57 protein-coding genes, 1 pseudogene and 2 riboswitches (1 of these 60 running past the window's edge) are annotated in these 55,033 nt (G+C 62.5%); of the genes and pseudogenes, 29 read left to right on the forward strand and 29 right to left on the reverse strand.

Annotation, left to right across the window (positions count from 1 at the left end):
• Window positions 1-360: the beginning of a Flp pilus assembly protein CpaB gene (cpaB, locus tag ABVV53_RS09170; protein WP_353984072.1), read on the reverse strand. The gene continues 654 nt to the left of window position 1, outside the view; only the first 360 of its 1,014 coding nucleotides appear in the window; it begins with the start codon at window positions 358-360; its stop codon lies beyond the left edge, outside the window.
• 81 nt (window positions 361-441) lie between these two features.
• Window positions 442-1,152 (reverse strand): A24 family peptidase, encoded by a 711-nt coding sequence (locus ABVV53_RS09175; RefSeq protein WP_353984226.1) that lies wholly within the window; start codon window positions 1,150-1,152, stop codon window positions 442-444.
• A gap of 88 nt (window positions 1,153-1,240) precedes the next feature.
• On the opposite strand from ABVV53_RS09175, the gene ABVV53_RS09180 reads away from it, so the two are divergent.
• On the forward strand, window positions 1,241-2,203 hold the full coding sequence (locus tag ABVV53_RS09180; RefSeq protein ID WP_353984073.1) for an alpha/beta hydrolase: 963 nt from the start codon (window positions 1,241-1,243) through the stop codon (window positions 2,201-2,203).
• Window positions 2,204-2,205: 2 nt separating this feature from the next.
• A complete protein-coding gene (locus ABVV53_RS09185) occupies window positions 2,206-3,291 on the forward strand; it encodes an NAD(P)/FAD-dependent oxidoreductase (protein ID WP_353984074.1) in 1,086 nt (361 codons plus the stop codon).
• Window positions 3,292-3,314: 23 nt separating this feature from the next.
• Here ABVV53_RS09185 and ABVV53_RS09190 read toward each other — a convergent pair whose 3' ends face one another.
• The 4 genes from ABVV53_RS09190 to ispH form a co-directional block, all read right to left on the reverse strand.
• Window positions 3,315-4,331 carry an FUSC family protein gene (locus tag ABVV53_RS09190; protein WP_353984075.1) on the reverse strand — a complete coding sequence of 339 codons (1,017 nt, stop codon included), beginning with the start codon at window positions 4,329-4,331 and terminating at the stop codon, window positions 3,315-3,317.
• Window positions 4,332-4,431: 100 nt separating this feature from the next.
• Entirely contained in the window at window positions 4,432-4,875 is a 444-nt protein-coding gene (gene rnhA / locus ABVV53_RS09195; protein ID WP_353984076.1) for a ribonuclease HI, read from the reverse strand.
• Window positions 4,872-5,873 (reverse strand): homoserine kinase, encoded by a 1,002-nt coding sequence (gene thrB / locus ABVV53_RS09200; RefSeq protein WP_353984077.1) that lies wholly within the window; start codon window positions 5,871-5,873, stop codon window positions 4,872-4,874. Before thrB ends, rnhA begins: the two co-directional genes overlap by 4 nt.
• Window positions 5,874-5,884: 11 nt before the next feature.
• Entirely contained in the window at window positions 5,885-6,844 is a 960-nt protein-coding gene (ispH, locus tag ABVV53_RS09205) for a 4-hydroxy-3-methylbut-2-enyl diphosphate reductase (protein ID WP_353984078.1), read from the reverse strand.
• Window positions 6,845-6,911: 67 nt separating this feature from the next.
• Here ispH and ABVV53_RS09210 point away from each other — a divergent pair, with 67 nt between their 5' ends.
• Window positions 6,912-7,574, forward strand: coding sequence for a hypothetical protein (locus ABVV53_RS09210; RefSeq protein WP_353984079.1), 663 nt, complete (start codon window positions 6,912-6,914; stop codon window positions 7,572-7,574).
• Here the strand turns inward: ABVV53_RS09210 and ABVV53_RS09215 are convergent.
• The 6 genes from ABVV53_RS09215 to ABVV53_RS09240 form a co-directional block, all read right to left on the reverse strand.
• Window positions 7,556-8,326, reverse strand: a complete 771-nt coding sequence (locus ABVV53_RS09215) for a lysophospholipid acyltransferase family protein (protein WP_353984080.1) — start codon at window positions 8,324-8,326, stop codon at window positions 7,556-7,558. The genes ABVV53_RS09210 and ABVV53_RS09215 overlap by 19 nt on opposite strands.
• Window positions 8,327-8,758 (reverse strand): Fur family transcriptional regulator, encoded by a 432-nt coding sequence (locus tag ABVV53_RS09220; protein WP_353984081.1) that lies wholly within the window; start codon window positions 8,756-8,758, stop codon window positions 8,327-8,329. It lies immediately after the preceding gene.
• A 71-nt stretch (window positions 8,759-8,829) separates the two neighbouring features.
• Window positions 8,830-9,276, reverse strand: coding sequence for a Ros/MucR family transcriptional regulator (locus tag ABVV53_RS09225; RefSeq protein WP_353984227.1), 447 nt, complete (start codon window positions 9,274-9,276; stop codon window positions 8,830-8,832).
• Between the two features lie 157 nt (window positions 9,277-9,433).
• Window positions 9,434-9,877, reverse strand: coding sequence for a GNAT family N-acetyltransferase (locus ABVV53_RS09230; RefSeq protein ID WP_353984228.1), 444 nt, complete (start codon window positions 9,875-9,877; stop codon window positions 9,434-9,436).
• Window positions 9,878-9,903: 26 nt separating this feature from the next.
• Window positions 9,904-10,518 carry a tRNA (adenosine(37)-N6)-threonylcarbamoyltransferase complex dimerization subunit type 1 TsaB gene (tsaB, locus tag ABVV53_RS09235; RefSeq protein ID WP_353984082.1) on the reverse strand — a complete coding sequence of 205 codons (615 nt, stop codon included), beginning with the start codon at window positions 10,516-10,518 and terminating at the stop codon, window positions 9,904-9,906.
• 24 nt (window positions 10,519-10,542) lie between these two features.
• Window positions 10,543-11,130, reverse strand: coding sequence for a NifU family protein (locus ABVV53_RS09240; protein WP_353984083.1), 588 nt, complete (start codon window positions 11,128-11,130; stop codon window positions 10,543-10,545).
• Window positions 11,131-11,261: 131 nt separating this feature from the next.
• Here ABVV53_RS09240 and ABVV53_RS09245 point away from each other — a divergent pair, with 131 nt between their 5' ends.
• The 6 genes from ABVV53_RS09245 to ABVV53_RS09270 all read left to right on the forward strand — a co-directional run bounded on the left by ABVV53_RS09245 (window position 11,262) and on the right by ABVV53_RS09270 (window position 19,975).
• Window positions 11,262-14,186: a M16 family metallopeptidase gene (locus tag ABVV53_RS09245; RefSeq protein WP_353984084.1), complete on the forward strand. Its 2,925-nt coding sequence runs from the start codon at window positions 11,262-11,264 to the stop codon at window positions 14,184-14,186.
• Between the two features lie 126 nt (window positions 14,187-14,312).
• Complete coding sequence (locus ABVV53_RS09250) at window positions 14,313-15,296, forward strand: methyltransferase (protein ID WP_353984085.1); 984 nt, start codon at window positions 14,313-14,315, stop codon at window positions 15,294-15,296.
• Window positions 15,297-15,426: 130 nt separating this feature from the next.
• On the forward strand, window positions 15,427-16,800 hold the full coding sequence (locus ABVV53_RS09255; protein WP_353984086.1) for a class II 3-deoxy-7-phosphoheptulonate synthase: 1,374 nt from the start codon (window positions 15,427-15,429) through the stop codon (window positions 16,798-16,800).
• 148 nt (window positions 16,801-16,948) lie between these two features.
• Window positions 16,949-18,187 carry an ergothioneine biosynthesis protein EgtB gene (gene egtB / locus ABVV53_RS09260; RefSeq protein ID WP_353984229.1) on the forward strand — a complete coding sequence of 413 codons (1,239 nt, stop codon included), beginning with the start codon at window positions 16,949-16,951 and terminating at the stop codon, window positions 18,185-18,187.
• Window positions 18,188-18,189: 2 nt separating this feature from the next.
• Window positions 18,190-19,173 (forward strand): L-histidine N(alpha)-methyltransferase, encoded by a 984-nt coding sequence (gene egtD / locus ABVV53_RS09265; RefSeq protein ID WP_353984087.1) that lies wholly within the window; start codon window positions 18,190-18,192, stop codon window positions 19,171-19,173.
• 52 nt (window positions 19,174-19,225) lie between these two features.
• Window positions 19,226-19,975 (forward strand): SDR family NAD(P)-dependent oxidoreductase, encoded by a 750-nt coding sequence (locus tag ABVV53_RS09270; RefSeq protein ID WP_353984088.1) that lies wholly within the window; start codon window positions 19,226-19,228, stop codon window positions 19,973-19,975.
• A 5-nt stretch (window positions 19,976-19,980) separates the two neighbouring features.
• Here ABVV53_RS09270 and ABVV53_RS09275 read toward each other — a convergent pair whose 3' ends face one another.
• Window positions 19,981-20,598, reverse strand: a complete 618-nt coding sequence (locus ABVV53_RS09275) for a trimeric intracellular cation channel family protein (RefSeq protein ID WP_353984089.1) — start codon at window positions 20,596-20,598, stop codon at window positions 19,981-19,983.
• 90 nt (window positions 20,599-20,688) lie between these two features.
• Window positions 20,689-21,483: an SDR family oxidoreductase gene (locus tag ABVV53_RS09280; protein WP_353984090.1), complete on the reverse strand. Its 795-nt coding sequence runs from the start codon at window positions 21,481-21,483 to the stop codon at window positions 20,689-20,691.
• Window positions 21,484-21,695: 212 nt separating this feature from the next.
• Between ABVV53_RS09280 and ABVV53_RS09285 the strand changes: the two genes are divergently transcribed.
• On the forward strand, window positions 21,696-22,478 hold the full coding sequence (locus ABVV53_RS09285) for a DUF1206 domain-containing protein (RefSeq protein ID WP_353984091.1): 783 nt from the start codon (window positions 21,696-21,698) through the stop codon (window positions 22,476-22,478).
• 117 nt (window positions 22,479-22,595) lie between these two features.
• Here the strand turns inward: ABVV53_RS09285 and ABVV53_RS09290 are convergent, their stop codons facing one another.
• From ABVV53_RS09290 to ABVV53_RS09315, 6 genes are all read right to left on the reverse strand, one after another.
• A complete protein-coding gene (locus tag ABVV53_RS09290) occupies window positions 22,596-22,904 on the reverse strand; it encodes a hypothetical protein (protein WP_353984092.1) in 309 nt (102 codons plus the stop codon).
• A 73-nt stretch (window positions 22,905-22,977) separates the two neighbouring features.
• Window positions 22,978-23,607, reverse strand: a complete 630-nt coding sequence (locus tag ABVV53_RS09295) for a YbhB/YbcL family Raf kinase inhibitor-like protein (protein ID WP_353984093.1) — start codon at window positions 23,605-23,607, stop codon at window positions 22,978-22,980.
• A 20-nt stretch (window positions 23,608-23,627) separates the two neighbouring features.
• A complete protein-coding gene (locus tag ABVV53_RS09300) occupies window positions 23,628-23,891 on the reverse strand; it encodes a DUF2171 domain-containing protein (protein ID WP_353984094.1) in 264 nt (87 codons plus the stop codon).
• Between the two features lie 153 nt (window positions 23,892-24,044).
• Window positions 24,045-24,224 carry a hypothetical protein gene (locus ABVV53_RS09305; RefSeq protein ID WP_353984095.1) on the reverse strand — a complete coding sequence of 60 codons (180 nt, stop codon included), beginning with the start codon at window positions 24,222-24,224 and terminating at the stop codon, window positions 24,045-24,047.
• A 140-nt stretch (window positions 24,225-24,364) separates the two neighbouring features.
• Window positions 24,365-25,216 carry an archaetidylserine decarboxylase gene (gene asd / locus ABVV53_RS09310; protein WP_353984096.1) on the reverse strand — a complete coding sequence of 284 codons (852 nt, stop codon included), beginning with the start codon at window positions 25,214-25,216 and terminating at the stop codon, window positions 24,365-24,367.
• Window positions 25,217-25,300: 84 nt separating this feature from the next.
• Window positions 25,301-26,197, reverse strand: a complete 897-nt coding sequence (locus ABVV53_RS09315) for an exonuclease domain-containing protein (protein WP_353984097.1) — start codon at window positions 26,195-26,197, stop codon at window positions 25,301-25,303.
• Between the two features lie 178 nt (window positions 26,198-26,375).
• Here ABVV53_RS09315 and ABVV53_RS09320 point away from each other — a divergent pair, with 178 nt between their 5' ends.
• Window positions 26,376-27,203, forward strand: a complete 828-nt coding sequence (locus tag ABVV53_RS09320; protein ID WP_353984098.1) for a DUF4336 domain-containing protein — start codon at window positions 26,376-26,378, stop codon at window positions 27,201-27,203.
• 23 nt (window positions 27,204-27,226) lie between these two features.
• On the opposite strand, the gene ABVV53_RS09325 is transcribed toward ABVV53_RS09320, so the two are convergent.
• Both ABVV53_RS09325 and hemN read right to left on the reverse strand, forming a co-directional pair.
• Complete coding sequence (locus ABVV53_RS09325; protein WP_353984099.1) at window positions 27,227-27,928, reverse strand: Crp/Fnr family transcriptional regulator; 702 nt, start codon at window positions 27,926-27,928, stop codon at window positions 27,227-27,229.
• Between the two features lie 94 nt (window positions 27,929-28,022).
• Window positions 28,023-29,336: an oxygen-independent coproporphyrinogen III oxidase gene (gene hemN, locus ABVV53_RS09330; protein WP_353984100.1), complete on the reverse strand. Its 1,314-nt coding sequence runs from the start codon at window positions 29,334-29,336 to the stop codon at window positions 28,023-28,025.
• Between the two features lie 171 nt (window positions 29,337-29,507).
• Here hemN and ABVV53_RS09335 point away from each other — a divergent pair, with 171 nt between their 5' ends.
• The 7 genes from ABVV53_RS09335 (at window position 29,508) to ABVV53_RS09365 (ending at window position 36,493) form a co-directional block, all read left to right on the forward strand.
• On the forward strand, window positions 29,508-29,789 hold the full coding sequence (locus ABVV53_RS09335; protein ID WP_353984101.1) for a TehB family protein: 282 nt from the start codon (window positions 29,508-29,510) through the stop codon (window positions 29,787-29,789).
• A gap of 224 nt (window positions 29,790-30,013) precedes the next feature.
• Window positions 30,014-30,904 carry a sugar kinase gene (locus ABVV53_RS09340; protein WP_353984102.1) on the forward strand — a complete coding sequence of 297 codons (891 nt, stop codon included), beginning with the start codon at window positions 30,014-30,016 and terminating at the stop codon, window positions 30,902-30,904.
• 176 nt (window positions 30,905-31,080) lie between these two features.
• Window positions 31,081-32,565 (forward strand): ATPase domain-containing protein, encoded by a 1,485-nt coding sequence (locus tag ABVV53_RS09345; protein WP_353984103.1) that lies wholly within the window; start codon window positions 31,081-31,083, stop codon window positions 32,563-32,565.
• Window positions 32,566-32,576: 11 nt separating this feature from the next.
• The gene (locus tag ABVV53_RS09350) at window positions 32,577-34,226 is read left to right on the forward strand and encodes an ATP-binding protein (protein WP_353984104.1); all 1,650 of its coding nucleotides are present in this window, start codon (window positions 32,577-32,579) and stop codon (window positions 34,224-34,226) included.
• Window positions 34,227-34,375: 149 nt separating this feature from the next.
• Window positions 34,376-34,519, forward strand: a complete 144-nt coding sequence (locus ABVV53_RS09355) for a hypothetical protein (protein WP_353984105.1) — start codon at window positions 34,376-34,378, stop codon at window positions 34,517-34,519.
• A gap of 17 nt (window positions 34,520-34,536) precedes the next feature.
• Window positions 34,537-35,601 carry an SDR family oxidoreductase gene (locus ABVV53_RS09360; RefSeq protein ID WP_353984106.1) on the forward strand — a complete coding sequence of 355 codons (1,065 nt, stop codon included), beginning with the start codon at window positions 34,537-34,539 and terminating at the stop codon, window positions 35,599-35,601.
• Between the two features lie 163 nt (window positions 35,602-35,764).
• Window positions 35,765-36,493: a hypothetical protein gene (locus ABVV53_RS09365; RefSeq protein WP_353984107.1), complete on the forward strand. Its 729-nt coding sequence runs from the start codon at window positions 35,765-35,767 to the stop codon at window positions 36,491-36,493.
• 81 nt (window positions 36,494-36,574) lie between these two features.
• On the opposite strand, the gene ABVV53_RS09370 is transcribed toward ABVV53_RS09365, so the two are convergent.
• From ABVV53_RS09370 to ABVV53_RS09385, 4 genes are all read right to left on the reverse strand, one after another.
• Window positions 36,575-37,378 (reverse strand): SDR family NAD(P)-dependent oxidoreductase, encoded by an 804-nt coding sequence (locus tag ABVV53_RS09370; RefSeq protein ID WP_353984108.1) that lies wholly within the window; start codon window positions 37,376-37,378, stop codon window positions 36,575-36,577.
• A gap of 105 nt (window positions 37,379-37,483) precedes the next feature.
• Window positions 37,484-38,353, reverse strand: coding sequence for an SDR family NAD(P)-dependent oxidoreductase (locus tag ABVV53_RS09375; RefSeq protein ID WP_353984109.1), 870 nt, complete (start codon window positions 38,351-38,353; stop codon window positions 37,484-37,486).
• A gap of 98 nt (window positions 38,354-38,451) precedes the next feature.
• Window positions 38,452-39,351, reverse strand: coding sequence for an SMP-30/gluconolactonase/LRE family protein (locus ABVV53_RS09380; RefSeq protein ID WP_353984110.1), 900 nt, complete (start codon window positions 39,349-39,351; stop codon window positions 38,452-38,454).
• A gap of 149 nt (window positions 39,352-39,500) precedes the next feature.
• Complete coding sequence (locus tag ABVV53_RS09385) at window positions 39,501-40,925, reverse strand: sigma-54-dependent transcriptional regulator (protein ID WP_353984111.1); 1,425 nt, start codon at window positions 40,923-40,925, stop codon at window positions 39,501-39,503.
• 160 nt (window positions 40,926-41,085) lie between these two features.
• On the opposite strand from ABVV53_RS09385, the pseudogene ABVV53_RS09390 reads away from it, so the two are divergent.
• From ABVV53_RS09390 to gcvPB, 10 genes and pseudogenes are all read left to right on the forward strand, one after another.
• Window positions 41,086-41,217 (forward strand): annotated as a pseudogene (locus ABVV53_RS09390) (hypothetical protein); the annotation flags it as partial.
• Window positions 41,218-41,225: 8 nt separating this feature from the next.
• Entirely contained in the window at window positions 41,226-42,359 is a 1,134-nt protein-coding gene (locus tag ABVV53_RS09395; RefSeq protein WP_353984112.1) for an NAD(P) transhydrogenase subunit alpha, read from the forward strand.
• 117 nt (window positions 42,360-42,476) lie between these two features.
• A complete protein-coding gene (locus ABVV53_RS09400; protein WP_353984113.1) occupies window positions 42,477-42,761 on the forward strand; it encodes an NAD(P) transhydrogenase subunit alpha part 2 in 285 nt (94 codons plus the stop codon).
• Window positions 42,762-42,805: 44 nt separating this feature from the next.
• Complete coding sequence (locus ABVV53_RS09405; protein WP_419956772.1) at window positions 42,806-44,221, forward strand: NAD(P)(+) transhydrogenase (Re/Si-specific) subunit beta; 1,416 nt, start codon at window positions 42,806-42,808, stop codon at window positions 44,219-44,221.
• Window positions 44,222-44,372: 151 nt separating this feature from the next.
• Complete coding sequence (locus ABVV53_RS09410; RefSeq protein ID WP_353984114.1) at window positions 44,373-45,062, forward strand: aspartate/glutamate racemase family protein; 690 nt, start codon at window positions 44,373-44,375, stop codon at window positions 45,060-45,062.
• Complete coding sequence (locus tag ABVV53_RS09415; RefSeq protein ID WP_353984115.1) at window positions 45,059-46,219, forward strand: deoxyguanosinetriphosphate triphosphohydrolase; 1,161 nt, start codon at window positions 45,059-45,061, stop codon at window positions 46,217-46,219. The genes ABVV53_RS09410 and ABVV53_RS09415 overlap by 4 nt, the downstream gene beginning before the upstream one ends.
• A gap of 125 nt (window positions 46,220-46,344) precedes the next feature.
• A riboswitch (glycine riboswitch) is annotated at window positions 46,345-46,449 on the forward strand.
• 1 nt (window position 46,450) lies between these two features.
• Window positions 46,451-46,564, forward strand: a riboswitch (glycine riboswitch).
• Window positions 46,565-46,598: 34 nt separating this feature from the next.
• The gene (gcvT, locus tag ABVV53_RS09420; RefSeq protein WP_353984116.1) at window positions 46,599-47,750 is read left to right on the forward strand and encodes a glycine cleavage system aminomethyltransferase GcvT; all 1,152 of its coding nucleotides are present in this window, start codon (window positions 46,599-46,601) and stop codon (window positions 47,748-47,750) included.
• Between the two features lie 11 nt (window positions 47,751-47,761).
• Window positions 47,762-48,133 (forward strand): glycine cleavage system protein GcvH, encoded by a 372-nt coding sequence (gene gcvH / locus ABVV53_RS09425; protein ID WP_353984117.1) that lies wholly within the window; start codon window positions 47,762-47,764, stop codon window positions 48,131-48,133.
• Window positions 48,134-48,190: 57 nt separating this feature from the next.
• A complete protein-coding gene (gcvPA, locus tag ABVV53_RS09430; protein ID WP_353984118.1) occupies window positions 48,191-49,549 on the forward strand; it encodes an aminomethyl-transferring glycine dehydrogenase subunit GcvPA in 1,359 nt (452 codons plus the stop codon).
• The gene (gene gcvPB, locus ABVV53_RS09435; RefSeq protein WP_353984119.1) at window positions 49,546-51,144 is read left to right on the forward strand and encodes an aminomethyl-transferring glycine dehydrogenase subunit GcvPB; all 1,599 of its coding nucleotides are present in this window, start codon (window positions 49,546-49,548) and stop codon (window positions 51,142-51,144) included. Before gcvPA ends, gcvPB begins: the two co-directional genes overlap by 4 nt.
• A gap of 58 nt (window positions 51,145-51,202) precedes the next feature.
• On the opposite strand, the gene ABVV53_RS09440 is transcribed toward gcvPB, so the two are convergent.
• Together ABVV53_RS09440 and ABVV53_RS09445 are read right to left on the reverse strand one after the other, a co-directional pair.
• On the reverse strand, window positions 51,203-51,331 hold the full coding sequence (locus ABVV53_RS09440) for an entericidin A/B family lipoprotein (RefSeq protein WP_353984120.1): 129 nt from the start codon (window positions 51,329-51,331) through the stop codon (window positions 51,203-51,205).
• Window positions 51,332-51,422: 91 nt separating this feature from the next.
• Window positions 51,423-52,307 carry a DMT family transporter gene (locus ABVV53_RS09445; protein ID WP_353984121.1) on the reverse strand — a complete coding sequence of 295 codons (885 nt, stop codon included), beginning with the start codon at window positions 52,305-52,307 and terminating at the stop codon, window positions 51,423-51,425.
• Window positions 52,308-52,438: 131 nt separating this feature from the next.
• Here ABVV53_RS09445 and ABVV53_RS09450 point away from each other — a divergent pair, with 131 nt between their 5' ends.
• Window positions 52,439-52,645, forward strand: coding sequence for a hypothetical protein (locus tag ABVV53_RS09450; RefSeq protein ID WP_353984122.1), 207 nt, complete (start codon window positions 52,439-52,441; stop codon window positions 52,643-52,645).
• Between the two features lie 28 nt (window positions 52,646-52,673).
• Here ABVV53_RS09450 and ABVV53_RS09455 read toward each other — a convergent pair whose 3' ends face one another.
• Window positions 52,674-54,185 carry a TadA family conjugal transfer-associated ATPase gene (locus ABVV53_RS09455; RefSeq protein ID WP_353984123.1) on the reverse strand — a complete coding sequence of 504 codons (1,512 nt, stop codon included), beginning with the start codon at window positions 54,183-54,185 and terminating at the stop codon, window positions 52,674-52,676.
• Window positions 54,186-55,033 lie beyond the last annotated feature (848 nt).

Consider the following 55,033-nt stretch of genomic DNA (forward strand, 5'->3'; position numbering starts at 1 on the left):
CAGGAAGCCGCGGTCGCCGGGAGCGACGAGGGCACCCTGGGTCAACGGCTGCCCTGCAGTGACGGGGAAGCGAACGACCGTACCCAGCAGCTTGGTGATGTCGGCCGTACCATCGATGAAGTAGGCGTCCTTCACCAGCTCTTGAGGCCAGTCCTGGAAAGATACCGAATCGGCAGTGATGATCGTGCCGGTGGGCAGCGCGCGCTGTGCCACAAGCACTTTGGGGCCCGTAGGCACCACGGGCGCGGCCTGCGCGGCAGGAGCGGCAGCGCCCCCCGCGAGCACGGAACGTGCTGCGAATGCCGTAGTCACCGCTATCAGCAATGCTGCCACAAGCAGCAGCAGCTTCTTCTTATCCATGGCTTTCCAGCCCCCTACAGAACCGCGATTTTGTGAGAACAAACTGAGCCAAATTGGTAAAGATCAGGTTCACTCAGAATCTTATCCCTGCAGCAGACCGGAGAGCGGCGCTGAGACGACGTCCTGCGCGAGGACGCAGAGGCTCGCAGCGGAAATCGCGACTCCGTACGGAATGGGAATCGCGCCGCGCTGGCGCCGGAAGATGTGAGACATGCCGGCGAGAAAAAGAGCGAGCATGAGCGCTCCTATTAGCGCGAGCGGCCATCCCTTTGGCAGGACGGCAAGTGCCGCGAATAAGGCGTCGGCATCGATCAGCGGACGTCCGGTCACGGCGGGGTAGGCCAGGGTGCACGCCCCCATCACCCAAAGAGTTGCCGCGAAGGTGGAAAGGCCGTTGCGCAGCCCCTCTGCGGGTTTGCGTTTCATGTTGAAGACCGCCATCGCAACCGATGCGGCTCCGCCGGTCAGGCCCATGATAACGATGACCTGCAGGAAACTATGCGGGACGAACCAGAGGGCGAGCGCACTGAGCAACTTCACGTCTCCGCCGCCCATCTGCCGCATCGCGAACAGCGCACAAGCGATGGCAAAAGTCAGGAGGGCGAGGCCGAGCTGGAACAGCACCGCGACCCAATCGAGGCCCACTGCCAGCCAGTACAGCGGCGCAGCAAGGGCAATGGCCGCGTTGAGCCAGTTATCGATCTCACGGCGCCGCAGGTCTGTAACTGCCGCGACTAGCAGCGCGGTTGCCAAGGCAGCCAGCAGTGCGTACGAAATCAGGCCGGCCAGCATCACGGAAAGGTTCCCCCTGTCGGGGGACCGCTTTAGCGAACATGACTTACCGAACAGTAACCAAGACCTGGGAGCGCGCTTGCGCGCAATGAGCGAAGCCGACGCCTCATCTGCGTTTAACGGCCGTGCCATACCTGTGCTTGCGCGGGAGCAGACCTGGCGCGCCCCCGACGGGCAGCTCATTCGGCGCATCGACTGGCCCCAAACGGAGAAGTCGCGCGGAGCGCTGCTGTTCGCACCCGGCCGGGGAGACTGCTATGAAAAGTATCTTCACGCGTTGAGCGATTGGCATGCCGAAGGCTGGCATGTCACCGCTATCGACTGGAGAGGCCAGGGGATGTCTGGTCGATTCGGCACAGATAACGCGACCGGCCACATCGACGATTTTTCGTGCTGGATCGCGGACTTGGGTGCGTTTTGGGATATGTGGCGCGTTAGCGTGCGCGGGCCTCATGTCTTCGTGGGGCATTCAATGGGCGGTCACAATGCGCTTCGTGCGGTGGCAGAAGGCAGGGTCGCGCCCGATGCGCTGGTGCTTGTCGCGCCCATGCTCGGCCTCAACCCCGGATGGGTGCCCAGTGGGCTGCTGCATCTGCTTGCCCGCGTCATCGCCGGGTTGGGGGACCGGCGACGTCCTGCCTGGAAGGCTCGGGAACTGCCTCTGGCGGTCGCCAGCGCAAGAATGCAGCTGCTGACTCATGACGAAGCCACCTATGCTGACGAGACCTGGTGGTACGAGCAGCGGCCTGACTTGCTGATGGGCCCGCCGAGCTGGGGCTGGGTCGTAGCGGCGATCACTTCAATCCGCACACTGGAGCGGCGCGACATTCTCGAACGCATACAGGTTCCGGTGCTGATCCTGGCTACCGAGGCAGACCGGCTGGTGTCGTGGCGAGCGATCCAACGCGCGGCGGCGCGGCTGCCGCGCTGTGAGCTTGTTACTTTCGGGTCCGAGGCACGGCACGAGATCTTGCGAGAGGTGCCTGCTGTTCGGGAGCGGGCGCTGGGCGCCATCTCCCGCTTTCTTCAACGCGTCCTGCCGAGCGCCTGACGATGGATGACGCGCGCTTCGACATCGCCATCATCGGCGCCGGGATGGCCGGTGCTTCCCTGGGCGCCGAACTCGCCGCGCGCGCGAATGTGGTGGTGCTCGAGGCGGAGGACAGCCCAGGCTATCATACGACCGGCCGGTCCGCGGCTTTCTGGACCGAAAGCTATGGCGGCCCCGGCGTGCAACCGCTCACAAGCGCGTCCGGGCCCTTGCTGCAGGCTCTGGGCGTCCTGACGCCGCGTCAGGCGCTGACGATTGGCACAGGGGAACAGGCCGATAAGGTCGAGGCATTCGCGCAGACGTACGCCTCGTTGGGGATCGACGTGCGGCTCCTGGATCGTGGTGAGCTGGAGCAGCGCGTCGCGGGGTTGCGGCCAGCCTGGACTCACGGTGCGCTTGAGCCAAGCTGCTGCGACATCGACGTTGCGCGGCTTCACCAGCACTATCTGGGGCAGCTGCGCGCTGACAATGCCCAGCTTTGGAGCCGTGCGCGGCTGGTGCGCGCGGAGCGGGTTGGCTCGGGCTGGCGACTGGCACTGCAGGACGGGCGCGAGGTGCGCTGCGATATACTCGTCGATGCTGCGGGCGCCTGGGCCGATCCGGTGGCACAGATGGCAGGCGCCACGCCGCGCGGTGTCGCGCCACTGCGGCGAACGATCGCGCAACTGCGAGTCGCGCCTTCCGTCCCGGCGGATTTGCCCCTGGTCCTCGATGTCGCGGGCCAGTTCTATTTCAAGCCGGAGACGGGGCGTCTCTGGCTGAGCCCACATGATGAGACGCCCAGCGCACCATGCGACGCCGCCCCGGACGAACTGGACGTGGCGATCGCCATTGCACGACTGGAACGAGTGGTGGACTGGCGCGTGGAGCAGGTGGAGCACCGTTGGGCGGGTCTGCGCAGCTTCGCGCCTGACCGACTGCCCGTCTATGGCTTCGATGAAGATGTGCCGGGGTTCTTCTGGTTCGCCGGGCAAGGCGGCTTTGGTATCCAGACCGCTCCTGCGGCGGCAAAGCTGGCGGCTTCGCTGCTGCTTGGGGAAAGCGCGTACGAGGTCGACCCCGAGCCCTATTTAGCCAACCGCTTCTAGCGGCAGGGTGCTCTCGGCGGACGCTAGGCGCTTTGAGCCGAACGCCGCGGGGCAAGCGCATGCCAGACGAGCAATACCGGCTGGAGAAGTGCCATGCCGACAAGGATGCTGACGAGGCGTTGCACGCCCGGCCTGATCTCCACTTGCGCATAGCTGTCTGGCACCAGGACCACGAGAATAGCCAGGGTGAACTGAAGGCCGATGTAAGATGCGCGCCCGCTTGCGTTCTCGATGTGGCGACCGATAACGATACCAAGGCACGTGCCCGCGATGAGAACGGCTGTCGATTGATGCGCCAGCAGCAGGATCAGCAGTGCGACCGCTCCGCCGCTCAGGCAGCCGATCACGCGATGGAGCAGGCGCCGGCTGACCGGGGCCAGACCGCTCGCGCCGATGCTTGCCACCGGCACAATCATTGCAGCCAGGACGGTGACCCCGGCTTGCGCCAGCTCGGGAATGCCGGCGAAGCGATGCAGCAGTGGCAAGAGCGCCAACGCGACAGCCGCTTGCGCGACGTGTCGGGCGGCGGCTGGGTCCCAGTGAATCCGAGGAGCCGTCGCGAGCGGCGCGGCGACCGCGGTGCGGCGCGTCAGAAGCCCCACGACCACGCTCACCAGCACACAGGCGACAGTGCCGGCGGCGACCTCCAGCAGACGGGTTCGGGCAAAATCGAACGTATCCAGCCACGGATGTTCAAGCTTGTCGAGCAGGACCATCTCGAAGGTCAGGCCAAAAAGCAGCCAAGCATAGGCGCGCCTAGCGGTGAGCATGCCGTAAAGACCGATGCCGCCGAACAGGGCCGCGACCAACATCGCCAAGGGGAGGGAGCGTGAGGCGAGCGGGACGAGGGCAAGGGCAAGCCCGGCGCCGAGCGTGGTGCCGGTGATCCGCAGCACGCCGCGCAACATGGTTTCGCGCCAGTCTCCCTTCATCAGCACGAAGGCCGAGAACGCAGCCCAGGCCACCATCGTCGCGCCGATCATGTGCGCGAAAGCGATGGCGAGCATCACCGAAGCGACGCAGGCCAGTTCGTCGACCATGCGCGGGCCGGGCCTTATCAGCGCGCGCGCTTCAGCGAGGAAGGAGCCACGGAGGCCGGGGATATCTAAAAGCATGGCTAAGGTTACCGGCCGCGGCCGGTCAGGTTTTGCTGCCGGCCATCAAGGCGGCGTCGCTGGCCAACTTGTCGGCCCGCTCGTTCTCCACGTGTCCATCGTGACCGCGAACCCACTGCCAGGAGATCGTGTGGCGGTGGCAAGCCTCGATCATGTCGTGCCACAAGTCAGCGTTGCGAACCGGCTGCTTGCTGGCGTTGATCCAGCCCTTCTTCTGCCAGCCTTGTATCCATTTGGTCATGCCGTCGATGACGTAGCGGCTGTCCGTGCAGATCGTGACTTCGCATGGCTCCGTCAGCGCGTTAAGCGCGCGGATCACGGCGGTCATCTCCATGCGATTGTTGGTCGTCTGTGGATCGGAGCCGGACATCTCCTTCTCGTGGCGACCCATGCGCAGGATCGCGCCCCAGCCGCCGGGGCCGGGGTTGCCCTTGCAGGCACCGTCCGTAAAGATTTCGATCTTCTTCAATCTTGGCCCGCTGTCTCAGAAGTACTGAACACCGCCGCATTGCAGGGCTCGCGATAGAAGGCAAGCCTGCGCGCAAAGGCCATGGGATCCTTCGGTGTTACCAAGGCGTCTGCTGGCGTGTTGGCCCGGTCGTAAGCGCGGGTCGCCAGGAATCGCAGGGAGGCGGCACGCGCCAGCAAGGGCAGGGCGTCCCGCTCGTCCTCCGAAAGTGGTCTGACGGCTGCGTACCCCGCCAGGAGCGCGGCGGAAAGCTCGGGCATGAAGCGTGTGCCGTCGGGGCTGAAGCACCAGGCTGCGTGGGTTACCGCCACGTCGTAGGCGGTGGTGTCTACGCATGCGAAGTAGAAATCGATCAAGCCGGTGACGCGATCGCCCAGCATCAGGACGTTATCGGGAAACAGGTCGGCATGAATGACCGACTGGGGCAAGTGCGCCGGCCAACCTGCCGAGACTGCCCTCAGTTCATGCTCCACCAGTTCGGGAAGGCCCGGGTCGATAGCCGCGAGACCGTCCGGGCCGCAGGCGCCGAGCAATTCTGCCCAAGCCTGAAGGCCCATGCCGTTGCGGCGGCTTCCCCCGAAGTCACGCGCCGCGAGATGGACTTGCGCCAGCGCTGCGCCCACTGCCCGTGCCTGCGAGGCTGTCGGCTCGCTGACGGAAACGCCGGGGAGAAACTCGATTAGGGCAAGCGCCTTGCCGTCGTGCAGCCGGTATGATGCGCCGTCGCGGTCGTGAATGGTACGAGGGACGGGGCAATTGCGCGCGGCGAGGTGGTCCAGCAGATCGAGGAAGAAGGGGAGGTCGCCGATCTCTACGCGCGTTTCGTACATCGTCAGAATGAAACGCCGCGTACTGCCCGCTTCCGACTGCGTCTCGATCAGCCAGTTGCTGTTGGAAACGCCCTCAGCAATACCCTTGGCTGAAACCAGAGTGCCGACCTCGTATACCTCGACGATCCGCGCGAGTTCTTCAGCGCCTAGTCGCGTGTAGACTGCCATCGTTCCTGCTCTCAGTCCGCGAGCTGGCGGGGGAGCTTGAAGACCATCCGTTCGCGTGCGGTCACGACTTCCTCGATTGTGACCTCGCGCAGCTCACGAAGGCGCGATAAAACCTCGTCCACCAGCGCCTCGGGAGCGGAAGCGCCCGCAGTGATGCCCAATTTTGATACGCCATCCAGCCAGGCAGGATCGATGTCGGTTGCTCGCTGGATCATGTGCGCAACGGTTCCGCACCGTTCGGCAACTTCCACGAGGCGCAGCGAGTTGGAACTGTTGGGCGCCCCAATCACGATCACCAGATCGCTTTTGGGCGCGATTTCCTTCACCGCAGCCTGCCGGTTCGATGTGGCGTAGCAGATGTCTTCGGCCTTGGGAGCGACGACCTGCGGAAATTGCGCAGTGATTGCTGCGATGACGGCCGCCGTATCGTCCACCGACAGCGTCGTCTGCGTGAGATAAGAGAGTTCCGTATCGGCAGGAAGAGATAGCCGGGCCACGTCCTCGACCGTTTCGATGAGCGTCATCGAGCCCTCCGGCACTTGGCCGAAGGTGCCGATCACCTCAGGATGGCCAGCGTGCCCAATGAAGAGGATGTGCCGGCCCGCTTCCATCTGCCGTTCGGCCTGACGGTGGACTTTGCTGACCAGCGGGCAAGTGGCGTCGAGCCAATCGAGGCCGCGCGCGCTTGCCTCGGCGGGAACTGACTTCGGTACGCCGTGCGCGCTGAAGATAACTGGCATGCCATCTGGCACATCGTCCAGTTCCTCGACGAAAATGGCTCCTTTGCCCTTCAGACTGTCGACAACGAACTTGTTGTGGACGATCTCGTGCCTCACGTAGACGGGAGGGCCATATCGATCGAGCGCCCGCTCCACGATTTCGATCGCGCGATCGACTCCGGCGCAGAAACCGCGCGGCGCGGCAATGAGCAGGTGGAGAGGGGGGCGCGGGCTGGGAAAGGACGCGTTCATGATAGCGCCTCTAGCGCTTTGCTGCGCGTCTCGCTAGGGCAAGCGCATGCCAGCCAAGGATGCTTCGATGATTGCACGCCGCCTGCCTGCCTCCGCCCTTTGCGCCGCCGCGACGCTGGCCCTGCTCGGCGGTTGCGCGAAAAGGGGCGAGATTGTGGTCGACCAGGGTGTCGGCATCACCGCGGTCCGTTCGCAGTGTCCCGCCGTGGGCATCCCCGACTTTACTGGCGACGTGACGTTGTTCCGTACGGCCGGAGACACGACTGCCGAGAATATCGACGTCGTGGCGGCGATGACGAACGTGCGCGCACAGTGCAATGAGCAACAGGGCGACAAGGTGATCGCCACGGTTAGCTTCGATGTCTATGGTCGGCGCAGCGATACCACGGGCGCGCGTCAGGTGACGGTGCCTTACTTTGTCAGCGTCCTTCAAGGTGGCACAACGGTAACGAGCAAGCGCATCGGCTCGGTGACGCTGAACTTCGCTCCGGGCGAGGCCCGGGCGCAGGCTCACGGTAGCGGTTCCGCGTACATAGATCGCGCGGCGGCCACTCTCCCGGCGGAGATCCGTGAGCGTATCACTCGCAAGCGCAAGCCGGGAGACACTGACGCAGCACTGGATCCCTTGGCTGACCCCGAAGTTCGCGCAGCGGTGGCGCGCGCCTCGTTTGAAGTGCTGGTAGGTTTCCAGCTCAACGATCAGCAAATCGCCTACAACGCCACCCGCTGATCGCTTCGCTTCGCAATTGCACCAAGCGCCGCCGCGGCAATTGTCTTGCGGTTCTGCCGCTGGGCCGCAGCGATGGGTGGAAGCAGGTGAACCGTGATGGTGACTGGATTCGCCTGAGCCAGGATGCGCTTCGCATTGGCGAGGCCGGACTCTTCTCCAAACCAGGCGATTTTGGCCGCTTGTGGGCCATAATCAACCCAAACGGGCCGGATGGCGATGTTCTCCTCGCTGAGCTCAATCGCAGCAAGGAGAGAGGATTTGAACGGCATGAGGTGAAGCCCGTCGCCGGTCGTCCCTTCAGGAAAGAGCGTAAGCACGCCGCTTTCGCAAAGGCCGGCCTGAACTTGCGCGATCTGCGTGGGAATGGTGCCACGGTCGTGGCGGGCGATGAAGACCGTGCGATTCAGGTGGCACAGAAATCGCGCAACTGGGTGTCCCGCAAGACCATCGTGGGCGACGAAGGCAGTGCCCGATGCTCTGGCCAGCGCCAGAATGTCCAGCCAACTTACATGGTTCGCCAGCAGGATGCTTGGCGCTGTAATGCACTCGCCGACGACAGTGAGCCTTCCACCTACGACTCGAAGCATTCCAGAGAGGAACATCCGCGGCACAGGATTGCGGCGGCCGGGCCACGCAGCGCCGAGGGGGTAAAGCAGGAGGCAGGTTAGCAGTAGTGCGAAGCCTCCGAGAGAGCGGAAGACGATCCGCAGCCAGCCCACCGGGCCGATGCGGCCGGCGGTGGGCGCAGCCACTCAGCGCTCGCCGCTCTCGCGAGTCAGCTTCACACCGAACAGTTCCATGCGGTGATCGACCAGACGAAAGCCGAGCCGTTCTGCGATCTGGCGCTGCAACGATTCCAGTTCCGGATCGACGAATTCGATCACGTTTCCGGTCTCCACATCGATCATGTGGTCGTGGTGCGCTTCAGGCGCGGCTTCGTATCGGGCGCGACCGTCACCAAAGTCATGCCGGTCAAGAATGCCGGCCTCTTCGAACAATCGGACCGTGCGATAGACCGTGGCAATAGAAATACCCGGATCGATCTGCGTAGCCCGCTCGTGCAGCTTTTCCACGTCCGGGTGATCGGTGCTATCGGAAAGCACGCGAGCTATGACGCGGCGCTGTTCGGTTATGCGCAAGCCGCGCTGGGCGCACAAAGCTTCAATGTCGATAGACTGAGGCACGTCATCTCCAAACGCGATGCGGCGGCGCTGCCCTGGGGTGGCGCCGCCCTGATCACAACTGTCCGAGCGCCTTACGCGGCAGCTGTCTTGGCGCGGCGCCCGCGACGGGCGTTCGGCTTACGGCCGAGTCCGATCTTCTTGGCGAGCTCACGACGCTTTTCGGCATAGTTGGGAGCGACCATCGGGTAGTCCGCGGGAAGATTCCAGCGCTGCCGATACTCGTCCGGAGTCATGTTATAGTGCGTCATGAGGTGGCGCTTCAGCATCTTGAGCTTTTTGCCGTCCTCAAGACATACAATGTAGTCGGGCTTGATCGAAGCGCGGATTGAAACTGCAGGCTCCGGCTTCTCTTCCGGCACCGGTTCACTTCCGCCGAGGCCTGCCAAGGCTCCGTAAACGTTGGTGATGAGTGACGGCAGATCTTCAAGCGGTACGTTGTTGTTGCTGACATGAGCGGCAACGATATCCGATGTGAGCGTGATAAGCGTTTCGTTCATGTCGGTTTCGATGTTTTGCATCATTTAACCTCTAAAGTGCGACCATATTCCTTGGGGAGGAGCAAGCACATGCGCCTGTGGAATGATCCTCTGAACGAATTGTTCCAGTGAGACAAGTTTTATTCTGTAATAAAGTGTCAAAATGGCCGCGCTTGTAACCCCAAATCAGTAAGCGGGATCAAAGTGTCTGCGGAAATTCGTAAGCGAATGTGATCGCATCAATACGCGATCCAAGCGCATTTCGGTAGTAAGCCTTTCGCTCGCCAATGGGTGAAAACCCGAAGGTGCGGTACAGGCGCTCTGCCGGATTTCCGCGGCGCATTTCGAGTAAAAGTCTCTTGGCTCCACGCGATCTAGCGCTAGTAATCGTTGCGTCGAGAATGGATCGGCCAATACCCATGCCTCGATACTCCGGAACAACTGCAAACAGCAGCAGCTCCTCTTCTTCAAAGCCTGTACGTGAGAGCGAGAATCCTGCAGCCGCTTCGTCGTCCGCCGCTGGTTGCCCTTGCGAGTTCACCACCTGCGCATGGCAGTTGCCGAGCATCAGCGCATCCTCGACCTGCCTGCGGTTCCACGCCTCGCCGTAGGCTGGATCAAAAGCCACTTCCATAACGGCCATGATCCGGTCAACGTGATCGCCGCGGCTCACGTGGCGGCCACCTTCGCATCTGGCGGACGGCCATAAAGAGGACTCGGGTCAGGCTGTAACTCGCTCGTCGGGAGTAGTGAAAAGCTTCGCGCGTCCGGCCAAACCTCCACCGCGCGCCCGAAGCCGCGTGCGGCTACCAGCGCAGCAGCTTGGTTGCCTGCCACCAGTTCCTCAGGACACGTCGCTGCGGCTTCTCCGGGTATCAACGAAGCTGGAGGGGAGGCATTCGTGCCATGGGCGCTGAAGCGCGATACGAACCACTCCCCATGCCCTCCCGTCATGGCAACTGCTACAGGTGCGGCGCCCTCCTGCTCACGGGTGATCGCCGCGACCAGCGCCAGCGTAGGATAGCCGACGGTTTCAGCGCTCCAGGCGAAGGCCAGGGCGCGCGCTGTGGCTATGCCGACGCGGACTCCGGTGAAACTGCCCGGTCCCATCGAGACCGCGATCCGCTGCGCGCGACCTCGATCGGGCAAGGCGGCAATCATCGGAACCAGGTTTTCTGCATGCCCGCGCCCGAGCATCCGCCAGTCGCCGCCGATGCAAGCGCCATCGGCGAAGAGCGCAACCGAGCAGGCCTCGGTTGCCGTATCGATCACCAGCGTACGCATTCGCGAGCCGCAGCCTCCGTCCGTTCAGGCGGCGCGCACTTCGGTCACTTCGGGAACGTAGTGCTTCAGCAAGCCCTCAATGCCATGCTTGAGAGTCGCCGAGGAGGAGGGGCAGCCCGAGCAAGCGCCCTGCATCGTGAGAAACACAACGCCTTCGCGGAACCCGCGGTAGACGATGTCCCCTCCATCATTGGCAACGGCGGGACGGATCCGGGTTTCGAGCAAGTCCTTGATCTGGGCCACGATATCGGCATCTGCGGGATCGTCTGCCTGCCCTTCGAACAGGTCTTCTTCCTCTGCGGGAACCGTGATGCCTGTTGCTCCGCCACCGGCGAACAGGGGAGCGTCCGATACGAAGTGGTCGAGGAGTATTGATACAACCTGCGGCTTGAGCGAGGGCCAATCAGCACCAGGCGCGGCAGTAACGGCCACGAAATCTTGCCCGAAAAAGACGCCCGTCACTTCGCCGAGGTCAAACAGCGCCTCCGCAAGCGGCGACGCTTCCGCCGCTTCGGGTGAGGTGAATTCACGCGTGCCGCTGCTCATGACCTGGCGGCCGGGCAGGAACTTGAGCGTGGCGGGATTCGGAGTGGCTTCCGTTTCAATATACATGGCAGATGCGATGTAGGCGAAGTCCCTCATGGGTCAAGGGCGGGAGCGCTCAGTAATCCCAGCTTCGTAGTCCCGACTTTCGCAACGCCTATTCACTGGCCCTTAAGTTCCGCTCTCCCTATATCGGACTGATGCACATCTCCTCGCGCGCCGCTCGCTCGCTCGCCTGTCTCCTGCTTCTTTCGACAGCGTCCTTCCCGCCCGTATTCGCGCAGGAGGCAGCGGCTCCGGTTGCGCCCGCGGCGTCCGTTCCATGGCTCTACCGCGGCAGCGACGTGCCGCCCGACTTGGAGTGGAAGTTCGGCGAGTTGTCGAACGGCCTGCGTTATGCAGTGCGCCAGAACGGAGTTCCGCCTGGCCAGGTTTCCATTCGCATCCGCGTCGATGCCGGCTCTCTTTACGAGACCGACGAGGAGCGCGGCTACGCGCACTTGCTGGAACACCTCGTATTCCGCCAGTCCAAGTACCTCGAAGACGGTACGGCGATTGCCACGTTCCAGAGGCTGGGGGCCTCGTTCGGAACGGATACGAACGCGGAGACGAGTGCGACGCAGACGGTGTTCAAGCTCGATCTTCCGAATGCAACGCGAACATCGCTGGACGAGACGTTCAAGCTGTTGTCAGGCATGGTTACGGCGCCGACCTTGAGTGCGGAGAACCTCAGGGCTGACGTACCCATCGTCATGGCCGAGATGCGCGAACGCGGGGGCGCTGCGCAGCGCGTGCAGGAGCGGATGCAGGAGGTCTTCTACGCCGGACAGCCGCTCGCCGAGCGTCTGCCCATAGGAACCGTCAAGTCGCTCCAGGGCGCCACACAGGATTCGGTGCGCGCCTTCTACAAGCGCTGGTACCGCCCCGAGAATGTGGTGGTGATCGTTGCAGGCGATGCGCAACCGGCGCAACTTGAAGCCTATGTGAAGAAGTGGTTCGGCACGTGGCAGGTGCGCGGGACTTCCACTCCCGCGCCCAGCTTCGGCGACCCAGTTGCTCCTGCCGCCGTTGCTCCTGCCTCCGCAGGCGCTGCTAGCCCGATCGGCAGGACAGAGGTGATGATCGAGCCAGATCTGCCGCCCTCGATCACATACGCGACCTTGCGTCCGTGGCGCGAGGTGAACGACACCATCGTTTACAATCAGGGACTGATGATCGACGCGTTGGCGCAAGCGATCATCAATCGCCGGTTGGAGTCCAAAGCGCGCCGCGGGGGCAGCTTCCTGACGGCGCAAGTGAACCAGCAGGACGTCGCCCGCTCCGCAGACGGCACTTTTGTATCCATCACTCCCCTAGGCGATGATTGGCGGCCGGCGCTGCGCGATGTTCGCGCGGTGATCGCGGATGCGCTCACGCGTCCGCCCACGCAGGAAGAGATCGAACGGGAACTGGCAGAACTCGACGTGGCCTTCCAGGTTCCGGTTGAGCAGCGCCGCCTGCTTCCGGGCTCCAAGTTGGCCGACGATCTCGTCAACGCGCTCGATATTCGGGAGACCGTCGCCTCGCCGGAAGCTGTGCTGCGGATATTCCGAGAGTCCAAGCCGTTGTTCACGCCTGCCGCGGTGTTGGAGCACACGCAGCAGCTGTTCCGTGGCACTGTCACCCGCGCACTCTTTATCACTCAAAAGAAGGGTGCGGCGACGAACGAAGCTCTTCGTCAGGCACTGGTAGAGCCGGTCAAGCCCGATCAGCAAGTCCGCATGGCTGAAGGGCCACCCGTCTCCTTCGACACACTGCCGGCGATCGGTGAACCCGGGCAGGTCACATCCGTTCAAAACACCGGTTTGCTTGGCATCCAGCAGCTATCGTTCGCCAACGGAGTGAAGGCGATGCTTTGGCCGGTTCAGGAGGAGCCGGGACGCCTGACTGTGAAAGTGCGGTTCGGCGGGGGATATCGTGAGATCGATCCGAAAGACGCTCCGTACATCACCTTGGGGCAAATGGCGCTTGTCGGTTCAGGCCTGGCAACCCTCGGGCAGGATGATCTTGACCGTATCGCCACCGGGCGGAAACTGGGTTTCAACTTCGATGTGAAGGACGCAGCGTTCGAGTTCAGCGCTGAGACGCGCCCCGCGGATCTTGCGGACCAGCTCTATCTCTTCGCGGCCAAGCTGGACATGCCGCGTTGGGACGAACAGCCGTTCGAGCGTGCCAAGGCAGCGGCAAAGATCCAGTACGCGACGTTCGCGACCTCGCCCCAAGGCGTGCTGAACCGTGATCTTCAGTTCTATCAGCGCGGCAAAGATCCTCGCTTCCAGACGCCGAAACCAGCGGAGATCGATGGCACGACGCCCCAAGGCTTCCAGAGAGTGTGGGAGGAGGCTCTCACCAGCGGCCCCATCGAGGTACAAATTTACGGTGACTTCGAGCCGGAGAAAGCTGTCGCTGCGCTGCAGCGCACGTTCGGCGCGCTTGAACAGCGTGACCCCGCTCCTGTGCAACGCGGAACCGCGGCGATCGCAGTGCCGGAGCCGAGCGACGAGACGATAGTCTTGAAGCACCATGGCGACCTCGATCAGGCTGCGGCTGTCATCTCCTGGCCCACGGGAGGTGGCTCAACTGCATTGGCTGAATCGCGCCAGCTGGAGATTTTGACGCAGCTCTTCACCAACCGTCTTGTTGACGCCATTCGTGAAAGGCTCGGCGTCTCCTATGCTCCGTATGTGTTCGCAACCTGGCCTGTCGATTTGGCGGCCGGCGGCTCAATCACGGCCATGGCGCAGTTGCAACCGGACAAGGTGCCACTGTTCTTCTCCACGGCTGACGAGATCGCGCAGGATTTGATCACAAACCCGCCGACGCCAGACGAACTGACACGGGTGATCGAGCCATTACGCCAGCAGGTGACGCGGGCGGCGTCGAGTTCGGCCTTCTTCATGCAGCAACTTGAAGGTGCGACCACCGATCCTTCGCGGATAGATTCTCTCCGCACGATCCTGACGGACTACACGCAGACCACACCGGCCGCGATGCAGGCGCTGGCTGCTCGTTATCTGGGGCGCGAGAAGTCCTGGCAGCTGGCCGTGATGCCGGAAACGACAGCGGGCAAGGTGATGCGCAAGTAGTCATGCCAGCGCACTTCGCTTTGCTCGCCTTTGAAGCCACTAAAAATATGTGCGTGATCCCTCGCCTGAGTGGAGCCTGCACCGGTGGTGCTGGTTGCCTCAAGCTGAAGAGCAAGGGATCATAGCATGTTAACCGCAATTCCAGAAGCGACGGATCAAGCTCGCTCCGACGAAGGCCCGTGGTTCTCTAGCACAGCCAGGGCGGCCCTGCTGGAGCTGTTGGCGGAACTGGACGCACGCGGGTACGACTTCGTGACGGCCACGCCCTCCACTCATGCGCGTGTCGTGAAGCGGTCCGATCGTCAGCATGCACGTGCCTTGCGCGATGTGCTGGGATGGAGCCTGCCGTTCTACGCCAGTGTCATGGACGCCGATCTGCTGGCCCTGCTGCGCGCAGCCGATGCAGTGGAGGAGCGGGACGACGGACTTCTGATGTCGCGCATTCGCGTGTCGCGGGTCGAAGGAACGCTGTTCCTTCACTCCGCCTACCCCACGAGTGCGGAGGATTCGGTCTTCCTTGGTCCCGACAGCTACCGTTTCGCGCAGCTGATTACTGCGCGTCTGCAGCAGGGGACGCGTACCGTTTTGGACTACGGCGCCGGCGCGGGCGTGGGCGGTATTGTTGCAGCACGCGCTGCTGGCAACGCGCATCTGACATTGGCTGATGTGAACCCAAAGGCCTTGTTCCTGGCGTCAATCAATGCACAGCACGCTGGTATCGAGCACAGTACCGTCCAAGTCACCGCGCCTCGTGAGATCGAGGGCGCCTTTGACCTGATGGTCACCCATCCGCCTTTCATGATCGATGCTGACCGGCGAGCCTATCGCGACGGTGGTGACTTGTACGGAGGCCGGCTGTCGCTCGAGTGGGTCGTGCAGGGCCTTGATCTTCTAGCGGCTGGCGGCCGGTTGATCCTCCATACCGGTGTGTCGATCGTGGACGGCCGGGACGTGCTGCTGGATGCCTTGCGCGAACAGTTGCCCGTCATTGGCATTCGCAAGGAGTATCGCGAGCTGGACCCCGATATCTTCGGAGAGGAACTGGACAATGAGGTCTATGCGAAGGTCGAGCGGATCGCCGCAGTAGGGCTGGTCTTGACCAAACTTTAGGATCGGTCCCGAGCACACGCTGCATTCTGGACCACACTAAGCGGTTAAACCCGCTTTGCATTCCCCGCGTGCAAAGGGTATGGGCACCCCTTGCATTTTGCCGGCCTGAGCCGGTTTGGGAGTATGGGACGTGGCGAGCAATTGGACACCGGACGGCTGGAAAGCGCACGAAGCGCGGCACCTGCCTTCCTATGGCGACGCGGAGAAGCTGGAGGCAGTTGAAGCCTCGCTTGCGAAGTTCCCGCCGCTGGTGTTTGCAGGCGAAGCTCGCGAGTTGAAGAAGGACTTGGCCGAAGTTGCCGCCGGCCGCGGGTTCCTTCTTCAGGGCGGTGACTGTGCCGAAAGCTTTGCCGAGTTCCATGCGGATAACATCCGGGATACGTTCCGCGTGCTGTTGCAGATGGCAGTGGTCCTCACGTTCGCCAGCAAGCAGCCGGTGGTGAAGCTGGGGCGTATGGCAGGTCAGTTCGCGAAGCCGCGTTCTGCGCCTACCGAGACCATTGGCGGACAGGAACTGCCGAGTTACCTTGGCGACATCATCAACGGCATCGATTTCGAGCCGGCAACTCGCCAGAACGATCCGGAGCGGATGCTGCGCGCCTACACGCAATCGGCCGCGACACTGAACTTGCTGCGTGCCTTCGCCAGCGGCGGCTATGCCAACTTGCGCCAGGTTCACCAGTGGACACTGGAGCACATTGGCCGCAGCCCTTGGGGGCAGCGCTTCTCCGAGATGGCCGATCGCATCGGCGAGGCGCTCGACTTCATGGCGGCTTGCGGCGTCGACCCGAAGACGGTGCCGCAGCTTCAGGGTACCAGCTTCTACACCAGTCACGAGGCGTTGCTGCTGCCCTACGAGCAGGCGCTGACGCGGCGGGACTCGCTCACTGGCGATTGGTACGATTGTTCGGCGCACATGCTCTGGATCGGCGACCGCACGCGTTTCGACGGGTCGGCGCATGTCGAGTTCCTGCGCGGCGTTGGTAATCCGATTGGCATGAAGTGTGGGCCCAGTCTTGAGCCGGACGCACTGCTGCGGATGCTCGACACGCTTAACCCCGCGCGTGAGCCGGGCCGCATGACTCTCATCAGCCGATTCGGTCATGACAAAGTCGAAGACGGGCTGCCCAAGCTGGTCCGAGCGGTGAAGCGCGAAGGGCATCCGGTTGTGTGGTCGTGCGATCCGATGCACGGCAATGTGATCAAGACCGATAGCGGCTTCAAGACCCGTCCGTTCGAGCGCATCCTCGCCGAAGTGCGCGGCTTCTTCGCCGTGCATCGCGCCGAGGGAACGCATGCGGGCGGCATCCACATCGAGATGACAGGGCAAGACGTTACCGAGTGCACCGGGGGAGCTATCGCTATCACCGATGAGGCGCTGGCCGACCGATACCACACGCACTGCGACCCGCGTCTCAATGGTGCGCAGTCGATCGAACTGGCGTTCATGATGGCCGACATGCTCAATCTGGAAGCGGTGGAGCGCCAGAAGCAGGCGGCATGAAGGTGCTCATCCGACGGGCAATGCAGTGCCCGTCGGATGGCATCGGAGCGCTGCTGCGGCGGCGCCTTACGAGAGAAGGTGAGCATAATCTGCCCCAAGGGGCACGAGGATGCGGGAGCCGAACTGATTGTCGTACGTTAAGTCCGGCATGAAGGCTGCGAGCAGTTTGAGCCAGACGGAGCCGGAGGCATCTCTGGAGGATCGTTTCCGTGCCACGCGGCAGCTAAGCGAAGCCCTCGTTGCGCCGTTGAGTGATGCCGACGCCACCATCCAGTCTATGCCCGACACGTCACCGGCGAAGTGGCATCTGGCGCACACGACGTGGTTTCTGGAGACCTTTCTGCTCCGGGATCACCTCGCCGGATATACCCGCTACGATGACCGCTGGCCCTTTCTCTTCAACTCCTATTACGAGTCTGAAGGTGCTCGTCATGCGCGTGCCGCTCGAGGCATGCTCTCGCGCCCATCACTCGATGAAGTGCTCGCTTGGCGTTCGCATGTGAATGAAGCGATCACTCCGCTACTTGGTCGCCCCGATCTGACGTCGCTGATTGAGCTCGGCATCCAGCATGAGCAGCAGCACCAGGAGCTCCTGCTTACCGATATCAAGCACGCCTTGTGGTCCAATCCGCTCGGGTTCGCCTATCTCGACGGCGGCGAAGGCCGGACCGTCAGATTGTCCGCCTCGCCGGAATGGCATGAACATCCCGGCGGAATCGCCCGCATCGGCCATGAAGGACCGGGCTTCGCGTACGATAACGAGGGCCCAGCGCACCGCGTGCTTCTTGAGCCTTTCGCCCTTGCGGGTGGTCTGGTGACCACCCGCGCATGGGACGAGTTCATAGCGGACGGTGGTTACCGCGCAGCCAAGCTCTGGCTTTCGGACGGTTGGGCCTGGGTGCAGCGCGAAAATATCTCGGCGCCGCTGTATTGGCGGGACGGCGAGCATTTCATCTTGTCTGGCTGGCGCGAGCGTGATCCCGATGCGCCGGTTACGCACATCTCTTATTACGAGGCTGATGCTTTCGCCACCTGGGCCGGGCTGCGCCTGCCGACTGAGTTCGAGTGGGAAGCCATTGGCCGCGGGCATAGCGCTGCGGAGGGTAACCAGCTCGACGAAGCTGCCTCTGTCGAACCCGACGGCTCGGACTCCCTGTTCGGCGGCTGTTGGCAGTGGACGCGCTCGGCCTATCTTCCGTACCCCCGGTTTCGTCCCGTGTCCGGCGCGGTGGGCGAGTACAACGGCAAGTTCATGAGCGGCCAGTTCGTGCTCAAGGGCGCCAGCTGCGCCACGCCGCGTGGTCATTCGCGGGCCACTTACCGCAACTTCTTTTACCCTCACCAGCGCTGGCAGTTTACGGGCCTGCGCCTCGCCAAGGATCTCTGACGATGGCCGCTGCAGCGATGTTGATCGAGCCTGCGCCTGACAAGACGCTGGACGCGCAGTTCCGGCGCGATGTGCTGACCGGTCTCTCTCAGCCACGCAAGGCCATTCCCGCGCGCTGGTTCTATGATCATCGCGGTAGCGAGCTGTTCGAGGAAATTACCGCCCTCCCAGAGTACTATCCGACCCGCGCCGAGGTGAGCATCCTTTCGCAACGCTGCGACGAACTGGCGGAGGCGATCGGGCGAGGCAGGGTGGTCGTCGAGTTCGGCGCGGGAAGCGCTACCAAGACGCCGCTCCTGATAGACTGCATTGCGCCTGCGGCTTACGTACCGGTCGATATTTCCGGAGACTTCCTGCGTGAATCCTGCGCTGTGCTGGCCGAGCGATATCCGAACCTGCCGATCCACCCTGTGGAAGCAGACTTCAGCCGCCCGGCAAACATCCCTTCCGAACTGAAGCAGCATTCGCGCCTCGGCTTCTTTCCAGGTTCGACGATTGGCAACATGGATCCATTCGCGGCCGTGGATCTCCTGCGGACGATGCGCGCCACTTTGGGTGAGGACAGCCTGCTTCTTATCGGGATGGACAGGATCAAGGCACGCGACACCCTTGTTTGCGCCTATGACGATACCGCGGGTGTGACTGCCGAGTTCAATCGGAATCTTGCCGTTCGCATCAATCGCGAGCTGGACGGCACGATCGCCATTGAAGCCTTGAGACACCGGGCGATATGGAACGAGCAGCGCGCCCGTATCGAGATGCACCTGGAAGCCACCCGCGACATTGCCTTCGAAGTTGCTGGCCGCCGCTTCACGATGCAGGCGGGCGAGACAATTCATACCGAGAACAGCCACAAGTATGACCCGCGCAGCGCTGCAACGCTGCTGTACGCGGGGGGCTGGGAGCCACAGTGCACATGGTCTGACGGGGACGAGAACTTCATGGTGATTGTCGCGCGGGCAATCGGGAGCGAACTGACGGCTTGACCCGAACTGCTGCTCACGCCACCGCCGAGACAAAGAGGTAGTGGGAGGCGAGATGGCAAGTCCGTTCGATCTGGCAGGGCGAGTGGCCCTCGTAACCGGCGGAGCAAGCGGCATCGGGCTGGGAATCTGCCAAGTCCTGGACGAAGCTGGGGCGAAGGTCATTATCGCGGACAGCAATGAGGACGCAGCGCGGGCCCAAGTCGCGGAAGGCGCTGCCGCCGATTACGTTCTGGTAGACTTGGCCGATGAGCAGTCGATCATCTCCGCAGTTGCCGAAGTACTGGAGCGGCACGGCACCCCTTGGGCGCTCGTCAACAACGCGGGGCTTCAGCACCGCGAGATGCTGCTTGATGGCTCCGCTGCGCACTGGGAGCGACTTCATGCAGTCAACACCCGCGCGCCCTTCCTGATGATCCGCGAGGTGGCGCGTGCCATGGTGGCCACGGGGGAGGGCGGGCGCATCGTGAATTGCGCTTCATCCGGCTTGGCCGGGCAGTTCGTACAGGGCCTCGCCGCCTACCTCGCTTCGAAAGGTGGTCTTGCTGCGCTGACTACGAGTGCAGCTTTCGAGCTGGCCGAGCATGGCATCACCGTAAACACCGTGCTCCCCGGCGGCGTCGGTACACCTGGGGCATTGGCCGCTGAAGGCCCGCCGCCGATCGGTCCGGGCAACCGCCGTCCGCCGCTCGGCATGTGCACTCCTCGTGATGTCGGTTCGGCAGTGCTCTACTTTGCCACTCCGTCGGCTCGATTGGTCACCAACCAGGTGCTGGGTGTGGACGGCGGTTTCACCGTGACCTGATTGAACTACGCTCCACGGTGGGGCGGGAGGGCAAGCTGCCAGCGGATGGCTGCGCCTCTAAGCGCAAATCCGGCACCGAAGCCGATCAGTGCTGGTAGCGGGGTCGCCATGCCCATCGCATTCAAGCTCACGAACACGCCTGCCGCCGCCAGCGACGCCGTTACGTACAGTTCGTGCCGCATCAGCACTGATGGAACGCCGGCGGTGATGTCACGGATCACGCCGCCAAGGCATGCGGTAATCATCCCCGCAGTGATGGCCGGAACAGGGGCGATGCCGAACTGCAGGGCTTTTCCTGCGCCGTAGACCGCATAAGCAGCAAGACCGGCTGCATCGAACCACTCTAGCGCGCGCTCCGGCCACCAGCGCAGCGGCACCAGCCAGGCCGCTACCGCCACGCTGACGCAAAGGAGGATAGGGACGGAATCCTGCACCCAGAAGATCGGCGCGCCGATCAGCACGTCCCGCAAGGTTCCACCGCCGGTCGCGGTAATAAGCGCGAAGAAGCACGCCGCGATGAAGTCGAGCCGTTTGCGTGCAGCCGCGAGCGCACCCGACGCAGCGAACACGCAGATGCCTGCGAGGTTAAGCCAGGGGAGGAGAATTTCGATGGGAAGCGGCATGACTCAGACCGTAATGAGCGGGACGAAGAGATGCCACGAAGAGAGGGTGCGCCACCCGGCGCGACCCTCTCCAGACTTACCCAGCAACGCTTACTTCGGCGGCATCCGAATGGCGCCGTCGATGCGGATGCACTGACCGTTGATGTAGGCGTTGCGAGACACTTCCAAGGCGAGGCTGGCGAATTCCTCCGGATTGCCGAGACGCTTCGGGAAAGGCACTGCCTTGCCCAAGCCGTCGTACACCGCTTCGTTCATTTCCTTGACCCGCAGCATCGGCGGCGTGGCGAAGGTGCCCGGCAGGATGGCGTTCACCCGGATGCCAAGGTCCATGAGATCGCGTGCCATCGGTAGGACCATTGCATTCACCGCGCCTTTGCCGCCACCGTATGCGACTTGGCCGATCTGACCGTCTTGTGAAGCCGCCGAAGAGGTGAAGATGATGCATCCGCGCTCTCCGTCTTCGTTGACGGGCTCTGCGTTGGCCATGCCCAGCGCTGCAATCGAAGCCACGCGATAGCTGGCCGTGAAGATACCCTCAGCGGATTTGGCGATCTGTTCGGTAGGGGTGCGTTTGAAGGCGCCGGTTTTCTTGTCATACGAAACCGTCTTGCCGCCGCCAGCGACCACGGCGCAGTGGATGACGATCCGTTCCTGCCCATGCGCCTCGCGCGCTTTGGCGAAGCCGGCTTCCACGCTGTCTTCGTCCATGATGTTGACGTTGCAGAAAACGCCGCCGATTTCTTTCGCAAACGCCTGGCCGGCTTCCTCACTGATGTCGAACACGGCGACCTTCACGCCGGCATCGGCCAGAGCTTTCGCGCTTGCGCGACCCAGACCCGAAGCGCCTCCTGTCACAATAGCGGCAATGGTGTTGTCGATCTTCATGAGGCGGCCTCCCAATATGTGATTCGCGTCTGATGCGCTTGGCTAGCTCAAAAGCGCATCGCACTCGAACCTCAAAGCCTGCAAACCGAAGTATCGCTCTCGCGGATAAGCGTGGTGTGGACATCGCAGATTGCGGCGCACACGTCCGAGCCGTGTTGTGATTGGAACGGAACCGAACGCGAGCCGTTGGCTACGCAGCAGGAGACGCTTTGATGAATGCCAGCTCACGTTTGACCACGCTAACCCGCGTGGGCTTCGCCACGCGCGGAGCGCTCTACATCGCGATCGCATTTCTGGTGGTCCGCACCGGGCGGGCCGAGGATCCGAGCGGCGCGCTGCGATACCTTGGCGAGGGCGGGGGGCGAGTGCTGCTGGCGGTAATGGCAGCAGGACTTCTGGCTTACGGCATCTGGCGAGCGGCTGACGCGATCTTCGATATCGAGCGCCATGGTTCAGATGGAAAAGGAATAGCGGAGCGCCTCGGCGCGGCAGCGAGCGGCGTTGTGCACCTCCTCCTCACCTGGCAAGCCATCCGCCTATTTCAAGGCGTGGCATCCTCCGGGCAAGCGACAGAAGAGGGCACGCAAACCGCGCTTAGTCTGCCTGGTGGGTCGGCGATTGTCATCGTGGGCGCCCTGCTGTTGTTCGCGGTGGGCGTGTTCCAGCTCGTTCGGGCGGTGAAGGGCACGTTCCTGCGGCACCTGGAGCCGCGGATTGCACGTCAAACTTGGGCGCAGTGGTGTGGACGAGGCGGCTATGCCGCGCGAGGCCTCATTTTCATGATCAGCAGCTATTTCCTGCTGAAAGCTGGAATGCAGGATCAAGCGAGCGAGGCGGGCGGCATGGCTCAAGCCATCTCCTGGTTGAGCAGCCCGGTGGATGTGATCGTTGCCGCGGGGTTGTTCGGGTTCGGCATTTTCAGCCTCATCGAAGCGCGCTACAGAATTCTTCATGATGTGCCGGTCGATGATGCCGTGAAGAAAGCGACGTCCTGACATCGATCCGGCGCCGTCGCTCCCTCGCCCTCGCCGGGCATGAGGGCTTCTTCCATCGAATTCGCCTCGATGCTTGGCAAGAAAGAGACCCTTTTGGTCCCGTGTCTGCCGCTCCGCCTAGCACCGGTTCCTTCGGCCAACGAACCAGGCTACCGTGCAAGTCACCACTACGGGAGCGATCCAGTCCAGCCACTGATCGAGCTTCGGCCATACGCTCACGTCGAATGGCCCCCACCAGGGCATATTGGCGCGCAGCCCTTCTCCGTACGTCTCGATCCAGCGGTACTCGGCCTGTGCGAACTCGCGACCGACGAAGTAGGCGGATGCAACGGCGGCGCCCGCCCACCAGTTTCGACTCAGTAAGCCGACGACCGCCTGCACGACGAGCGCCAAGGCTACGTGTTCCAGAAAGCTTAGGTCAGGCACAGGCTCAGCATCCCCTGAGGTCGACACTGAGGCAATAGCTCACGTGCAGGGGTGCTGAGCCTGTGAAACAGGTTCAGGCTGTTACGCCGCTAAAGCCTGTTGCAGTGTCGCTACTCGATGCTGGTTCGCCGCGAGAGTATGTGCCGACGAGCAGTCCTGCGGCGAGCACTCGCCCGCGCAGCGCCTCGGCAAGGCTCGACCGACCCGGGTTGCTCTCAAGATCTGCGGTCTGGGAAAGCGCGAAGAGCTGAAACACGTAATCGTGGTTGCCGTGGCCGGTCGGCGGATCAGGGGGAAGCCACCCTTCGACGAAGTAGCTGTTGCGCCCGACATCTCGTCCGTCAGGCTCTCCGTCGCCGTCCTGGGAAATTGCGCCTTCAGCAAGCTGGCGCTCCTGCGGCGGCAGGTTCCAAACCACAGCATGAACCAGCGGGTTGGGCGTCGGCGCATCGGGGTCTTCCACGAGCAGCGCAAGACTTGTTGTGCCCGGCGGCACCTCGCCCCAGACGAGCGGCGGTGAAACGCCTACGCCGTCCGCGGTAAACCGCACAGGCAGGCGGGCACCGTCCGTGAATGCGGGGCTAGAGAGATCGATCATCTCGACCCCTGCCGCCACTTGGTCCTGAACGATTGTAAGCTTGGCATGGCCGGCGCGTACGTTCCTAAGCATCGCGCCGAGCCATTGCGGGATGTGCTCAAGCATATCCTAGACTGCCGAGCCGATCACTGCTTGTCCGCGATCGCGCCACCGCTCTTTTCCTCTTCAAGCAGAACAGCGGCATCGCCGTTCGCCGAGAGACGCACCGTGTCTCCTTCCACGCCTGCGATAAGCCCGCGCGAGATGTAGTGATGATGACCTTGGTGCGAGCCGCTGTCGGCCTTGGTCATCTTGATCCGGTCACCTTCGACCTTGTCCACCGTGCCGATGTGGACGCCGTCGGCGCCGATGATGTTCATGTGTTCTGAAATCTGGCTGAGATCGACCATGTGTAATCTCCATTGGTATGGTTATCTTGCAGCAAGAAACGTGCGAGCGGACGATCGGATGCCGCGCGCGCCAACCACTCGGCGCAAGACAGGCTCCGATCAGACGCTGCTCCGCCCTGTCGAGCCGCTGTGATGCTTTATTTCCTGGCTGCATTATCTCTTGGAGGGGGATTGCCGCTCCGAATCCACTCCGGTGGCTGGTACATCGGTGTTGTCGCCGTCTTCCATGCCGAACCGGGTCGTGGCGGCCTCGCCGCCCTTCTGCGGGCGGGTCTCGGACTCTGCTGCGGGATTGGAGTTATCGGCTTCGCGGCGATTGTCGCTGCTGTCCATTTTGCATCTCCTCTGCGTTACGGGGATGCAACGGCTGGCGGCTGACACAGTTCACGCCAGCGGGCGTTGTTCGGACGAAATGGATCGGAAAGGCGCTCTTCGGGAGGATTCACTAAGGAACTGCCTGCAATAGGCGGACCTCAGCCCGGACGATTGCCCATCACTTCGCCAAGGCGCACCGCTCGCTCGGGTGACCATGTCGGGTTGAAGGCGATTGTGTCTTGTGAGAACAGCATCACGATCGTCGAACCGAGAAGGAAGCGGCCCATTTCCTCGCCTTTCCTCAGCACGATGTCCTCATCGGTATAGGACCACTCCGAGACTTTGCTAGTGCGCTTCGGATTCACGATGCCGTGCCACACGGTCGCCATGCTCCCGACGATGGTGGCGCCGACCAGCACCATCACGAAGGGGCCATCCTCCGGCGATTCAAAGACACACACCACGCGCTCATTGCGCGCAAACAAGTTCGGGACTCCTCGCGCAGTGACCGGATTGACCGAGAACAGCGTGCCAGGCACGTAGATCATGCGCGTCAGCTTGCCATCACAAGGCATGTGGAGGCGGTGGTAATCTCTCGGCGACAAGTACAAGTTGGCGAAGCTGCCGTGGCGGAACTGTGCCGCCAGCGCGCTGTCTCCGCCGAGCAGTTCGGTGGTGGTGAAGCGATGCCCCTTGGCCTGCAGGATGTGGTAATCATCAATGGCGCCGAACTGGCTGATCGCTCCGTCGACCGGAGAGACGAAGTCGGCGGTCGCCAGCGGACGTATGCCGGCCTTGAGTGGTCGGCTGAAGAACTCGTTGAAGCTTTTGTAGCTGCCGATGTCGATGTTCTCGGCTTCGCTCATGTCCACGTCGTACTGGCCCACGAACCACCGGATCAGGCGGGTCGTCATCGCGCCACCCTGCGCCCCCGCTATGCGACCGGCAAAGGTGGTCAGGCGCTGCTTGGGAAGCAGGTACTGCGTCAGGACTTTTAGGCGATCGGACATTTAAACCTCGGAAAATACATGGGTAACGCCGGTATCACATTCCCTTGAACCGTGGCGACCCGAGGGAGGTGTGCTACAATGGCGTCAGGATGCGATCTGCAATCCAATGCGTGAGCGCAGTTCGTGCTCCCCGACGATCTCGATCGTCGAGCCTTGGCGGCGAAGTTCTTCCGCGCGCCGATAAGCGGGGCTAGCACTGAAGTAGCGGCCGAACGGCTGTTCATCGCTGATGACGAGCATGGTCGTTGTCGTGCCGACCGAAGCGACCACCCGTGCGCCGGCCGAAGCAAGCCAGTGGGCCAGCACGCCGTTTCTCGATGCGCCCAGGATCGCGACCCGGCAACCTTTGAGGGGGCCGACCGGCGCGGCTTTTGGAGCTGAGGGACTGCTGCGCTGCTTGGCCAGTTCCAACCATCCGGCAAGTTCGATGCCTGTGTGATCTATGGCACGCACCACCACCATTCCGGCGGCGCGTGCGTCGCTCAGCGCGTCGTGGTGCTTGTGCCGAAGACCAAGGTACTTCGACAACACGTTGAGACGGTGGCTTGGAAGGTCTGGCCATGCGCGCTTCGCCACCCTGACGCTGTCGAGCCAAGTCGTCTCGATCGGCGTGCGGTCGTGAGTCTGGCAGGCCGAAGCGAGCGCGCCTTTGTCGAAGGATGAATGCGCCACCGTGATACGGCCTGAAAGGTAAGCGTCTACGGCTGCATGGATGTGCGCGAACGTCGGTTGCCCCGCGACATGATCACAGGTGATGCCGTGGATACCCGTGTTAAAGGGAAAGAACTCGTCGCAGGGGTCCAGGAGGGTTTCGTAGGCGAACACTTCCACACCGTTGCGGAAGCCGACGATGCCGATCTGGCAGATGCTGCTGACGCGCGAGCACGCGGTTTCAACGTCAACAACGACAAAGTCCGGTGCCGCCGAGCTTCCACCATCTATTCGTTCGGGCCCGGCAACCGGAAAGGCACTGATACTCATCGATCATGGCATACCACGCTCGCTTCGCCTGTGCAGCACCCCTGTGATCGGGAACTGTATTGAGAAGCCAAGTCTTAAGGGTGGAAGCGCCCAACCGCCCGTGCCGTTCATGGGAGGGGGCGATACAGCTTTCCGACCCAGCCACGCGTTGGCTATCCTTCGATAGCGGAGCAAAATTATGACAGGACGACATACATCGGTTCGGCTCCTCGCCGGCACAGCGATTGCAGCCGGGGCTGCGGGGTTGTCGTGGTACCTTGCGCGCCGGCCCGTGCCCGATGCTGAAGAGATTACCTACCCGCCCCGAGATGTCCTGAAGTCGCTCGCGCCCGATCTCTGGATCGTTGACAGCGGACCGATCAGCGCGATGGGGCTGAAGCTGCCCGTCCGCATGACGGTCATCCGCCTCCGCGATGGCAGCCTGCTGCTGCATTCACCGACGCAGTACAGGGATGAACTGGCTGAGGAACTGCGAGCGATCGGCACGGTTCGGCATCTCGTCGCACCCACAGTTGCCCATTGGACATACGTGGCGGAGTGGCAGCGCGCTTTCCCGCAAGCGAAGACCTGGGCAGTTCCTGCACTTCGCGACCGGGCACAGGTGCATAAAGCGGGTGTACGGATCGACGGCAACTTGCGCAGCGTGACACCTGTCGAATGGGCAGGAGAGATCCAGCAAGGCCTCGTCACCGGCGGCGGTGGCTTTCAGGAGGCGTGGTTCTTTCACAAGGAAAGCGAGACCCTGATCCTTGCCGATCTTGTCCAGAACTTGGAGCCCGATAAGCTGCCCCCGGTCACGGCCATGCTCATGCGCGCCACGGTTGCGACGCGCGCGACCTCGGGCGTTCATGTCCGCGCGGTGCTCTCCTTGAACAAGGATGAGGTGAAATCAGCCGTTCGCGCGATGATCGCGACCGAGCCGAAGCGCGTCATTTTCGCACACGGAGCCTTCTTCACGGAGCGTGGAGCCGAGCAACTGCGCGAGGCTTTTGCCTGGCTGCTCTGAGCAGTCCGCGCCGCTGACAAGGCTCACACTTCGGATGCGCGAGCCTGCAATCGACCGGAGTCCAGAACGACGATGGTTCGTCGATTGGGCGTTTCGATGATGCCATCCTCGCGCAAGTGGGTGATCTGGCGACTGACGGTTTCGATAGTCAATCCGAGCAGGTCGGCAATGTCTTGCCGGCTCAGCGGCAAATCGAAGCTGATCGGCGCCGTTGACGCTCCGTCGTTGCAGTTCGTGGCATAGCGAGAGCTCATCTCAAGAAGGAACGTGGCCACACGCGCTGTCGCGGCTTTGCGGCCCAGCAGCAGCATCCACTGGCGTGTGCGATCCAGCTCAGTCAAAGTGCGCTGAAGCAGGCTATGCTCAAGTTCGGGGTGGCCACGGGCGAATTCATCGAAAGCCGACCGCCGGAAGGTGCAGACTTGCGCGTCGGTGAGCGCGACCACGGAGTGGTCGGTCTTCGGACCGAACGGACGGCCTATGAAATCGCTTGGGAACATGATGCCAAGGGTCTGCTCCCGTCCATCAGCCCCCGAGACCGAAAGCTTCAATACGCCTTCGATGACATTGCCGACCAGCAGGGATTCGTCGCCTTGCCAAACCATCGTCTGACCGCGCTTCAGTGTCTGGTGGCGGCCAAGGGCGTTCAGCGCATCCAGCTCACTCTCGTTCAGAGAATGGCAGATAGCGCTCTCCCGGACCGCGCATCGTCCACAATCATTCATTTTCTTACAGCCTCATCGCTCATCCATGCGCGCTTTATCACACTGTAAAGCGCGACATCGATACGCAATGTTCGCGATGCGCTGCGATTGGCGATCAAACTGCGGTGCTGAAGCGTCGGGACCAATCCGTGCGATAAGGGTCGAACAACGCGGCGATAGTGCGAGCGTAAGGCAGCGCGCCGTTCGACAGAACAATTTCACTTTCTTGGCGCTCGACAAGCCCATGCCGGGCAAACTGCGCCAAACGGGGGCCTGCTTGGCGCAATAGCATCGGGCTGATGGTCGCTCTGCCAGTGCACAGCAGTTCGCTGATGATACGGCCGCGGGTTTGGTCGTCGACGGAGCGGTGAATGCCGCGAGCGGCAGTCAGCCGACCGTGAGACAACATCATCTGGTACCGCCCGGAGTTCTTCTCGTTTTGAGCGAGCAGGTGCGGGAAGCTGCTGATCGCCGATGCCCCCAGACCGATAAGCACGGGGGCTTCATCATCGGTGAAGCCCTGGAAGTTTCGATGCAGTCGGCCGTTTAGCGCCGCGCAGGCCAGCGGGTCGCCGGGAAGTGCGAAATGGTCGAAGCCGACGGGACTGTATCCCGCCTCGAGCAGGAATGCGTGGCCGATTGCTGCCATGTCGAAGCGGGCTTTCTGGTCCGGCAAGGCGTCGGCATCGATGCGTCGCTGCCGGGGGATCAGGTCCGGCACGTGCGCATAGCCGAATAGAGCGATGCGATTTGCGCCAAGTCGGCTGGCACGATCGAGGGTGTCCTCCAGGATGCCGAGTGTCTGGCCGGGGAGCCCATACATCAGGTCGAAGTTGATCGAGTTAACGCCTGCGCTGCGTAGCAGGTCGGTGCAGCTTTCGATCATCTGCGTCGGCTGGGTTCGTCCGATCGCTTTCTGCAACTCGGGATGGAACGTCTGAACGCCCAGGCTTGCCTGGCGCACACCGACTCCCGCAAGCGCCGACGCCCATGTCGCATCCATCGAGCGCGGGTCGAGCTCGACTGAGATCACAGGATCGGAAAGAGGCAGACTGTGCGAAAGCGAGAGCATCAGCCGCACGAAATCCGTTGCTGCAATGGCATTCGGACTGCCACCGCCGAATGCGATGCGCCGTATCCGTGCGGTAGCTGGCAGCAGGCGGCCCAGGAGCGCAATCTCACGATCAATCGCGTCGACGTAGCTCGCTAGGCGATCAGCCCGATTGTTGCGGCTGGTGTTGCAGCCGCAGTACCAGCAGATAGACTCGCAAAAAGGAATGTGGATGTAGAGCGAAACGTCGCTTTCCGTGGCCGCGATCGCAGCCTCAAGGTCGGTGCTGTCGACGCTGTCGTCGAACTCCGCCGCGGTCGGGAAGCTTGTGTAGCGCGGCACCGGGGTGCTCAGCAGTTCAGGATGGTAAGGCCACATACCTTTTCTTCGCAGGCACCGGCTCGGCATTCATTGCGGCAAGTCAAAGAGCGCGCAAAGCGCTGCCGAGAGCGGGGAGAACTACGCATCAGGAGTTCTGCTCTGACGCACCTGCGCTGGAGCCTGATGCCCCGTCATGCTTTGGTTCTCGTAGTGACAGGAGAACTGCAAATGAGTACCGAACCCTATAAATCGACGCCGGTCTTTGATGCGCACAGTCTGCCGGACGCCATTCGCAACGCGCACAGCACTAAAGCCGGAGTGTGGGGCCTGTTGCGAGTGCTGGAGGGGCGTGTGAGCCTGATTTTCCATGACCCTGAGCGCGTCGTTGAGGTTACCCCAGATAATCCTGCCGCAATCCCTCCCGAGGCGGTCCACCACGTTGAAACGGATGGGCCGATGCGTATGCAGGTCGACTTCTACCGCAGCCAGCCTCCCGGAGTGGCAGCGTGAAGCGATCCGCTCTGGACTACGCGGTGACCTGCGGCTTCTGCGCCTGTTGCCTATCTGTCGCGGGCGAACCGCTTATTGGGGTCGCCCGTCAACATTACCCATGAAAATGCAAAGGATGGGATGACAGGCGTGCCTCTCCCTCTACAGGCGTTATACTTGCAAAGAGTGATGCTGTCTTCGCTGCCGTCAGCGGCTGGAAGACGACAAGATGCGGGACTGGTTGAATGGCGCGTATTATCTGCATTGGCGAGTCGATGCTGGAACTGTCTCAGGCGGGTGCCGGTTGGAACTTAAGCTACGCCGGTGATACGCTGAACACCGCCGTCCACCTCGCGCGGGATGGGCACGACGTGGCTTACATGACCGCCTTGGGCGTTGACCCCTTCAGCCAGAAGCTGCAGACGGGGATGGAGGAAGAGGGGCTCGATACCTCCTTGGTTCTCCCCCATCCGCACCGTCAGGCGGGACTTTACGCCATCAGCCTGGATGAGGAAGGCGAGCGCAGTTTCTCTTACTGGCGCGATACGAGTGCGGCGCGCGAAATGTTCGATCTGCCTCAGATGGTGCAAGCGGTGGAAAAGGCCGCGACAGCCGATCTCATCTGCTTTTCGCTTATTTCGCTCGCAATCCTGCCCACGCTCGGCCGTAACGCCTTGCTGGATCTGGCGCGGCAAGTCCGGAGCAGGGGCGGGCATGTCGCGTTCGATGGCAACTATCGCGCCCGCTTGTGGAGCAGCGCCACGGAAGCGGCATTGGCTCGGGACGCTGCGATCGGTTGCGCCAGCTTCGGCTTTCCTACGAGAGAGGATGAGGCGTCCATCTCGGGTGGTGAGGCAAGCGCTGAGCAAATCGCGGCGCACTGGCAGTCACTCGGCTGCGCTGAGACCGTGGTAAAGCTCGGCGCCGAAGGCTGCCGCCTTCCGGATGGCACAATCGTTCCTCCCCCGGTAGCGCTGAAGCCAGTCGACACCAGCGGCGCAGGCGACGCATTCAACGCGGGCTACCTCTCGGCTCGCCTGCAAGGTGCTGACTCGACAAGTGCCGCCTTGGCCGGACACGCGACCGCCGGCTGGACGATCATGAGGCCAGGCGCCATTCCGCCACGCGACATCTGAGCACGTGCGGCATCGTGGGCAATGCCCGCTGCGGGTTTCCGGCTGTCGCCGCGGCCTTGTCCCTGAGTTCAAATGTCAGCGTGCTGCGAAGACGCGAGCATTCCAGATTTTATCGCAGTCGCCGAGCAACGATGTAAGCGAATGTTCGTTCGATCTTGAAGAAATGAGGCACATGCGTGAGCGTTGAGCAGGAACAAGCCGCAACCGGTATCAAAGGGCTGGACGACGTGCTTGCCGGTGGCTTGGCTAGGAACCGGGTATTCCTTGTCGAGGGAAGCCCGGGGACAGGAAAAACCACGATCGCCCTGCAGTTTCTCCTGCAGGGGGCTGCAGCCGGGGAGTCGGTCCTTTACATAACCCTGTCAGAAACAGAGCACGAATTGAGGGACAGCGCCGCCTCTCATGGCTGGTCGCTCGACGGTCTGCAGATCTACGAGCTTGTACCACCGGAAAGCTTGCTGGACGACGAGCAGCAACAAAGCCTTCTCTACTCCTCGGACCTTGAGCTCGGCGAGACAACGCGCCGCATTTTTGATGCGTTCGAGCGTGTAAAGCCCGCGCGGGTAGTCCTGGACAGTCTGTCGGAAATCCGGCTTCTGGCGCAAAGTTCGCTGCGCTACCGGCGTCAGGTTCTGGCACTCAAGCACTTCTTCGCACGGCAGCAGGCGACGGTCCTCATGCTGGATGACCTCACGGCGGAGCAGCACGACAAAACCGTCCACAGCGTTGCACACGGCGTAATTCGGCTTGAGGAACTGGCGCCCGACTATGGCGCGGAGCGGCGCCGGCTTCGGGTCATCAAGTATCGGGGCCGGCGGTTTCGCGGTGGTTTCCACGACTTCCAAATCGAGACCGGCGGCGTCGCGGTATTCCCGCGCCTGGTGTCCGCTGAACACCGCCGCAGCTATGAGCGTGAGGTTCTGACATCGCCGACCGCCGGACTCAACGCGCTGCTGGGTGGAGGCATTGATCGTGGGTCCAGCGTGCTCATACTTGGGCCCGCAGGTACCGGCAAGTCGCTTTTATCACTGACTTTCGTGGCAAACGCGATCGCGCGCGGGGAACGGGCGGCGATGTTCGCGTTCGACGAAGAGCTGGGCTTGCTCATCAAGCGAGCAAAGGGGCTTGGCCTCGATTTGCAGGCGATGATCGATCAGGATCTTCTGGTGCTCGAGCAAGTCGATGCTGCGGAACTCACGCCGGGTGAATTCTCTGAGCGCGTGCGTCGTTGCGTGGAGGTGCATGGCGCCCGGACGGTCGTTGTGGACAGTCTCAACGGTTATCAGGCGGCGATGCCGGGTGAGAACGCGCTTGTGCTACACATACATGAGTTGCTCCAGTACCTGAACAGGCAGGGCGCGACGACCTTCCTGACAGTCGCACAGCATGGGCTGGTAGGTGACATGCGTTCGCCGGTAGACGTGACCTACCTTGCGGATACGGTCATCCTGTTGCGCTACTTCGAAGCGGCGGGCCAGGTGCGGCGGGCCGTCTCTGTCGTAAAGAAGCGTACCGGCGCACACGAGAACACGATCAGGGAGTATCAGATTGGCTCACGCGGTATAATCTTGGGCGAGCCGCTAACGAACTTTCAAGGCGTGCTGCGCGGTGTTCCCATCCTTGTGGGGGACGCAACTGCACTGCTGGGCATAGACGACTGAGCTCGAGCCAGGTGGAGCCGAGCGAAATCTCCGAGCGGGCGTTGTTGCTGGCGCCACTTGGCCGTGATGCTGCGGTCGCCGCAGCCATGTTGGCAGAGGCCGGCATCGACTCGCTTGCCTGTGGATCGATCACGGATCTGTCTTCCGGCATCAAGAGCGGCGCTGGCTTTGTGCTGGTCACGGAAGAAGCGCTCGCAACGGCAGATCTGCACGTACTTTCCGCCTGGATAGAAGCGCAGCCGGAATGGTCTGATCTGCCGTTCGTCCTGCTCACGCGCCGGGGCGGGGGGCTCGAACGCAACCCCTCGGCCGCACGCTTTCTCAGCATTCTCGGGAACGTCACATTCCTGGAGCGTCCCTTTCACCCTACTACGCTCGTCAGCCTCGCGCACTCGGCGCTGCGGGCCCGTAGACGTCAGTACGAAGCTCGCTCTCGACTTGAGGAACTGAGTGATCTGACACGCTCGCTCGAGGAGCGGGTGAAAGTTGCGTCTCAGGAGCGGGAGAACGCGCTGGCCCAGCTTCATGAAGCGCAGAAGCTGGAGACTTTAGGCCAGCTGACCGGAGGGGTGGCACACGACTTCAACAACTTGCTCACGCCGATCACCGGAACGCTTGATCTCCTGAACCGCCGTCATGGTGGAGATGATCCACGCGCCGCTCGCTTGATCGGTGGAGCGCTGGAATCGGCCGAACGCGCGCGCATCCTCGTGCAGCGCCTCCTCGGCTTTGCGCGGCGGCAAGCTTTGCAGACACGGCCGATCGACATAGCGGCGCTGCTTGAGGGGATGCGCGACCTGATTGCGAGTTCGATCGGCCCGGGCATAAATCTCGAGCTGCGCTGCGAAGACGGTCTTCCTGCCGGCATGGTCGACCCCAACCAGCTTGAACTCGCAGTCCTTAACTTGTGCGTCAACGCACGGGACGCGATGCCAGAGAGCGGCAGGCTCACCATTTCTGTCACGGTTGAAAATCTTGAACCCGGAGAGGTGCCTCGGCTCGCTTCCGGTGTGTATCTTCGCCTTTCGGTGATCGACACAGGCACCGGGATGAGCCCGGAGACGCTGCAGCGGGCAGTCGAGCCCTTTTACTCGACAAAAGATGTCGGCAAAGGCACGGGACTTGGGCTGTCCATGGTGCACGGTCTCGCTTCGCAGCTCGGCGGCGGCTTTGGCCTCAGCAGTACGCCCGGCCAAGGCACACGTGTCGATCTCTGGTTGCCGGCTGCCGTTGATGCCGCGGTGAGTTTCCGCTTACACGAGGCGGCTTCGTCAGACTCGATAGAGCCGCTGTCGATACTGCTGGTGGACGACGAGCCACTCGTTCGGACCGCCACGGCGGAGATGCTGCGCGAATTGGGCCACCATGTGCGCGAAGTCGCAAGTGGCGCAGACGCGCTTGCATCGCTGGCGACATCACCGTTTGACCTTGTCGTCACCGATTACAAGATGCCTCGGATGAACGGAGCGGAGCTCGCAAGAAAAATCGCCTCTCGCCAGCCCGCGATCCCAGTTCTGCTGATCACCGGTTACACGGGTGCGGGCGCGTTGAAACTGGACACGCCAAGGCTCGACAAACCTTTCCGGCGAGCGGATCTGAGTTCAGCGATCCGCCGCGCGCTTCACGCAAACTCCAACACCGAGTCTCCATTCGCCCGGTGAAGGCGCCGCGCGCAACATCACTTTTCGATACGAGCCTGCGGAATGCCGGCGCCCCAACACGTCCTCGGCACCAAAGGGAATCGCTCCCCAGGGAACTACTTCGGCCGTTTTCGGCTTCGAGACCTAGATGCTTTTGAGGAGTAATTTAAATGACGGCGCCCGACAAACCAAACCCGAAAGCCCCGAACGACAAGCAGGCTGATTGGGAGCAAACCGACGCAGAGACTCAGGACATGGAGGAAGCGCAAGAGGAAGCGGCCGAACAGCGCGCGAATGAGGGCGGCTACCAGTAGCCGGGAGGTTGAAGGTAATGGCAGCGCGCCTGAAGCCCGTCTCTCAGCAAGTCGTCGTCATTACGGGCGCATCGAGCGGTAACGGTCTTGCTATCGCTCGCTTGGCCGCTCGACGAGGGGCCGCAGTCGTGCTGAGCGCCCGCAACGCCGCCGCGCTATCCGTCATCAGGGACGAGATCGTGGCGGAGGGCGGCCGCGCTGCATGCGTGGTGGCGGATGTCTCATCGATGGAGGAAGTCGAAGCGATCGCTGCGACAGCCACCGAGGCGTTCGGCGGGTTCGACAGTTGGGTGAACAACGCGGCCGTCGGCATCTATGGTAGTCTGGAACAAGTGCCTTTGGCCGATCACCGGCGGGTCTTTGACGTTAACTACTTCGGCACTCTTCACGGATCGTTGGTCGCAGCGCGACACCTGCGGGAGCGAGGAGGAGGGGCGATCATCAATGTTGGATCGGTCTTGGCCGACAGGGCGATCGTGGAGCAGGGGCCTTACTCTGCCACCAAGCACGCCGTGCAAGCCCTGACCGATACGTTGCGGATGGAACTGGAGCGCGAGCGCGCGAATGTTTCAGTCACTTTAGTGAAGCCCGGCGGATGCGCCACTCCTTATCCGGAACATGCACGCAACTATATGGATGTGCCGCCGCGAATCCCGCCACCATTGTACCATCCTGAGATCATCGCAGATGCTGTCGTCTTTGCTTGCGCGACGCCGCGGCGGACCTTGTATATCGGCTCCGGCACCATTGCTTCGTCGCTTGTGTCTCAGGTGGCGCCGCGTCTCACCGATCTCGTTATGGAGGCAGTCGGCACCCGCGTCCAGCAGCGGGCAGCCGATGTTCAGGACTCGACCAAGCGGGACAACCTCTATGAGCCTCGCTCTGACGGAAAGGTGTGCACCGACCAGCACGTCATGATGCGGCATCACAGCTTGGCTCTTCAGGTTCAAAAACTGCCAAAGCTTGGCTGGATCGGTTTAGGAGTTGCAACCGCTTTGGCGACAGGTGCCCGGGCGATCGCAAGCCGGCCAAAGCATTCCCGGGAACTTATCGGTCCCGGCAGAGGTTCACACCATGAGTAGCGCACGTTCTATAATGTGAGCATGGCTGTAGAACATGAAATGCAAACTGCGACGGACCACAGGATACTGGGTATGAACACCATACAGCGGAGCGAGCATCTTCGCGCGGTGCTTCAGGCCACCTTCGCAGACTCGGTCTCAGCGCCGCTTCCCAAAGACATGCTTGATCTCGTTAACGCCTTGGATGGCAAACCCCAGAAGCGGTCAGGCTTCAACTGGCTGCGAGGTCGCGGGCAATAGAGCTGCGCGGCAGACCAGGGGGAGCGAATATGCCGGTTATGGCTATTACCCCATTGTGCAGCGGCATCGCAATAAGCCTCAAATCGTCTATATTGATGGAATGCTCAGAAAAATTCGTGACGTTTCTAGCCTTGGGTGGATGGAGCAGGATCAGGTTGTGATCGCTGCGCAACTGCCTGACAACACAGAAGGACAACCCGGTCCGTGTGCCCGCAGGTTCGAGGATCTGCAGGGAACGATAGTCGCGGAGATCGACTTGGAGGGTGCGGCGCTGGAAGTGACGGGAAAGTCCGCCGATGGCCAAGAGCGCTGGAGGTTGAGCATCCCAGGCAGTGCTCGCTTTATTTTCTCCCACAAGTCAGAGGGGCGGGCGTGGCTGGTTGAAGCGAACTTCGATGCCGGTGGCTCCGTGAGAAGCAGCGATCGCGCCATGTTCCTTGCTATGTGCGGCGCTCATGTCCAGTCCGTCAGCGCCGATGATGAAGCTCTGCGCATCGAAAGCGATGATGGGCGCGCCATCGAGGTCCCTTACGATCTCAATGACGAAAGCATCGGCTTCACCATTCTGCGGGATGAAAGCGACTCCGCAGCGTGCCGAGTGGTGCTTCAGGCTGATCCAGCTGCTGACGGAGGAATTGCTCGTTTAGGCTGAGCCTAGTGGGCTCTCGATCGAAGAATTTGCGAACGGTGCCGGCGCGAACCGGACAGTGAAGTTGCGCCGGCACCGACGCGTCTACATGGAAGGCGCGTAGCCGCCGTTCAGCGGGTACGTCTGACCCGTGATCCACTCCGACGCTCCGGAACACAGGAACGTGACCAAAGCGGCCACGTCCGCGGACTTGCCGTAGCGTCGGATCGTGTAGCGGGAGAGTTGCGCCTTTGCGTGGTCGCTCTGCATGATCTCCGCAAGCTTCTCTTCCGGCATGTCAGGCATCAGCGACGAGAGAGAAACCGCATTGCAGGTCACGTTGTATCGGCCGAGCTCTTTGGCAATCGAACGCACGAAGCCCTGCGCGCCGGCTTTGGCAGACGCATAGACCGCGAGCTTGGGTTCGCCGGTGCGGCCTGAGTCGGACACGATGGTAACAATGCGCCCGCGCTTCGCCTCGACCATGTTGGGGATGAAGGCGAAGCAGCAGTTGTAGACGCCGTACAGATTGGTGCGCAGGTAGCGCTCCCAGTTGCTCGGGTCTTCTTCCCAGAAGTTCAGTGCTGGCCGCAGCGATCCGCCAGGCCCGGCCATGCCGGCGTTGTTGACCAGGATCGTCGCGGCGCCGAGCTTGTCCTTGATCGCAGCATCCGCGGCCTTGATCGCGTCGAGATCGCCTACGTCGAACGGCACGGCCAGAGCGGGAACGCCCATGGCCTCGATCTCGGCTGCGACCGCTTCGGCGCGTTCCGCCACAAAGTCGTTCACCGCGACGCCGCCGGCATTGTGCCGGGCCAGTTCTATCGCAGTGGCGCGCCCGGCATTTTGTCCCGCGCCTGTGACCAATGCCACTTGTCCGCCCAGATCCAGAATATCTTTATCGTTCATGGTTTGCCCTTTGCCTCCTCTGCAGGATGAGTAGCATTCGCTGTCGAGCAGGTGCCAGCCCAGCCCGAGACCTGCGCAAGATTCATCGCCAGTGCAGCGGTTCGATCACTTCACCTTGTGGGAGAAGTATGCGGGAGGCTCGGCGCCGGTCGTGTCTCTTGCCGAAGGAGGGAACCTGTCGTCGATGTCAGTGATGCCGAAGTCTTTGCCCGTTTCCGCTCCGATCAGGGTCTTGCCGTTGAAGCGCATCATCTGGGGGTCGTTGTAGATCGCCCAGGAGACGTGTCCGGTATAGTCGGGCGTTTCCAGCGTGCCCTCCAGATGAGCGAAGCGCTCTGGCATGGCTTCCATCATGCTGGTGAGGCGCTCGGTGGTGAGCGCGCCCATCCAGATGGAAACGGCAGCGACGTTGGCGCCGGCGTCCGCGAAGTCGATACCCATGTCGAACGCCATCTTGTCCACTGCGGCTTTGTGTGCGCCGTAAGCCGGACCGAAGCAGTAGTGCATTGCGCCCGGCGATGAGGTGAAGACGATCAGCCCTTTGTCCTGCTTCACCATGTGCGGAGCAGCAAACCAGCTTGCGACGAAACCGCTGCGTGTGCCGACATCGATCATGTTGCCGATGTGAAGCGGCTTTTCCCAGAACTGCCCCGGGGCCGAGAGCGCGTCCGAGACGGCGCAAGCATTGTTGACCAAAATGTCGATGCGGCCCTGCTCGTGGATAACCCGGTCGATCATTGCCTCGACCTGCGGATCGTCGGCGTGATCGCAGCGGACTGCTATACCTTCACCACCTGCTGCGGTCACTTCGTGGGCGGTGGCATGAATTGTTCCGGAAATTTCGGCCATGCCTTCGTGTTCTGACCGTCCGGTGACGTAGACGGTGCAGCCATGCGCGCCCAGCGCACGGGCGATGCCTCGCCCGGCACCGCGGCTGGCACCCGTGACGATGGCGACCGGTCGACTTCGTGACATTTCGCTCTCCCTTGGTTTGGTCGATCGGCAAGCCTCAGAGGCCTGCCGTCATTCTGGCCGCTCCAGACCTGCTTCAGCCCGGCGGGCTGCGGGCCGGCTCACCCCAGCTTAAAGCGCACAGGTTCGATCCTCATGCCGGGTGTGGGGGATCTGCCGCGCAGGAGGAAGGAGTTCTGCTCCGCGATCTCACCTCCCTCCTTCAGCGTGTCGCCGCCGTCGGCGGGCACCGAGGTGAAGAAGACGTCGCACATGTCCGCGCCGCCGAAGCGCAGTTGCGTGTTCGAGCCATCCGGTGTTTCATAGCGCGGAAGTTCGGTTCCATCCGGCGCCAAACGCGTGAAGTAGTTCGAGCGGAAGCCGGTGACCCAGAGGTTGCCCTCCGCGTCGAGCGCCATGCCATCGGCATCCTCTTTGGCGAGGAACCGCTGCCTGTTGGAGAGGGTGAAGTCGTCTGCGACGTCGAAAGCCCATGTGCAATGGAACGTGTCGTTGCAGTAGAAACGCCTGCGCTGTTGGTCGAACATGATCCCGTTGCTGAAGCCAATGTCTTCCGCCACTTTCGTCAACTCGTTCGAGGCGCTCAGGCGATAGATCTGAGTGCGCTTCGTTTGCTGGCCCGCTATCACCATTTCGATATCGAGGGTGCCGAAGAAGAGCCCGCCCTTGCCGTCGGGCACCATCTCATTGATGCCGTTCACCGGCTCTCCCTCGATCCGGTCGAGCAGCCAGCCGGACTTGCCGGTTTCGGGGTTGCTCCACATGATCCCCCCTTGCCCGGTGGAGAGGACCGAGCCGTCGGCGTTCATGAGCACGCCGCCAGTCCACATCCGCTCGGGGTTGAGCGAGGCCACCTTGGTTCCATCTGGCTTCACGCCATGGAGGCCACCGCCGATCACGTCGCTGTACCAGATCACCTCGCGCTCGTGATCGATAGCCAGCCCCTCCAGATACGTTCCTGTGGCTAGTTTCTCGAACCCGCCTTCGCTGGCTTTGCCCACGCCACTCTCCCTGTATGCGGCGATCGCCTGCCGGGCCGAGCACTTTCGGCCGAACAGCTTTGCTCTGCGTTCGTCAGGGTGTTGGACCGGCTGGATGTTGTCAACGGTACTGCTGGCAAACGGCTCCGGACTTGTTGTGGTTGCGAGGTTTAAGCCGCGTTGTCGATGCCTAGCTCGCTGAGCTTGCGGTAAAGGGTGGAGCGTCCGATCCCCAAACGGCGCGCCACTTCGGTCATGCGCCCTCGATAAAGCCCTATCGCCAGTCGGATCACGTCTGCCTCGATTTCCTCGAGCGGGCGCAAGTTGCCGTCAGCGGTGTAGAGCATCACGCCCGAACTGCCCTGCGCAGGGGTGGACGAACCTGGGGATTGTGACGGGCCAAGGATGTTGAGAAGCTGTGGAAAATCCTCGGCGGTCAGAGCATCGCCGTCGCAAAAGACTGCCGCGCGGAACAGCACCGCCTGGAGCTGGCGCACATTGCCAGGCCAATCATAAGCGGCGAGCAGCGCCAGTGCGCCATCGGTAATCCCCAGTTCGCGCAGTCCTGGCTGCTCCCCGATGCGCGTGAGGAAGTGCCGTGAGAGCGAGGGTATGTCTCCGGTTCGCTCCCGCAGGGGCGGCAAAGTGACCGTGACGGAGGAGAGGGCGTCGAACAGTTCGGGCAGGAACAGGCCTTCGTCCACCAGTTCCTTCAACGGCAGATTGCTTGCCGCGATCAGCCGCACGTCGATGCGGAAGCTGTGCCGCACACCGATCGGGCGGACGTCACCCCGTTTCAGCGACTCGAGCAGGCGTTCCTGAACGATCAGAGGCAGCCGGTCGATTTCATCCAGAACCAGCGTGGCACCGTCGCAATGCTGCAAAGCACCGATCTGTCGATCAAAGGCGCCAGGAAAGGCGCCTTTCTCATGCCCAAAGAGAATGGACTCGATCGCGTTGGAAGGCGTTCCTCCAACATTCACGATCCGCAGCGGCATCTTGGACCGTGGCGATGCGGCGTGCATCGCTCGCACCAGCATTTCCTTGCCGGATCCGCTTTCGCCCTCGATCAGCACCGGACCGTGGCCGCGGGCTGCCTTCGCGGCGACGGCGAGGGCTTTGCGGAAAGTGGGCGCTGCCCCGATCATGGACTCGAAGTCCGGTGTCGAGGGCATCTTCTCGGTAAGCGGGGCGAGCTCGTCTTGCGGGGCCTCTTGCGTGGTGGCCACTCGCAGAGCGTGCATCAGCCTGTCGGGTGCAACAGGCTTGATGAGGTAATCGGTGGCGCCCGCGCGCATGGCCTCGACAGCCAACAGAGGTGATGTGCTGGCCGTCAGCATCAGAATCGGGATAGCCGGGCGGCGCGACTTGAGCTCGGCAATCAGCGCACAAGCGTCGTCACCCGGCACCCACTGGTCGAGGATGATCGCGTTGAGCTGCATGCCCTGACGCGTTCCGAGGGTGGCGATCGCGGTCTCGGCATCGCGCGCGAGAATTGTACGCCAGCCCTCACGGGCGGCGAGCGCGGAGATAAGACGGCTTTGCGCCGGCTCGTCATCAATCAGCATCAGCAGGCGTGGTTCAAATTCCGACATGTTCGCTTGCGGCTTGCCCTCGCTTCCCCAACCACGTCTTCGTACGCGCTCTCGGTAAAGACGGGATTAAGCGAAAGGCTCTGTGGCCAAAGACTAGAGGACTTGAGCGTGGCGAAGGTCACGGCTAGAGCCGCGAAGCAGTTTTCGGCATAAACAGGGAAGTAGAGCGATGGCATCCGGCAAGGACATGAAATCCGCGAATGACACGTACAGCGGCTTCATTGGCTTGGTGAAGGTCGGCACGATAGTGTCCGTGATCGCGGCAGTCGTCGTGGTCTTGCTGATCGCCTGAGCGCCATCATGCCGCAGGGCCGGCGGATTGCCGTCCTAAGGGAACGCGCACCCGGGGAAACTCGCGTTGCGGCAACGCCGGAGACGGTCAGGAAACTGATCGCGCTCGGAGCCGAAGTGCGGGTGGAAACCGGGGCCGGGGTTTCGGCCTCGATTGCTGACGCTGACTACCAGACCGCCGGTGCTATGATCGGCTCCGCGGCCGAAGTGCTCGGCGGCGCGCAGATCGTCCTTGGCGTTCAGGGGCCGGGCCCCGCACTGCTCCAGGGTGTCGCGCCTGGCGCCTGGGTCGTGGCCATTCTCGACCCCTTCGCTCAGCGAACGCAGATCGACGCTTATGCGGCGGCCGGGCTGGAGTCGCTGGCGATGGAGTTCATGCCCCGCATCACGCGCGCGCAATCCATGGATGTGCTGTCCAGTCAGTCCAATCTGGCCGGCTACAAGGCGGTGATCGCGTCAGCCGACGTGTATGGCCGCGCCTTTCCGATGATGATGACGGCGGCGGGCACGATCAGCGCTGCCAAGGTTTTCGTGATGGGCGTGGGGGTTGCAGGGCTGCAGGCGATCGCGACGGCTCGAAGGCTCGGTGCCCAAGTCTCCGCCACAGACGTGCGCGCCGCGACCAAGGAGCAGATCCAGTCACTTGGCGCAAAGCCGATCTTCGTCGAGAACGTGGCCGGCATCGTGGGTGAGGGCGCCGGTGGTTATGCCACCGAGATGTCCGAGGAGTATCAAAAGGCGCAGGCCGAGCTCGTATCCAGCCATATCGCGAAGCAGGACATCGTCATCACCACGGCGCTGATCCCCGGCCGGGCCGCGCCGCGTCTCGTCACAGACCCGCAGATCGCGACCATGAAGCCCGGTAGCGTGATCTTCGACCTTGCCGCGCCGCAGGGCGGCAACGTGGAGGGAACCGTGGCGGATCAGATTGTCGAACGCCACGGTGTAAAGATCATCGGCTATTCCAATACGCCCGCGCACCTGCCGGCCGACGCCTCGGCGCTTTACGCGCGCAACCTGTTCAACTTCCTGTCCGCGTTCTGGGATCAGGAGGCGGGCGGTCCTGTGCTCGACGTGGAAATCGGTGAAGCAATCCGCCTGACGCAAAGCGGCCGGGTGGTCCATCCAAGGCTGCTGGGGTGAAGGTGGGCCAACCGTTGAGGGGCTGGTGTTCGGTAGTCGGCTCCACGCGATCTTTCTTGGCATCGATCCAATCCGCCAACTTTCCCCTCTGGGAAGCACAACTTCGGAGGCCCTAGGATGGACTTCATCTCGATCCTCTCGATCTTCGTCATGGCCTGCTTCGTGGGCTATTACGTCGTGTGGTCGGTCACACCGGCACTGCACACCCCTCTGATGGCGGTTACCAACGCGATCTCCTCCGTGATCATCGTGGGCGCACTCGTTGCCGCAGCCGCTGCCGGTTCACCGACCGCGAAGTGGCTGGGGCTTGGGGCCGTTGTGCTGGCGAGCGTGAACATATTCGGCGGCTTTGCCGTAACCGAGCGCATGCTGGCGATGTACAAGAAGAAGGACCGCAAGTGAGCTTCGTCGGTCCGATCCAGACCACACCCTCGATGGCTGACGTCATGCCGATCGAACACGTGGTGAATCCGTGGGTGGCATTCGCCTATCTAGCCTCGGGTGTGCTGTTTATCCTGGCGCTGCGAGGACTTTCGTCTCCTGCGACGTCCCGGCGGGGTAATCGCTTCGGCATGGCGGGCATGCTGATCGCGGTCATCACCACGCTCGTCACGCACGAGATTGCGAGCCTGCCCGAGATTCTCGTCGCGATCGCTATCGGCGGCGGGATCGGGTTTGTCATTGCCCGCCGCATCCAGATGACGGCGATGCCGCAACTCGTCGCCGCATTTCACTCCCTTGTGGGCTTGGCCGCGGTGTTGGTCGGGGTCGCCGCCTACTTCAACCCGGGCGCTTTCGGTATCCTCGATTCCTCCGGTCTGGACATCCTGAAGCAAAGCCGCATCGAAATGGGTCTGGGTGTGGCCATCGGCGCCATCACCTTTTCTGGCTCGGTGATCGCGTTTGCCAAGCTCAACGGCAACATGAGCGGCGCGCCGATCCTGCTGCCGGCGCGCCACGTCATCAACCTGGCTGTGCTGGCCCTGATCCTGGTTCTTGTGGCGGTGTTCGGGCTGGACACGCCCGCGTTGTTCTGGGGCATCGTCATCCTCAGCTTTGCGATCGGTTTCCTGCTGATCATTCCGATCGGCGGCGCGGACATGCCGGTCGTGGTCTCGATGCTGAATTCCTACTCGGGCTGGGCGGCAGCGGCGATGGGTTTCACGCTGCACAACACGGCGATGATCATCACCGGTGCGCTGGTCGGCTCTTCCGGTGCGATCCTCTCGTACATCATGTGCAAGGCGATGAACCGGAGCTTCATTTCGGTCATTGCCGGAGGCTTCGGCGCGGAGGCCGGAGCAGGCGGAGCAGCGGCGAAGACGGATCGCCCGTGGAAGCGGGGCTCCGCAGAGGACGCCGCCTTCCTGATGAGGGAAGCCGAAAGCGTCATCATCATTCCCGGCTACGGCATGGCCGTAGCGCAGGCGCAGCACGTTCTGCGGGAGATGGGTGACCAGCTCAAGAAGCACGGCGTCAACGTGAAGTATGCCATTCACCCCGTGGCGGGACGCATGCCCGGCCACATGAACGTCCTGCTCGCCGAAGCCAACGTGCCTTACGATGAGGTGTTCGAGCTGGAGGATATCAATGGCGAGTTCGCGCAGGCCGATGTCGCCTTCATCATCGGCGCGAACGACGTTGTGAACCCCGCTGCCAAGACCGACAGGTCCTCGCCGATCTACGGCATGCCGGTGTTCGACGTGGACAAGGCCAAGACGATCTTCTTCATCAAGCGCTCGATGGGCGGACAGGGCTATGCTGGCGTCGACAACGACGTGTTTTACATGGACCAGACAATGATGCTTCTGGCCGACGCGAAGAAGATGGTAGAGGATATCAACAAGGCGCTTGCGGACTGATTTCCCGCGAATGCGCAATCTGGCAGTAAGGTAAGGGTGCTAGCGGTAATCGCGCGATAGACCTTTTGCTCTGTGGGCTGGACGGGGATCGTCCAGCCAAGCTAGGCGTTGAGCTACGCAAACGACCGATGCACAACCGGAAGGAACCTTAGTGCGTAAGATCGGCCTGATCGGCGGCCTCAGCTGGTACTCCACGAAGACCTACTACGACCATATCCAGCGCGGCGTTCAGTCGCGTGGCGGCAACCGAGCCAGCGCGCCGATGGTGATCGAAAGCTTGGATGCCGGCAACCTGATGTGCCTTTCCGGTGCTGACGACTGGGCGCGCGCTGCCCAGGAGCTTTCCGAATCCGCTCGCCGTCTTGAGGCAGCGGGTGCAACCGCCATCCTGATCGGTGCCAATTCGATGCACAAGGTCTACGACCAGGTAGCTGCGTCCGTCTCGGTGCCGATCCTGCACATAGCGGAATGCGTGGCCGAGCGGATGGTGCAGAAAGGCGTCAAGCGGGCCGCGCTGATCGGCACGCGCAACGTCATGCTTGAGAGCTTTTACCGCCAGAAGCTGATCGCGCGCGATATAGAGCTTCTGCCCCCTAACTTGCAGCGCGTCGAAATCGTAGACCAGATCATCTATGACGAGCTGATGTACGGTAAGGCCACTCGCCAGGCCGAGCGAGAGATGAAGACCATCATCACCACACTCGAGCAGGAAGGAGCCGAGGCTATCGTGCTGGGCTGCACCGAACTGGAGATGATCGTCGACGTTGATGCCAATGTCCTGCCGGTTTTCGATTGCACGGCCATTCATGCGGAGTGCGCCGTCGAATGGATTCTCGGGTGACGCTGGCACCTTACGGCACCGACTGGACTCGCTCGCGCGGTCGCGAGTTTACGGTAGAGAACGCACTCGCGCGTGGCCCCCGCAGTGCTTATCAGCGCGACCGCGACCGGATCATCCACTCGATTGCGTTTCGCCGGCTGCGATACAAAACGCAGGTCTTCGTGGCCCCCGATGGCGACCACTACCGCGTCCGGCTGACCCACAGCCTGGAGGTTGCGCAGATCGCCCGCGTGATCGCACGTACGCTGGGTCTGGATGAGGACCTGACCGAGGCACTGGCGCTCGCCCACGACATCGGGCACGCGCCGTTTGGTCACGCAGGCGAAGAGGCTCTCGACGGAGCGCTCCACGACCACGGTGGCTTCGATCACAACGCTCAGACTCTGCGCACGCTGATGCGGCTCGAATCGCCCTATTGCGAACACGACGGTCTCAATCTGACGTGGGAGACGCTGGAGGGTCTGGCCAAGCACAACGGTCCCGTGGCTCAGCCAGGTTGGGCGCTGGCTGAGCTGGATGCGGCTTTCTCGCTGGATCTTGGCACTTGGCCTTCGCTCGAGGCACAGGTTGCTTCGCTCTCCGATGACATAGCGTACGACAACCACGACATTGATGACGGCTTAAGGGCGGGATTCCTCGACCTGGAGGAAGTCCTGACGCATCCTTTCGTCGCTGATCATTGGCGGCAGGTGGAGAAGCGCTACCCATCTGCTCCGCTAGACAGAAAGGTAGCGGAACTGATCCGCAGCCAGATCGGCTTCATGGTCAACGACCTGATCGCCGAAACGCAGAAGCGCCTTGAGGGTATCGGCAGTGTCGACGAGATCCGGTCTTCAGGCCGGCCCATCGCCGCCTTCTCGGACGAGCTTGCAGAGCAGGAGCGTGCGTTCAAACGTTTCATGTATGAAAAGCTGTACTATCACCCGGAGCAACTGGAAACCGCCCGCCGTGCGAAGGCGGTTGTCGCCGAACTGTTCAGCGCCTACTCGCAGCAGCCGGTGCTGATGGAGGAGAATTGGATCGACGGCCTGCCGCGTCACGAACCCGAGCGGAGCCGTCACATTGCCGACTACATCGCAGGGATGACCGACCGTTTCGCGATCGCGCGCTTTGCGGACATCTACGGCACCATGCCGGAAGGCTTGAGCAACGTCTGACCGAGCGGGGTGGTCGTGCGGGGCTTTCATTCCCCAGAACCGGCGCAAGGATTCCGCGAATACCTCTGGCCTGTCCTGCGGCACAAGTTGACTTGCTCCCGGCGCTCGCCCAAGGATTTGCCATCGCTGACAGCGCGGGAGAGACTGGCGCGATTCGCAGTGCGGATCGGGCCGGCGCCGAAGGAGCAACCGCCCCGGAAACTCTCAGGCAAAAGGACCGCGCGGCGTCGATAGCGTGACTCTGGAAAGTGCTCCGCCTATCACGGCAGGGCCGCCGAAGGTGTAACCTCACAGCGTTCGCGCCATGGGGGAAAGCTCTCAGGTTTCCGTGACAGAGGGGGCACCGGATTGGTGTGCCGAAGCTGTGCGGAGTCGTGTCTTGAGCGAATTTGATATTCCCGAAGATGAGGAAATCGCGGCCAAGCCGCAGCTCCTGCCGCTGGATCCCTGGCACCGTGAACGCGGTGGCCGGATGGTCGAGTTCGCGGGCTACTGGATGCCGGTGCAGTATGAGGGCATCATCGCAGAGCACTTGTGGACGCGGGAGAACGCAGGCCTGTTCGACGTCAGCCACATGGGCCAGATGGAGGTCTCTGGAGAAGGCGCCGCAGAGGCGCTCGAGACCCTGCTGCCTGGCGACATATCGGCGCTGAAGCCCGGTCGGCTGCGTTACTCTCTGCTGCTGGACGAGAACGGCGGCATCCTCGACGATCTCATGGTGACCAATCGCGGGGATGCGTATTACCTCGTCGTCAACGGCGCGACGAAGTGGGACGATATCGCCCATTTGCGCGAGCATTTGCCCGACGCGATCACTCTCAACCACCTCGACGAGCATGGGCTGCTGGCTTTGCAGGGGCCGAAGGCGGCCGCAGCTCTCGATCGCCTGGGCCTGGAGCCTGCCTCTTCAGACATGCCGCGGCTTGAGGAACTGAAGTTCATGCAGGCCGGGCAGTTCGGTTGGCAGGGTCATCTGCTTGGCGTGAGCCGGTCCGGCTACACCGGCGAGGATGGCTTCGAGATATCGCTTCGCGGGGAGGACATCGAGGCCTTTGCCGACGCGCTTTGCGAGCAGCCTGAAGTGAAGCCAGTCGGCCTTGGCGCCCGGGACTCGCTTCGGTTGGAGGCCGGCTTGCCGCTCTATGGCCACGACCTCACTCCCGACATCGATCCGGTGAGCGCGGGCCTTGGCTTCGCCTTATCCAAGCGCCGCCGCGCGGAGGGGGGCTTTCCCGGTGCCCAGCGCATCCTCGATCTGCTCGCCGGCAAGCCGGTCACGACTCGCGTCGGTCTGGCTCTCGAAGGTCGGATGGCCGCTCGCGAGGGCGCCACTGTCTGGCGTGGCGACCAACAGGTTGGCACTGTCACGTCGGGCGGCTTCTCGCCGACACTGCAGCGCCCGATCGCAATGGCTTATGTTGAACTCCCCTGTGGCGCCGAGAGAACCGCACTGGAACTGGAAACGCGCGGCAAGCGTCTGCCCGCGAGCGTTGTGGCGATGCCCTTCGTCCCCCACCGTTATCACCGTTGAGGATACCTCAGATGACCCGTTATTTTTCCGAAGAGCACGAGTGGATCGAAGTTGAGGGCGAGACCGGCACCGTCGGCATCACCGATTATGCGCAAGGCCAGCTTGGCGATATCACCTTTGTCGAACTGCCCGCCGAGGGCGCAGCCGTAAGCAAAGGCGATTCGATCGCGGTGGTAGATTCGGTAAAGGCCGCATCCGACGTGTACACGCCCGTTACCGGCACTGTGAGTGAGATAAACGCTGCGCTGGCTGATGCACCGGAGCTGGTCAACTCCGACGCAGAGACCAGCGGATGGTTGTTCCGCATCGCCCTGAGCGACTCGTCCGAGCTAAACGCTTTGATGGACGAGGGAGCTTACAAGACCTTCGTGGAAGGCCTTTGATCCTGTGATCCTCCCTGCGGGGAGGATTTTCCCGCGCCTTGCCGGAGCTCTCTTTCCATGCGTTACTTGCCCCTGACCGATACCGACCGCGCAGACATGCTCGGCGTTATCGGTGCCGCCTCTGTCGACGATCTCTTCGTCGACGTTCCCAAGGAGGCCCGCCTTTCCGGCGCAATCGAAGGCTTGCCCCTGCACGCCAGTGAACTCGCGGTAGAGCGGCACATGGCTCGTCTTGCCGCAAAGAACCTGACGGCAGGGAATGCGCCGTTTTTTCTTGGCGCGGGTGCGTACCGCCACCACATTCCCGCGTCGGTGGATCACCTGATCCAGCGCGGCGAGTTCCTTACCGCCTACACGCCTTACCAGCCTGAGATCGCGCAGGGCACGCTGCAGGTGCTGTTCGAGTTCCAGACACAGGTCGCGCGCCTGTTCGGGACCGATATCGCCAATGCCTCGATGTACGATGGTTCGACCGCATGTTGGGAGGCGATCCTGATGGCGGCCCGCGTCACAAGCCGGGGGCGTGCGGTGCTTTCGGGCGGCCTCCACCCGCACTATGCGCAAGTCGTAAAGACGCTGGCCAAGTTCACACGGGACAAGATCGACGCCCGTCTGCCCGAGCTGACGGCTGTGCCCGACGATGCGGCGGTAATCAGTGCCATCGACGGCGAAACTTCCTGCGTGGTAGTTCAATACCCCGACATCCTGGGGCGGATCCCCGATCTCGCGGCGATCGCGGAGGCAGCTCACGCTAAGGGTGCGCTGCTGATCGCGGTGGTCACCGAGCCCGTCGCTCTGGGCCTGATCGAAGCTCCGGGCCACCTCGGAGCGGACATCGTAGTGGGTGAGGGGCAATCGCTGGGTGTGGGGCTGCAGTTCGGAGGACCATATCTTGGCCTGTTCGGATGCCGCGAGAAGTTCGTGCGTCAGATGCCGGGCCGTCTGTGCGGAGAGACTGTCGACGCGGAAGGGCAGCGGGGCTTCGTGCTGACGCTGTCCACCCGCGAGCAGCATATCAGGCGCGAGAAGGCGACGAGCAACATCTGCACCAACTCCGGGCTTTGCGCGCTCGCGTTCAGCATTCACATGACTCTGCTCGGGGGCGAGGGGCTGGCGCGGCTGGCGCAGGTCAACCACGGACGTGCGCAAGTGCTGGTAGAGCGGTTGACAAAAGTGCCCGGTGTTTCGTGCCTGAACACAAGCTACTTCAACGAAGCAACTCTGCTGCTTCCGTCCGATGCCCGTGAGGTCGTCCGCGCGCTCGCTGAGCGCGGCGTGCTGGGTGGTGTCTCGCTGGGCAGACTTTTCCCGGGCGTTGACGGACTAGCCAACGGCTTGCTGGTGACTGCCACTGAAACTGTCACGGACGAAGACATCGAAACATTCGCCACTGAGCTTGCAGGAGTGTTGGCATGACCGCGACGAACGCCGCCGGCTGGCGGCCGGCCATGGGTGATACCGGCGCCGGCGCTGACAAGCGCCCCACGACCAGCGGTGACTATGGCCTGATGCTGGAGGAGCCGCTGAGCTTCGAGCTGGGGGGCGATGGCAAGTGCGGGGTCGATCTCGACCAGCCGGAACGTACGCCTTTGGCCGGGCTGCCGCTGCGCAAGGCGGCACCGGATTTGCCGGGCCTTACCGAACCGGAGACGGTGCGCCATTACACGCGCTTGTCGCGGCAGAACTACGCCATCGATCTCGGGCCTTTTCCGCTGGGCTCGTGCACGATGAAGCACAACCCACGGCTGAACGAGAAAGTCGCGCGCCTGCCTGGTTTTGCTGACGTTCACCCGCTGCAGCCGCAGCAGAGTGTGATCGGAGCGCTGGAGGTCATTTCTGAACTTGCGGACTGGCTTGTCACGCTGACCGGCATGTCGGCGGTTGCAATGTCGCCAAAGGCTGGCGCTCATGGCGAATTGTGCGGCTTGCTCTGCATTCGCGCTGCGATCGAGGCTCGCGGCGAAACGCGAGACGTGGTCCTGGTGCCGGAGTCCGCTCACGGCACCAATCCAGCTACGGCGGCCTTTGCTGGCTTCAAGGTGGAGAGCATTCCCGCCACTGCGGAGGGTCGTGTGGATCTGGAGGCGCTCAAGAGCAAACTGGGGCCGAACGTGGCGGGCGTGATGATCACAAACCCGAACACCTGCGGATTGTTCGAGCCCGACATGAAGGCGATCGCCGATGCAGTTCACGCGGCAGGCGGGTATGTCTACTGCGACGGTGCGAACTTCAATGCGGTTGTGGGCAAGGTCCGGCCTGGCGATCTCGGGGTCGACGCCATGCACATCAACCTGCACAAGACCTTTTCGACGCCGCACGGCGGGGGCGGACCAGGTGCAGGGCCGGTCGTTCTGTCGGAAGCATTAGCGCCCTACGCACCTCTGCCGTTCGTCACGCGTGACGCGGATGGTCAGGTTCGCCTGATTGAGGAGGAGACAGCGGGCGAGGATCATCCGAGCACCTTTGGCCGAATGGTGGCGTTCCACGGTCAGATGGGCATGTTCACCCGCGCCCTGGCTTACATCCTCAGCCACGGAGCGGACGGCTTGCGGCAGGTCGCGGAAGATGCGGTGCTGAATGCCAACTATGTCCTGCGAAGTGTGGAAGACGTGCTGAATGCACCTTTCGCCGCGAGCGGGCCCTGCATGCATGAAGCGCTGTTCAGCGACCAAGGCTTCGCTGATGGCCTCTCAACGCTGGACGTGGCGAAGGGGCTGATTGACGAGGGCTTCCACCCGATGACGGTGTACTTCCCGCTCGTCGTACATGGAGCCATGCTGGTCGAACCCACGGAGACTGAGAGCAAGGCGGGCCTCGACCGTTTCATCGGTTCCCTGCGCAGCTTGGCCGAGCGCGCTCGCAACGGCGATGAGGCGCTACACTCGGCGCCGCACTACGCGCCGCGCCGCCGTTTGGACGAGACACTGGCCGCGCGTAAGCCGGTGCTGGTGTGGAAGGGCGCGCCAGCGCCCTCCGGGAGTCCTTCGCTGACGGAAATCGGCGACCGATAGTATCCGTTGGCGGCCGCGCGTAACCTGGCATTCAGGTCTCGCGCGGCCGCCCGGAAACTTACAACGCGCGGTCGGCTGCTTCGCCCACCGACTCGACGTCACGACCGGCGCCCTTGACCGTGTTACAAGCGGTGGCGCCGAGTGCGATGCTGCCCGCGACGAGCGCGAAAACGACTTTCCTGAGCATGTCCTAAATCCTTTCGGTGGGGGCGCGCCGGCTTTCACCATGCTGCGCCTGCGCACCAAACACGCGGTGAGCCGCGGTGTTCCCCGCAGCATCAGACCTCTTCGAGCGCAGAGCCCGGCGAGATCGCGCGAGACAGTCGATGCTCGCGCCAAGTGATGACCAACCCAGCCGCAACAATAGCCGGTGCCCCCAGCCAGGTAGCGGCAGGTGGTAGGCGGTCCCAGATGAGCCAGCCGTAAAGCGTCGACCATACGAGCGCGGTGTAGTCCATCACCACCACCGTTGCGACCTGCCCGAAGCGCAGCGATGTCGTGATAAGCAGTTGTGCCAGAGTGCCGCACACGCCGATTGCGATCAGCAGCGCCCATTCCGCCGCTCCGTGGGGCGTGATCGATGTCGGCAGAAGGAGCGAGGCGATCAAGGCTCCGTAGAAGGCGAACCAGAAGACGCAGGAGATCGGCGCTTCGGTTCGTGCGAGGTCGCGGATTTGGAAGCTCACCAACGCCACCAGCAGCCCCGCACCCAGTCCTGCGGCGAGGCCAAGGGGGGGAACGGGCTCGTGTCCGGGCTGGCTGATGATCAGGACCCCCACGAAGCCCAGCACTACGGCCGTCCAGCGCCATGGCCCAACTGTGCTGCGGAACACCAATGCTGTGATCAGCACCGCGAATAGTGGGGTCGTGAAGCCAAGCGTCGTGGCTTCGGAAAGCGGCAGCAGCATTGCCGCGGTCACGTTGCAGTAAAGCGCCGCTGTGCCCAGCGCGGCGCGTTGGGCATGGCTTGCCATTCGCTTGGTGCGAAGCAGCCCAAGATCCCCACGGCTGGCGAGCCAGACAAGGATCAGCGGCACGCTGACGGCTTGGCGCCAAAACATCACTTCAGTGGACGCAACGCCATATTCGCCAACGGTCTTGACCAGCATGAACATCGTGGCAAGCAGAGCCATTGCGCAGAGGCGCAGGCAGATCGCCAGCATCGGGCGGTCCGCCCGCCGAGCAGATTGAGCAGATATTGCCGCGCCGGATGGGTGTGTCTGCTGGGCCGGGTTCTGGAAAATGTTCACTGGGATGCGTTTACCCTCGCCCGGCAGTGAGGCAAGGCGGCAGAATGGATCTTGGCGACAACTGGTTGATCATTGCCGCAGGCGTGGCAGCGCTCATCGCTGTGCTGGCTTGGCTAGCCGAAAATCGCCGCGTGCGCCGCGTCAATCTCGATCAGGTGGGCTTCATGCCATGGACGGGACTCTTCTTCTTTGCGATCCTGGCTGCGGTCGTGCTGCTTGCCCTCGGCGTCAAGGCCATGCATTCCGCATGAATCTCCCCAGCCCCTCCACTTCGTGAGGTCAGAGGCAGGCCTCCAGATATGCCTGGTCGAAACCGAACTGGCGGGCTTTTTCGAGGGTATAGGGGCGTAGGCCGGAACTGCGATACTCGCCGATGATCTTACCATCGTCAGCTTCGTCCAGGTACTCGAACTTGAACAGTTCCTGGGTGACGATGACATCGCCTTCCATGCCGATCACTTCGGTGATGTTGGTCGTCCGGCGGGAGCCGTCGCGTAATCGCTTCACCTGCACAATCAGATCGACGGATTCCGCGATCTGGCGACTGATCGCCTCCTTCGGGATCTTGATGTCGCCCATCAAGATCATGTTTTCCATACGACCCAGACACTCGCGCGGGCTGTTGGCGTGAAGGGTGCACATAGAGCCATCATGGCCGGTGTTCATCGCTGCGAGTAGATCGAAGCACTCCGCGCCGCGAATTTCGCCCAGGATGATCCGGTCGGGCCGCATGCGCAGGGCGTTCTTTACGAGATCGCCGATGGTGATTGCACCCTGTCCCTCGAGGTTCGGCGGGCGGGTCTCCAGCGGTAGCCAGTGTGGTTGCTGCAAGCGCAGTTCGGCCGCGTCTTCGATCGTCAGCACGCGCTCGTTCGGGTCGATCATCTTCGACATGGCGTTGAGCATCGTGGTTTTGCCTGAGCCAGTGCCTCCCGAAATCACGATGTTCATCCTGCAGGCGCCCGCGATCTTGAGCGCTGTCGCCATCTTATCGCTCATCGACCCAAAGTCGCGCAGCATGTCGATGGTGATCGGCTTTTCCGAAAACTTACGAATCGAGATCGCGGTGCCGCGCAAGCTGAGCGGCGGGACAATAACGTTGACGCGACTGCCGTCTTTCAGGCGCGCGTCTGCCAGCGGCGTCGTTTGGTCGACACGGCGGCCGACCTGATTGACTATGCGCTGCGCTATCTGAAACAGATGCTGCTCGTCGCGGAACCGGATTCCGGCGAGCTGCAGCTTGCCTTTCTTTTCGATATAAGTCTGGTTCGGGCCATTGACCATGATGTCCGACACGTCAGGGTCATTCAGCAGCTCTTCGAGCGGTCCGAAGCCGAGCAACTCATCGATGAGCACTTTTTCGAGCGCGAACTGCTCACGCCGATTGAAGGTGATCTTCAGCTCGGCGAGCACTTCGACGATGATCGGGCGGAACTCCTCGGAGAGTTCGTCCTTGGTCAACGTCGCCGCTGCTTCCGGATCGACGCGCTCGAGGAGACGCGGCAGCACCTGTTCCTTGATTTTGTGAATCGAGGCCTCGAAGCCGTCCTGCTCCGATTGTTCGTGAACGGCATTGGCGCGGTCAGCCAGCCGCGACATTGCGTCCTCGCGGGAGTTCTGCGGAGTAGCGAAGGCCTCGTTCCCAAGCACCGGAGGAAACTGCTCCCCGCCCGGTAGTGAGGCTGCTCCGATGCGTTCAGGTGCGCCTTTAAGCGGCTTTGCTACCCCGAAGGCAGGTCTGCCACCTGCGTTCATCCCGCCGATGCCGTTGCGCCGCCCGAATGCCGTCATGAACTCATCAACCCCTTGCGCGCGCACGCCCGGCGGACGCCACAGTTTCGATCTGTGCCCGCTAATTAAGGTTGAAGCTTTGATAACTTCCTAATGTCCCCGTCTCGAAGCCTGGCTGCCCATGTCGACCGTCAAAGGCTAGGGATGCTGGCAGTACGGCGTACGATGCTGAGAAGTTCAGTGACGCCCTTCACGAGAGAGCATCTAACCTTACCACTTGTCTTGTTGTTGCAAGTGGTGCCGGGGACGGAGTCCAATGCGAAAACAATTATCTAGTGATCTGAGATAGCTAGTAGAGGCCATTCGGCTTCATGTACCGTCAGAGATACCGTCACGTTCGGACGGTGCCTGTTAGATGCCCGGTTTTTAGCGGTTTTACCCTACAAGGAGTCCGGCGGAGGGGCAATGCCGTTCTCATAGGCGGCTCACGCCGGGCACTCTCATCCCGCGCCCGCGCTTGCAGCTCTCGTGCATCCTCCCTCACGTGCGGATGGGGTGTACCTGCTCAATAGTCCGAGTGCGAGAGGCGGGGCGTCTCAGGCTTCATCCGCCTGACCGCGCTCTACGTGCGCTCACGCTCCGGCCGAGCCGTCTGGCGGCGTCTCGTCGGCAAAGCCGTTGCGATCGCAGACGCGTTCCCGTGCCGCCTTGAGCGGCCCGGGAGGCGGGATGCAAATGTGCATCCCTTCGGTGGACGCCCGCGTGTAGCGCGTGCGGCGCTGAGCCTTCGGCTCCAAGGTGGCGGGGGGCGTCGCTGCCCTGTAGCCCCGCCTCGACGGGGCGCAACCTGAGCTGGCGCTCAGGTCATCCACTTCGTTCCTGCCCTTCGGGTGCGCCCCGCCTTCAGC

Source organism: Novosphingobium kalidii, from assembly GCF_040534015.1.
GTDB lineage: Bacteria > Pseudomonadota > Alphaproteobacteria > Sphingomonadales > Sphingomonadaceae > Novosphingobium > Novosphingobium kalidii.

Excerpts from the sequence above, each read along its gene's own strand:
- ABVV53_RS09210 (WP_353984079.1), top strand. The coding sequence starts at position 6,912 with ATGATTGCACGCCGCCTGCCTGCCTCCGCCCTTTGCGCCGCCGCGACG.
- egtB (WP_353984229.1), top strand. The coding sequence starts at position 16,949 with ATGAAGGCTGCGAGCAGTTTGAGCCAGACGGAGCCGGAGGCATCTCTG.
- thrB (WP_353984077.1), bottom strand. The coding sequence starts at position 5,873 with ATGGCAGTCTACACGCGACTAGGCGCTGAAGAACTCGCGCGGATCGTC.
- ABVV53_RS09340 (WP_353984102.1), top strand. The coding sequence starts at position 30,014 with ATGGCGCGTATTATCTGCATTGGCGAGTCGATGCTGGAACTGTCTCAG.
- ABVV53_RS09405 (WP_419956772.1), top strand. The coding sequence starts at position 42,806 with ATGCCGATCGAACACGTGGTGAATCCGTGGGTGGCATTCGCCTATCTA.
- ABVV53_RS09300 (WP_353984094.1), bottom strand. The coding sequence starts at position 23,891 with ATGGTCGATCTCAGCCAGATTTCAGAACACATGAACATCATCGGCGCC.
- ABVV53_RS09400 (WP_353984113.1), top strand. The coding sequence starts at position 42,477 with ATGGACTTCATCTCGATCCTCTCGATCTTCGTCATGGCCTGCTTCGTG.
- ABVV53_RS09175 (WP_353984226.1), bottom strand. The coding sequence starts at position 1,152 with ATGCTGGCCGGCCTGATTTCGTACGCACTGCTGGCTGCCTTGGCAACC.
- ABVV53_RS09360 (WP_353984106.1), top strand. The coding sequence starts at position 34,537 with ATGGCAGCGCGCCTGAAGCCCGTCTCTCAGCAAGTCGTCGTCATTACG.
- ABVV53_RS09445 (WP_353984121.1), bottom strand. The coding sequence starts at position 52,307 with ATGCTGGCGATCTGCCTGCGCCTCTGCGCAATGGCTCTGCTTGCCACG.
- tsaB (WP_353984082.1), bottom strand. The coding sequence starts at position 10,518 with ATGCGTACGCTGGTGATCGATACGGCAACCGAGGCCTGCTCGGTTGCG.
- ABVV53_RS09395 (WP_353984112.1), top strand. The coding sequence starts at position 41,226 with ATGCCGCAGGGCCGGCGGATTGCCGTCCTAAGGGAACGCGCACCCGGG.
- ABVV53_RS09335 (WP_353984101.1), top strand. The coding sequence starts at position 29,508 with ATGAGTACCGAACCCTATAAATCGACGCCGGTCTTTGATGCGCACAGT.
- ABVV53_RS09385 (WP_353984111.1), bottom strand. The coding sequence starts at position 40,925 with ATGTCGGAATTTGAACCACGCCTGCTGATGCTGATTGATGACGAGCCG.
- ABVV53_RS09180 (WP_353984073.1), top strand. The coding sequence starts at position 1,241 with ATGAGCGAAGCCGACGCCTCATCTGCGTTTAACGGCCGTGCCATACCT.
- ABVV53_RS09250 (WP_353984085.1), top strand. The coding sequence starts at position 14,313 with ATGTTAACCGCAATTCCAGAAGCGACGGATCAAGCTCGCTCCGACGAA.
- ABVV53_RS09240 (WP_353984083.1), bottom strand. The coding sequence starts at position 11,130 with ATGTATATTGAAACGGAAGCCACTCCGAATCCCGCCACGCTCAAGTTC.
- egtD (WP_353984087.1), top strand. The coding sequence starts at position 18,190 with ATGGCCGCTGCAGCGATGTTGATCGAGCCTGCGCCTGACAAGACGCTG.
- ABVV53_RS09315 (WP_353984097.1), bottom strand. The coding sequence starts at position 26,197 with ATGAGTATCAGTGCCTTTCCGGTTGCCGGGCCCGAACGAATAGATGGT.
- ABVV53_RS09245 (WP_353984084.1), top strand. The coding sequence starts at position 11,262 with ATGCACATCTCCTCGCGCGCCGCTCGCTCGCTCGCCTGTCTCCTGCTT.
- ABVV53_RS09295 (WP_353984093.1), bottom strand. The coding sequence starts at position 23,607 with ATGCTTGAGCACATCCCGCAATGGCTCGGCGCGATGCTTAGGAACGTA.
- asd (WP_353984096.1), bottom strand. The coding sequence starts at position 25,216 with ATGTCCGATCGCCTAAAAGTCCTGACGCAGTACCTGCTTCCCAAGCAG.
- ABVV53_RS09185 (WP_353984074.1), top strand. The coding sequence starts at position 2,206 with ATGGATGACGCGCGCTTCGACATCGCCATCATCGGCGCCGGGATGGCC.
- ABVV53_RS09280 (WP_353984090.1), bottom strand. The coding sequence starts at position 21,483 with ATGAAGATCGACAACACCATTGCCGCTATTGTGACAGGAGGCGCTTCG.
- hemN (WP_353984100.1), bottom strand. The coding sequence starts at position 29,336 with ATGTGGCCTTACCATCCTGAACTGCTGAGCACCCCGGTGCCGCGCTAC.
- ABVV53_RS09375 (WP_353984109.1), bottom strand. The coding sequence starts at position 38,353 with ATGTCACGAAGTCGACCGGTCGCCATCGTCACGGGTGCCAGCCGCGGT.
- ABVV53_RS09275 (WP_353984089.1), bottom strand. The coding sequence starts at position 20,598 with ATGCCGCTTCCCATCGAAATTCTCCTCCCCTGGCTTAACCTCGCAGGC.
- ABVV53_RS09455 (WP_353984123.1), bottom strand. The coding sequence starts at position 54,185 with ATGACGGCATTCGGGCGGCGCAACGGCATCGGCGGGATGAACGCAGGT.
- ABVV53_RS09440 (WP_353984120.1), bottom strand. The coding sequence starts at position 51,331 with ATGCTCAGGAAAGTCGTTTTCGCGCTCGTCGCGGGCAGCATCGCACTC.
- ABVV53_RS09305 (WP_353984095.1), bottom strand. The coding sequence starts at position 24,224 with ATGGACAGCAGCGACAATCGCCGCGAAGCCGATAACTCCAATCCCGCA.
- gcvPA (WP_353984118.1), top strand. The coding sequence starts at position 48,191 with ATGCGTTACTTGCCCCTGACCGATACCGACCGCGCAGACATGCTCGGC.
- ABVV53_RS09370 (WP_353984108.1), bottom strand. The coding sequence starts at position 37,378 with ATGAACGATAAAGATATTCTGGATCTGGGCGGACAAGTGGCATTGGTC.
- ABVV53_RS09270 (WP_353984088.1), top strand. The coding sequence starts at position 19,226 with ATGGCAAGTCCGTTCGATCTGGCAGGGCGAGTGGCCCTCGTAACCGGC.
- ispH (WP_353984078.1), bottom strand. The coding sequence starts at position 6,844 with ATGAACGCGTCCTTTCCCAGCCCGCGCCCCCCTCTCCACCTGCTCATT.
- ABVV53_RS09190 (WP_353984075.1), bottom strand. The coding sequence starts at position 4,331 with ATGGTCGACGAACTGGCCTGCGTCGCTTCGGTGATGCTCGCCATCGCT.
- ABVV53_RS09230 (WP_353984228.1), bottom strand. The coding sequence starts at position 9,877 with ATGGCCGTTATGGAAGTGGCTTTTGATCCAGCCTACGGCGAGGCGTGG.
- ABVV53_RS09355 (WP_353984105.1), top strand. The coding sequence starts at position 34,376 with ATGACGGCGCCCGACAAACCAAACCCGAAAGCCCCGAACGACAAGCAG.
- ABVV53_RS09320 (WP_353984098.1), top strand. The coding sequence starts at position 26,376 with ATGACAGGACGACATACATCGGTTCGGCTCCTCGCCGGCACAGCGATT.
- gcvH (WP_353984117.1), top strand. The coding sequence starts at position 47,762 with ATGACCCGTTATTTTTCCGAAGAGCACGAGTGGATCGAAGTTGAGGGC.
- ABVV53_RS09225 (WP_353984227.1), bottom strand. The coding sequence starts at position 9,276 with ATGCAAAACATCGAAACCGACATGAACGAAACGCTTATCACGCTCACA.
- ABVV53_RS09325 (WP_353984099.1), bottom strand. The coding sequence starts at position 27,928 with ATGAATGATTGTGGACGATGCGCGGTCCGGGAGAGCGCTATCTGCCAT.
- ABVV53_RS09450 (WP_353984122.1), top strand. The coding sequence starts at position 52,439 with ATGGATCTTGGCGACAACTGGTTGATCATTGCCGCAGGCGTGGCAGCG.
- gcvPB (WP_353984119.1), top strand. The coding sequence starts at position 49,546 with ATGACCGCGACGAACGCCGCCGGCTGGCGGCCGGCCATGGGTGATACC.
- ABVV53_RS09285 (WP_353984091.1), top strand. The coding sequence starts at position 21,696 with ATGAATGCCAGCTCACGTTTGACCACGCTAACCCGCGTGGGCTTCGCC.